The sequence below is a fragment of the Altericista sp. CCNU0014 genome, from assembly GCF_044923475.1.
In the GTDB taxonomy this organism is placed as follows: domain Bacteria; phylum Cyanobacteriota; class Cyanobacteriia; order Thermosynechococcales; family Thermosynechococcaceae; genus JAAURS01.
Map to the genome: position 1 here is coordinate 1,242,824 of NZ_CP137338.1, position 56,861 is coordinate 1,299,684.

Sequence of the window (56,861 nt, forward strand, 5' to 3'; positions counted from 1 at the left end):
AGAAATGCTCTAACACTTTATTGGTCACAATATCAATGCGTTTGGGCAAGCGCGCCAGGTTTTTCCAGCTTGATTCTTTACGCTGGATTAAGTCTTTAGCTTCTTCGTCCTCAACTTCCATCTCCCCGCACATTTGCTCAAAACCGACGTTTAGCGCCTCTTGATTTACCTCAAAGGGTACTTTGTCCAGAATGTAGTGAATTTCTAGGGTAGCCCCGTCTTTAATGGCTCTGCGATTCCCGTAGTAGCTCAGATAGCGCTCCTGTTGCCCATCCAGGATGGGGCCAAAGTCGCGATGGGTGTTCACCATTGTGCGGTCTACGGGCGTCCCCGTCAGGCCAAACCGGAAGGCATTGGGGAGCTTCACTCGCATGGTCATGGCAAAGCTGCCTTCTTTGCCTTTGCCTGTCCCTTTTTGCGATCGGTGGCATTCATCGACAAGACTGATGATGTTGTCACGGGAGCGGGGTTCTAGATCGCCCATGTTTTGAAAGGACTGGACGGTGGTGACGACGGTGCCGCGCCAGTCGGTGCGCAGTTTGCGCTTTAGGTCTTCTACGCCCAGGGCTTTTTGCACGTTAGGGTAGTCGCAGCTATCAAAGTCATCGGAAAGCTGGGTTTTTAAGTCTCGGCGGTCTACCACAATCAGTACGGTGGCGTTGTTGAGGGCGGGGTGTTTGCGCAGTTTATAGGCGGCAAAGATCATGGTCAGAGACTTGCCAGAGCCTTGGGTGTGCCAAATTAAGCCTGTGCGGTCTTGGGGGGCGACGGGCTTGCCGATGTTGGAGAGGGTGCGATCGACAATATCGTTAACGGCTTCAAACTGTTGGTAGCGGGCAATTTTTTTGGTGACTTTACCTTTTTTGGTTTCAAACACAACAAAGTGCTCAAGGAAATCCAGGACGTGGCAAGGAGCCAGCCGCAGCAATCCTTTGACTGGCGTTTCGAGAGGGTCATCGGGGGTGTCGGCTTCGGGGGTGTTCCAAAATCCTTTTTGGTCGGGGTACAGACTCAGCCAGGGTCCCCAGCTATCCAGGTGTTGCTCGATGTCGTTTTTACTGGCGTTGTGAAACAAAAGGGTGCCGTAGCGAAAGGCGTCTTCATCGGCGGCAATACAAAACAGATTGGGAGCCAGCATCAGCGGAGCCTGACGCTGATAGCGGTGGAGTTGATGCACGCCTTCTTTCCAGTCTTTGCCGCTGGTGAGGTAGCTTTTGTATTCGGCAATGATGAGGGGGATACCGTTGACGAGCAGCACGGTGTCATCACGGCACTGTTTGATGCCCTGAACGCGATATTGGTTGGTCGTGGTGAAGTCGTTGCGGTCTTGATGGGCAGGATCGAATTCGATGAAGCAAACGGTTTTGGCGGGTCGGCCGGGGATGATGTCTACAGAGGCACCGTCTCGCAGCAGGTCGAGGGTGGCACGATTGGCAGCGAGTTTGTCGGGGTGCGCCATGGCTTTGCGCAAGGTGGCAATCGCCATTTTTGCTTGGGCTTCGGTGGTGACGTCTGGGTTAATGCGAAGGATGGCTTCGACTAAAAGCTTTTCGACGAGGGGGTCTTCGAGGGGGCGATCGAAGCGGTTCATTTCAGCGGCATTGCGGTACGTCCATCCCAGTCCTGTTTCAGCGGGGTCTGGGGAGCCTTGACCCGAAAGCCAGCGAATGACGGGAAGTTCGACGTAGTTGAGTTCGCTCATGATGCCAATGGGGATAATGACTTAGGGTTTAGGCTGGGCAGCTTGTCTGACTTGCTCAATGGGTAGTTTTAGGAGTTGGGCGATTTCCTCAAGGGTTAAGCCTTTGGCTAAAAGCCCTGGGACAATTTCTAATTTGGTGTCGGCGACGATTTCTTGATAGACGCGACTCTCTTGAATATTGAGTCCTAGCATGGCTTCGACCTCTTCTCGACTCTGGTTGATGAATTTAATAGATGGCGATTGTGGCAATAATTTCTATTATCTCGTCTCTGGTGAGGGATGACGTTTCTTGCTGTCTGGCTTGCTGAATGAGCTGTTTTGCTTGGCTGATGGCCTGGGCTTCTGGGGCGATGGTGAGCTGCATGAGCTGGATGCCGATGGGCTGTTGGGTGGGGTCGCCGAGTTCGTCAAGGTAGATGCGGGTGACTTGATTGCTGTTGAGCAGAGCGCGGTGGGGTGAAGTGGCTTGGGGTTCTAGGCTGCGGCTGTAGAGGATGATAACACCGTGCCAGTCGTCGTACAGGGTACGGTTGCGGTAAAGGTAGAGCAGGGATTCGGAAAAGAATCGATGGTAAAGGGATTCGTCTTTTTGAAACTGGATTTCGGCAAAGAATACGATTTTGGGTGTAGCGTCTGTGGGGGGCAAAAATACGCCGTCGATGCGAAAAGTGGGTTCTTTGATTTCTACGGATTCAAAGCGGTAGGCTTGGGCGTTGGTGGGCGGCTGTTTGACGAGGGCAAACAAAAGGCTAGGGAAACGTTGAAAAATGGCGTAGAAGATTGCGTCGCGTTTCACAAAAATCGTTGGTGTTACGGAGAAAGTAGTTTATCAGGATTGATGCGCTTTTTGCCTGTTAGCAAGTCGTGCATGAGGGAGTTTTTAAGGCTCAAGAGTTTCTGACGTTTTTCTATTAGGGCTTCAATATATTTTTTATGGGCTTGATTTATTTCTGAAATCATCTCCTGTTCTTTTGCAGAAGGTACAGGAATAATAAGCCGCCTTAACATTCTCTGATTAATTGTATTTAATCCAGAACTGGTCGCGCACCTGGCATTCCAGTACTTTAGAGCGTATGTTGAATTTAACCACAAACAACCGAAATAGGGAGTGATTTCGTTATTTGCTCGTAATCTAAATAGGTGATTTTGGAATGTCAGCCCTTCTGCTTTTTCGGTAACTCTTGCACATCGACCAATTTGTAGACGATCTGCGTGTCCTTCAACCACTAGTAAATCATCAACTTCTAGCGTCCTTAAAGCCATTTCACTATCACTCGCTTCAAGTTCTTGAACATCATTTAAGTTTAAAAAATCTCGCTGTACATTTGCCACTCTAAGATATTGTCGCTTATGAAAATATGGATGACGATTCTGATTGATGGTAAACCCCGTTTGAATTTCAAACTGTTCACTCACAGCACTTAATTTCCAGTTACTAGGAAGCTGACCTAAAGAGCTATTAGAAAACTTGCTTGACGTTTTGCCTGGGTTTTTGATCTGCCCGTTACTGTCTATACCATTGCTTAATAAATCCCTAAGCAAGCTTTTTTGAAATTGTTGTGCCCGATTAATCGCTTCCCTAATCTGCTCAATGGCTATGTCTGCGGCATCGAGGACTTGGGCGATCGCTTTTTGTTCTTCAGGAGGAGGTAGAGCGCACCATATTTTACGAATGTCGCGTTTACTGACCTCATCAAACGTGGTGCCGGAGCCTAATCTCTTGATTATTGGCGTTAATAGATCTAGTAAGTAGTAAAAAAACTCACTATCTACATCATGAGGAATGAAATTTGAAAATCCTTGATTCGTAGCGATAGGAATGGTCGTTATTGCCTTCGCGCCTATTGTTGCTCGGCTCGTATATAGAATTGAATTTTGGGGGAGCAGTGTAGCTGAACTTTCCTCTAATCCAACTTGAGTAATACACTCAGCAGACCCAGAAATATATTTTGCTTGTAGTGCTGTCAAATCTGTTGGTGTTGCCCAAGGGATATCTCCATCACTCCAATATCTTCCTTCAGTTCGGCTCGGAGTTCCACCGCCAACAATATCTGTCAGATCATTTACTTCACATACTCTCCATCCATCGGGGATTCCATATTTTCTCAGAACATCATGCTTTACTCCGAAGCTAACTTGCATATCCAATTTGTCTCAAAAGCTTTTTAAGTTCATTTTCTGCTGTCTCTAAATTCTGCTCGGCATTTTCTAAACTTTTTAAAGCATCCTTCACCTCAATGCGTGGCTCCGGCTCAAACGTATCCACATAGCGCGGAATATTGAGATTAAACTCATTCTCCTCAACCTCCTCCATCTCCACCACCCGCGCCTGCTTCAGCAGCTCATTCGGGTCATCATACAGCGCCATCAATTCCTCCCCCACCTTCGTCACCGCCTCGCGGTCATCCTCAGCACGAAGGCACGTTTCAGCAATTTTCTCATCCCGCTCCGCCAGCTTTGCCGCAGGTCTAACCCGCTGCTTTTCTAGCGCCTTGATTTTCGTCTCTGCCTTTTTCTTTTCGGCCTTGTCCGTCAGATAATCCCGATTCATTTTGACCGTCTCAATCTCCACATCGATTTGAAAGAGACGATCCACAAAATCTTGATACTCCGTTTTCAGCCGCTCAATTTCCTCCGTTTCTTGCAGATCGACCTGCCCATGCAGACGCTCGCGGTACTTCTCCACCAACCCCGCCACCTTCTGCGCATCCCCATAGGCATGGTAATGCACCAAAATCCGCATTACATCTTGGGGGCGTAGCTCATTTTTATTTGAGAGTTCCCGATAGTGCCGTGCCGCGTAGACCAACAGCACCTGATTTTTCCGCTCCTTAGGCCGCTCCTTGCGCAAAATCATCAGACAAGCCGGAACCCCCGCCCCGTAAAAAATATTCAGCGGCAGAGAAATCACCGCATCCACCAAACGCGCATCCAGCAGCGCCTGACGAATCAAATGCTCATCATCTGCCTTACGTCGCTTAATCTTAGGATTGCCTGCCGCATCAAACTCCCCCGTTTCTTCCTCCACCTCCGGCTGCCCTCGAAACAGCACCCCCTGCGGACACACCACCCCAGCCCGCCCCGTCTGCGTCAGCGACGCCAAAATATGCAGCACAAACGCATAGTCTCCATACCCTGCCGGAGGACTGTGAAACCCAGACCCGCGCCCAAATCGACTGTAGGGATCCTTAAATCCATCCTTAAAGACCTCCTTCTTGAGCTTGTCCTTCTTCTTCTTATCGTCCGTCTGCTGCTCTGGACGCAGCCACCAAAAATCATCCGAAAACGGGAAATTAGCAACCACCAAAGAAAACTTTTGTACCTGCCCATTCACTAAAAACTGCGGGTCAGTAATCGTACTAGACCCGCCGCGAATATCCGCCTCCAATCCGTGCAGCACCGAGTTAATTTTGCCGATCGCAAAATTCCCCCAGTTCATTTCCTGCCCATAATACCGAGCCGCATTGCGCCGATGCCCCTGCTCCTCCAAAAAATCTGCCGAATGAATCAGCATTCCGCCACTGCCGCAGGTTGGGTCATAAATTGTATCTCCCGGCTGCGGCTCCAAAATCCGCACCAGCGTATCCACCACCTCCGGCGGCGTAAAAAATTCACCCGCCTTCGCCCCCGCATCATCCGCAAACTTTTTGATCAAATATTCGTAAGCCCGCCCCAAAATGTCTGCAGGCACACTCTCATTCGACAGGTTAACCTCATTAAAATGCTGCACCAGCGCGTGAACCACCTCATTCGGAATCAGCTTCTTACCGCTGGCATCAGGCGCAGGCTGGTTCCAGTCCACCGTAAACACGCCATTGAGTTCAGCATTGGCATCCGCCACCGCCCGCATCGCATCCGTGAGCGTTTTGCCAATCTCCTCCGAAACCGCCAATACATCGCCCCAATGCGACCCAGCCGGAATTGAAAACCGATGTTCGCCCCGCGCCCGAAATACAGCCTTTTGTGCCTCGGTAAATTTGCGCCCCTGCTGCCGTTCTAGCTCGGCGATCGCGTCATCCGCCTCGTTATCCCACTGATCGCAAAGACGCTTGTAAAACATCAAAGACAGGATGTAATTTTTGTAGTCCTGTCCGGCGGTCTTCCCCCTTAGAATATTTGCCGCACCCCACAGGTGAGCCTCAAGCTGTTGCTGTCTCAATCGCATGTTTGGTGTTCGCGTTAATGTTTTTAGGCCAGCATTAGATTTTAACCTTGTTTTTTGCTCAGTCATCGCATTGCTCTCCTTTCCCCGATGCATTGCGGTCATGCACAGGGGGCAAATCGTGGAGCTTGGCGAAACGGAAGCCATCTTTCGCAATCCGCAGCATGCCTACACGCAGAAACTACTGGGAGCAGCTCCTCTACTGGCTCGGCTGCAATAGTGAATCAATGCCTGCGCTCTAACGCATGTCAGTCACTGCAACCAAAAATCGTCCTGCATAAGTCGATCGATGACTTTAAGACGCTGGACCGCGACCGGATCGCGCTGGATTCCAGCTGGCTGCGCTAGGGCAACCCCTTCCCCCCAATGCTGGGCCAACCGCTTTAAGAAACCGTCTTGTTCTTTCCGAAACCCATCCGTAAAATCATTGCCGCTATTCATCACGGCAAACCAAACTGGCCCGTAACGCTGGGTCTGAAGAACTCCCGCTAGTCCGCTCGTGTTCCAAAGCGTTCCGGTTTTAACAACAGTGGCCGCAGGCATTTTGCGCTCCTCGACCGTTCCCCGATCTGGTCCCATCACTGGAAATACATCTCCCAGGCTAAGCTGCTGGGCTTGCAGCTCCGCTTGAATCGCCTGAAATAACCCCACCACCGCACGAGGAGAGAGCTTATTGTCTTGCCCCAATCCCGACCCATTTTCGAGCAAAATTTCCTGAGGCGCGACTCGACCCGTCTCAATGGCAATTTGTTGGAGCACGTCCGGTCCGCCCAGTCGATCGGTCAAGGTCTCGGCAATGCGGTTGTTGCTATAGACATTCATCATTTTGAGAATGTCGGTTAAAGGCAGCGAGGCATGGCTAATTAAGGGTTTCTCCGCTCCATTTTCCTGAGTTATCTCGCTCGCGACGGTTCCTACAATCTCAACCTCGGATTTGGTGGTGCCGGAATTCCAGACGGCTTTGAGCTGTTCCCCTGCCGTTTGAAGGTTGGGGTCTAGGTTAAAGAGAAATGCACCGGAGACGATTAATTGGCCCGTCACTTTGCGAATACCCAACGCGTTGAGTTGCTGGGCAATGGCGATCGCCTCAGACGTCACCAACAGCGGGTCGCCATCCCCCTGAATGTGAAGATCTCCCGCTAACACGCCATCCTTTACCGCTCCAGTCGTCCAGATCTGCGTCTTGAATTGATGCGTTGGCCCCCAAGTCTTGAGGGCGGCTAGCGTGGTGGCTACCTTGGTCAGAGAAGCGGGGGTTTGAAGCTGCTGTCCCTGGCGATCGACCAGCAGAGCCGAGTCTGTTTGCAGCCATAACCCTTGTCGTTCGGATACTATACCCTGCTGCGCGAGCGTGTTTAAGTATGCCTCCACCAATCGATCGCGTCGGGCATCGGCGGGTTGGAGCGCAAAGCGATGCAGCGATGCAGACCGCAACTGAAGCGGAGGTTCCGCAATACGGGCTGTTTTTAGCCATAACCCTAGCAGACTAGAGGAAAAAAACTCAATAAACATGTCCGTCAATTCGGCAATCTCTGTATATTTCGATGTTGAAGCGCCGCAAATGGCTAGAGTGGGACTTAGACAATCTGCTAAAATTCTTTAGGATTCTACAACATTGACTCATGCCAGTATCTCGCGCACGGATTGCAATTGATGCAATGGGAGGTGACTATGCCCCAGACGAAATCGTTGCCGGAGCACTCAGAGCGCAGGAAGAACTGGGTGTAGATATTTTGCTGGTGGGCGATTCAGAGCAGGTTAGCACCTCTGTTAAGAAGCATTCTCCGTCAGCCTCCGTGGAGGTAGTGCCTTCCGAGGGCGCGATCGAGATGCATGAAGAGCCGTTGATTGCCCTGCGTCGCAAGCCTAAATCTTCCATCAACGTCGCGATGGATTTGGTCAAGCAAGGCCGAGCCGATGCGGTGGTGTCTGCCGGACACTCCGGTGCGGCGATGGCTGCGGCGCTGTTGCGCTTGGGGCGGATTAAGGGTGTAGATCGTCCTGCCATTGGGGCATTGTTGCCGACGATGATTCCGGGAAAGCAGGTTTTGTTGCTGGATGTGGGAGCAAATGTAGACTGTCGCCCTAAATTTTTGGACCAGTTTGCCACGATGGGCAGCATTTACAGCCAGTTTATCTTGGAAACGGAAGACCCTAAAATTGGTCTCCTCAACATTGGCGAAGAGGAGTCTAAGGGCAACGAACTCGCCCTCCGCGCCCACGAACTGCTGAAGGTCAATCCCAATATTAATTTTGTCGGCAATGCTGAAGGCCGGGATGTCCTGTCCGGCCACTTCGATGTCGTAGTCTGCGATGGCTACGCGGGCAACGCGCTCCTCAAGTTTGCCGAGGCGGTGGGCGAGTTTGTCGTGCAGATTTTGCGCGAAGAGCTACCCCAGGGGATTCGAGGAAAAGTAGGGACTGCCCTGCTGATGCCCAATCTCCGCCGGATCAAGCAACGCATCGACCATGCCGAACATGGCGGCGCGCTTCTGTTAGGGGTAGATGGAATTTGTATTATCAGCCACGGCAGTTCTCAGGCTCCTTCGATATTTAATGCCATTCGCTTAGCAGCAGAGGCCGTAGACCATCAAGTTTCAGATCGAATTCGCGGCTGCTATCAGAAGATGATGGCGTCAACTTCAAAGGGAGAGCGCTAGTGCAGCAAAATTGGATAGCCGGAATGGCAATGACGGGATGCGGTTCTGCAGCACCTGCTGTTTCCCTCAGCAATGAAGAACTCAGTCAGGTCGTGGAAACTTCCGACGAATGGATTGCTTCCCGCACGGGTATCCGCTCGCGGCGTCTGGCGTCTGCGAACGAATCCTTGGTTGGGTTTGCAACTGAGGCGGCTAGAGAGGCGATCGCCATGGCAAACCTCGACCCTACAGACATAGACCTGATTCTGCTAGCAACCTCCACGCCAGAAGATTTGTTCGGTACGGCTTGTCAGATCCAAGCGCAGCTCGGCGCAACGCGGGCGGTGGCGTTCGATCTGACGGCGGCTTGCTCGGGTTTTGTGTTTGGATTGGTGACGGCAGCGCAGTTTATTCGCACGGGCGTTTACAAAAACGTCGTCTTGATTGGGGCGGACGTGCTGTCTCGCTGGGTGGATTGGGAAGATCGGCGCACCTGCGTGTTGTTTGGGGATGGGGCTGGAGCGGTGGTGCTTCAGCCCGACGATCGCGATCGCCTGCTGGGGTTTGCCCTCCGCAGCGACGGCACCCAAAACAGCTACCTGAACTTGGCCTACCGGGCCGAGCATGTAGCCTTGACGGATAAAGTGGCGATCGGTCGCGGCACGTTTGCGCCCATTACGATGAACGGGCAAGAGGTCTATCGCTTTGCGGCGCGGCGGGTGCCAGAGATTATTGAGAAGGCGTTATTCCATGCAGAACTGACGGCGAACGATGTGGATTGGCTGCTGCTGCACCAAGCCAACCAGCGGATTTTGGATGCGGTGGCGCAGCGTTTGAAAATACCGCCGGAAAAGGTGATTAGCAACTTAGCCGAGTTTGGCAATACGTCTGCGGCTTCAATTCCGCTGGCGTTAGATGCAGAAGTGCGCCAAGGACGGATGAAGTCAGGGGACATTGTGGCGTCTGCTGGATTTGGCGCAGGCTTGAGCTGGGGCGCGGCTATTTTTGAGTGGGGATGTTAAGGGGTTCTCAATCTAGAACTGTGCTCAGGTATTTTGCACTTGCTTTTGTCTGTCTGTCTGGCGCATCATGCATGTCAATCAAAAGCATTGACAATCCACCTACCGCTTCACAACGCACAAAACCACTTTCAGAATGCCAACAGCTTACTCAGAACGCTAAAGCTTTTGTGAAGACAACTGAGAAGCTGGCCTTAGTTGAGCAACTGCATCTCGTTGAGAATAAGTTATTGGATCCTTCAACGGAATCTCCAACAGGGTGTTTTGATCGGGTGCTTCGCGAACAAATGGATCGTGTGGCTAGAAAGCTGATCTATTTGACGACCATTGGCGCACCTACCCAAAAATATCAAAAGGCAGTTATTTTTGACTGTAGCGAGCTGAAAGAACTAATCTGCAAAGGCTATTCCGCTGATGATACTGCTCATACCCTTGAATTTTTAGATGTTGTTCAAGTCATCCCTTTGAGGGTGACTGACAAGCTCAGGGCGAATGTTGATACTGGCTATAAAACGACTCAACTTGATTTTTACACTGGAGACACTGAAGCAATGCATGGGGGGGAACCCCTCCAAAAACTTAAGCTTCAAACCAATGGTACGCTTGATTTTCGTTTTGTCGATTCCAAAAAAGATCAGGTGCTATTTGCAATTGCGAAAGGAAAGGGCGATCGCCTTTATAGAAAATATGTCTGGGTGATTCGTAAATCCAGTTAAATATCTGAGATGAGAACTTTTTGTTATTCTTGGAAAAAGCATTCACTTGCCGATTATGCTTCAGCCATTGAGTTATATTTTCAACTTCAACCGCAGAGGTTGACTGTGCGATTAGCCGAACGATTGCGACAACTGGGGGCTGACCCTGATGCAGTCTAGCTACGGGGTTATGGCGATCGCCTTCTAAAGTTTGCGTTCTTAAACAACTGTATCCAAAACAGCTACCTGAATATCTCCATTCTATGAAGAGCCTTTGCCAAAGGCATAACCACCAACCGCACCAAGAATTGATGTCAAAGTTACCTTCGCCCAATCCTTATTTTCCTTTGGGGCTTTGGCGTCTTGAAGCTGATAGAGACTGAAGAAAAGAAGAACGATAACGATAAGTACTGAAATCACAAAACCTGTCCGTTCTTTAACTTGTTTCGTTTTGTGTGTCTCACCTTCTCGAAACAAGCGAGCATTGATTTCTGCTTCAGTCTCAATCTGAATTTTGGCTTTGGTTGGATCGATTCCTAATGAGGAGCTTTGGGCAAACCAGTCATCTGGGGAACTGCTTTTAGGTTCCTGGTTGGGTGAATTCATAAAAAAGATTTTATTTTTAAGCACACAAAACTTATCTTGCAAGCAGGAGTGTGATTTTGACCCAAATTCTACTTGCAAGGCTTAATAGTGCTTAGTCATGTCTGCTGTGATGTTTCAGATTAAACGAGGTCAAATCTAGGTTGTTACAATGCGTGTAATAACCTTTTCCCCTTCTGCAACAGCTAAGCTACGACCATTTTTGGCCTCTTCTTGTGAGATGCCGTAGAGCAGTAGCCCGGTTCTAAGCACTTCTGCCATATTTTTGCCAGATTCGTCTGCGAGTTTTTGAAGCAACTCATAGGCTTCTGGTGTTAAGTCAAGGTTCAACCGCTTTTTCTCTTTAGATTTTCCCTTTGAGGCAGGGGTAGCGGCTTTCGTTTGTGAAACAGTAGACATGTTGAATGAAATCCTTATATATTCGACAGTCTGAGCGTTCTGTATTTCGCAGTCTGAGTGCCTTAGAAGCAAGCTGAAAGAGCGATCCAACTGATTCTTCAGCACAACCAAACCTGAGTGATGTACCTAGGCTACCCTATTCTATACACAAAAAATACACACTGTATTTTGGATAATGAGTCGCTCTGTGTCGCCAAAGTCGGCAATGCTTGGGATAAGCCAATGAAATATCCATAGTGACCTCTAGCCACTGAAAACCAGGTGTTGAGTAAAGGAAGACTCAGAACGTCTTCTGGGTCTCGGATGAGTTTAAAATAATTAATTTATACATAATAGATGCACAAAAAATACTTATGCCAAGCATGTGCTCCAGAAAGATGGAGGGTTAACCGTCTGAAGCTTCAGAAAGCTTTGTGAAAGTTAAGTGTACGGGTGTTACAAAGGGTGTCAGAGCATCATGGATGGGGTGCTCAGAACATTCGAGCAAATGAAGGCTGCTAAGCGAATGAGTCTGACCAGAGACAGAGATCGATACTCTGAGAGATCTTCAGGCTCTGCGGGCTGAAGCGTGACTGGTCGATTCGCCCAAAGCTGATGAAGCGCATAAGAAAATATACTTGTTTTTCGTATTTCCAGATGAATGTCGTCGAGATTCTCTTGAAAGTCATGAGACAGGGTCTGACAGAATGAGGCGATCGCGGTGGACCTTTTGGACCTGTATAGACCGACCCGATACGAGTTCCAGCATGAATTCAAGATGCTCTGGTCGGAGCATGCCGTCGTTTTGACAGTGCCCGACATAGCGGATCGCTGCGGCTGGGGTCGTTTGGACTAACGCGAGTTCGTAAAGGCGATCGCGCAGGTCGATTGTCTTGGTTTTACCGTTTTTGGCTTTCTGCTCAAACTGGATTTCTGTACGCGCTAAAACTGCATCGATCCAATCTTGCCAATCCGCAGAAGAGAGCGAGTCCTCTAGGCTGAGGGTCAGAAGGTACTCTGCTCGGTTGACCGCTTGAGTGGCTGAAGGATCGCTTAAAGGAACTTCCACGACGCTGTAGATGGGAATGGTTTCGGGCAAATGGTCTGACAGCAGCTGGCGAAACGTTTCTGCATCCAGGGATCGTGTCAATTCAAAATCCGCAATTTCCCCAGAACTGGTCGCTCCGAGGGATAGCGCGTTAGCCAGCGCAATGCGAGGGCCGGGGTGGAAGCCGCCCGTAAAGGTAATGGGAATCTGGGCGCGGCGTACCACCCGATCGAAGAGCCGAATCAGATCGAGGTGGCTCACGAGCCTCATGTCTCCCTGCTTGCCAAACCAGACCCGCAGCCGCTGCGATCGCGTTCGATCGGGCACGAATTCTCCGGCAAAGACTGGGATTGCGGGAGACGGAACTACAATATTGTGGCCGAAGTCCGTACTGCATACGCCGCAGTGGGAGCAGCCCTCAAAAGAGCAGTCCGGTACTGTAGCCGCAACGAGCGCCCGTTGCAGATCTTCTTTGAGCCATTGCTTATCGATGCCCGTATTGATGTGGTCCCAGGGGAGCGGGTCGTCTAGGCGGCCATCTTGTGAGGGCGCGAGGCCTTGCGCCCCTACGCCATCCATGACGTTCCACTCGCCGCTTTCGACCTTGCGGTATTTCCAGGTCAGTTCCGATTCGTCGATCGCTTGCGTCCAGGCTCCATAGGTTCGATCTAAATTCTCCCACCAAGCATCCATGCCCGCACCCAGTTCCCACGCGCGGCGGATGACGGGGGCGAGGCGGCGATCGCCCCGTCCGACAAAGTCTTCCATTGCCGAAATGCGCGCGTCGGTAAAGTTCGCCTTCACGCCCTTGACGTAGCGGAACTCGGCTCGCAGCAAGTCCTGTTTGCGCTGGAACTCGCTCGTGGAAACGGAGTGCCACTGGAAGGGCGTGTGGGGTTTGGGGGTGAAGTTAGAAATGGTGACGTTAAAATCGAGCCGCCGTCGGCCTTCGATACTGCATTCCCGTCGCAGCCAGCGAATGGTGTCGGCAATGCCGATGACATCGACGTCGGTTTCGCCGGGCAGCCCGATCATGAAGTAGAGCTTGATTTTATCCCAGCCCTGTTCGTAGGCGGTTTTGACGCCGCGCAGCAGTTCTTCGTTAGTGAGTCCCTTATTGACAATATCCCGCATCCGCTGGGTCCCGGCTTCGGGCGCAAAGGTGAGTCCGCCTTTGCGGGTGCCGCCGATGATATTGGCGATATTTTCATCAAAGCGATCGACCCGCTGGCTGGGGAGGGACAGAGAAATGTTTTCATCCTTCAGACGATTCTTGATTTCCATCCCGACCGATGGGAGGGCCAGGTAGTCGGAACAGCTCAGGGATAGCAGCGAAAACTCGTTATAACCCGTCGCCCGCATTCCCTTCTCAACGGCTTCGACGACCTGTTCTGGTTCTACATCGCGCGCGGGGCGGGTGAGCATGCCCGGCTGGCAGAAGCGGCAACCTCTAGTGCAGCCCCGTCGGATCTCGATGACGAGGCGATCGTGGACGGTCTGGATGTAGGGGACCAATCCAATGGAGTAGGCCGGGATGGGCGTCGCCACTCGTCGCAGGATGCGTTTGGGGACGTCGGGATGGTTGGGATGGACGGAGCCATCGGGAGCCATGTCGTAAAACTGCGGGACGTAGACCCCCGGAACTTGAGCTAAATCGAGCAATAGCTCCCGACGGCTCAAGCTTGCGGCTTTGCCTTCTTCGACGATCAGGCCAATTTCGGGCAGCAGTTCTTCGCCATCGCCCAAGGCCACAAAGTCGAAGAAATCGGCGTAAGGTTCGGGGTTGGAGGTGGCGGTTTGGCCTCCAGCAAAGATCAGGGGATAGTCCTGGTTCTCCTCGGCGCGTTCTTGCCAGGTGAGGGGGATTTGGGCGAGGCTGAGCATTTCTAGAATGTTGGTGGCCCCGAGTTCGTAGCTGAGGCTGAAACCGAGAATGTCGAATTCTAAGAGCGATCGCCGCGATTCCACCGCAAACAACGGCGTTTGGGTTTCGCGCAGTTTGGCGCAGAGGTCGGGGGCGGGTAGGTAAGCGCGATCGCACAGTTGCCGAGGCTGAGCGTTGATGATGTTGTAGAGAATGATGTGCCCCAGGTTGGACGCGCCGACTTCATAGATTTCTGGATAGGTTAAAGACCACCGCACTGAAGCTGATTCCCACGGTTTGCGAACCGCGCCTAGCTCGTTGCCCAGGTAACGCGCGGGTTTCAGGATATCGGGGGTGAGTAATGATTCGACGGCAACAGGCACAGCGTTTCTCTATAAACCACAGCAGTAAAACTCAGCGATTAAGTTGCAGAGTCCTTAGGTCCACTATATCGCTCTCGCGTTTTACGCTCGCAGAGATAAGGTTATTTGCCCGCAGGCCGGGAGGCCTCGGGCTGTAGCTGAGCTTTCAGTAAGTCAATTGAATAGACCGCGAAGGGCAACCCAAACACGAGCGCCAAGCCGAGCGCGACCCACCGCCACAGTTGTTTTTGGGAGCGCCCCTTAATCGGAAACTCGCAGCTCAGGCAGATTTCTGCATTTTCGCTATTGAGCGTGCCGCACTCTTTACAGGGGACTAGAGCCATCGATTTAAAACCGCAATTGTCTCGATCGTTTCTATTATCGCTGCAAACTTTGCGCCGATCGATGGCGGACTGGGGATGAGGGCAACGGTATTGTTCGCCAAACTGGCGACCTATAGCGGTGCGACGGTCTCTTCTAAGGCCAGCTTTTGGACGAGACCCAAGAGTTCCTGGGGATTGAAGGGCTTGGTCAGATACGCCGTACAACCCGCAATGCGAGCGCGAACGCGATCGATAATGCCCTCGCGGCCTGTCAGCATCACGATCGGAATTTTGCGGAGCACCTCCACTTGGCGGGCTAGGCGGCAAAGCTCGTAACCGTCAATCCCCGGCATTTCAATGTCCATCAAAATGACGATGGGCTGGTGGTTCAGCAGCGGCATGATGGCCTGGGTGGGGTCGGATAAAGAGAGAACGTCGTAGCCGGAGGATTCTAGGGATAATTTGACAAACTGTTGAATGGTAGGGCTGTCATCCACGCAGGCCACGATGGGTCGCTTCGACGTCACGGTTGTCTGGTATTCTTTCATTTCCATCCCGCCATTTCTGAGGAGGGGTTGGAGAAAGGCCGCTAAAACTAAGACATCCGTCGAGAGCCGATGCGCGATTTCGTAGAGCGTGAGATTCTCGCCCGCGAGGTCGCTGACCTCCTGAAGTTGCTGGCAGGAGGCGCTGTCGTTCCAAACCGCTTGGAGACAGCTGTCGTAGTTGACAATACTAGGCCGTTGAAATGGCGAACTGATATCTTCTCTAATATGGGTCCAACGCATGACCGTATCGCGGACGGGCAACACGAGCTGCCGAAACGGAACCGACAGCAGCAGCGGATCTAGACCGATGCTGCTGTCATACTTGAGCTGGCCTTGGGAGATCGCTAAAAATTGGGTTATCGCCTCTTGGGTCAGCATGGCCAATACTTGGCGGACCCAGTTCATAGGGAGCTGCTGCGATCGCCAGTATTGATAGACCATCTGATAGTCGTTGGGGGCGTCGATCTCCAGACAAGGCTCTAGACCTGTAGACTCGCGACTGAATAGATAAGTCAGACGCTCGCGCTGCCCCATGAGGCCAGTGGCATAGTGAATTTGCCCCCCTCCAAAGTAAACGCGCCATTGCACCGAGGCATCGTTCGGGTCCGCGACTGTCAGTCGCCCCGAGCGTTCTTCAGCTACGAGCTTTTGCAGCGCCTTTGCGGGAGAAAATAGGGTTTTTTCGGGGGGTCGCCCTGAAGAATCGTTAGAACTGTAGGTCATAGTGCGTTTCGTCAGCGTGTTGAGACAAAAACCATCAAAAAAAGGCAGTTACGTTCGTCTAGCTGCTGGCATCTTGGCAGTAAGCTTTTACCAGTGCTCTCTCGCAGGCTCTCTTCCTTAGGATGGTCATCTCGAACCGTAAAACTGATCCGTAAAAATACGCAATTTAGAGGTCAGCGCCAATTTTTTACCCTCATATTGGCTCAATTATGAATTTTAACGAACCTCAACTGAGCGACGGGCAGGTGCGGGTCCGATGTTCCAATGCGGTCGTCCCAGCAAAACCCGAAGCATCGGCAGTGTGGCAGGGCGCCATTCGCCTCCATTACGATCGCGTCGAGGCCAAGACGCAGTTGGCAGAGGTCTGGCACCAAGCTCCTCTCAAAGTTCAGAGATCCCTGTATCCAGAATCCAACGGAATTTGCCATACGATTTTAATCCACACCGCTGGCGGCATGGTGGGGGGCGATCGCCTCAATTACCGCCTCACGCTTGCGCCTCACGCCCATGCAGTAGTCACCACTGCCGCTGCCAGCAAGATTTACTGCGCCCAGGGCAAGCAAACCGAACAGGTCGTTGAGATCGACATTGCGGAGGATGCCTATCTAGAGTGGCTGCCCCAAGAGGCGATCGTGTTCGACCGGGCGCGCTTCCAGCAAACCCTCAGGGTCAACTTAGCGCCCCGTGCGAGTTGGCTGGGGTGGGATATCTATCGGTTTGGGCGCACCGCACGAGGGGAGCGGTTTCTAGAAGGAGAGTGGCGATCGCAGACGGAGGTGTGGCGGTCGGGCGCGCCTCTCTGGATCGACCGTCAGTGGCTACCTGGGAGCCAGGAGGCGATCGATCGTCCCCACGGTCTGAATCGATGTTCCGTCGTCGGGACTTTTGCCTGGATCGGGCGAGAGGTCGATCGCGACTTGGTGCAGCAGTTGAGGGAGAGTTGGACGGCATTAGGGCTGGCGGGCGAAGCGGGCGTGTCCCGCCTGCAAGAGGGGGTCATTTGTCGCTATCGGGGGCAATCGACGGCAGAAGTTCGTCAGTGGTTCGCGCAAGCTTGGGATCGTGTGCGATTCTATGCCATAGGACAGCCTGCCTGTCCCGTTCGCGTTTGGCAAGTTTAGAGGGATTGAGAGAATGCAACTATCGCCACAAGAGAAAGATAAGCTGCTGATTTTTACGGCGGCGCTGTTGGCAGAGCGTCGCAAAGCTAAAGGGCTGAAGCTCAATTATCCAGAGGCGATCGCCTTTATTTCTGCTGCCATACTGGAGGGTGCCCGCGAGGGGCGCACCGTCGCCGATTTGATGAGCTACGGCACCACGTTGTTAGGGCGCGATGACGTGATGGACGGGATTCCCGAAATGATTCACGACGTCCAAGTGGAAGCCACCTTCCCCGACGGCACAAAGCTCGTCACCGTCCACGACCCGATTCGCTGATTGCCCTTACCCTTCAGGAGAACCCTATGATTCCCGGCGAAATGATTGTAGAAGAAGGCGATCTCGAACTCAATGCAGGTCGCCCTCTGGCCCAGATCCAGGTGGCCAATACGGGCGATCGCCCGATTCAGATCGGCTCCCATTTTCATTTTTTTGAAGTCAACGCCGCCCTCCAGTTCGACCGCGATGCGGCCCGAGGGATGCGCTTAGATATTCCCGCAGGGACTGCTATCCGCTTCGAACCGGGGGATGAAAAATCCGTGACCCTTGTGGCCTACGCGGGCACCCGCGAAGTGTATGGATTTAACGCCCAGATTGAAGGCAGGCTAGATCCGAAACAGAAGGCAGACAGTAAGCCCAAAAAGAAAAAGTAAGATTTTGAAGGCCGTAAAATCGAGCGCGTTTTTAGGCCGAAGGGATCCGCGCTACACTCGATTTACGGTTGCCCGCATTTCAACGGGCGACCTCATCCCAATCAACCGTTTCGAATTTTGTTTGCTTTAAGTATGGCGATCGCGACAGTCGAATCCAGTACCATTACGGCACCCAAGGTCGAGAAAGACCGTCAAACCACGCGGGCACCCTATCCCAACTATAAAATCATCGTGCTCGACGATGACTTTAATACCTTCGAGCATGTTGCAAAGTGCCTGATTACTTACATTCCTAAAATGACGCCAGAAAAGGCGATGGAGTTAACCCATCAGGTTCACTTTGAGGGATTGGCAATCGTGTGGATCGGACCGCAGGAGCAGGCGGAGCTTTACCACGAGCAACTGCTGCGGGCGGGTCTGACGATGGCTCCTTTAGAGCCGGAATAGCTGCTGTGGTAGAACTTACCGTCACGCCCTTGGCAGATTGGTACGAGGAAGGTGCAGCTCGGTTTGAGATCGGTGCGGCTTTTTTTAAGCCGGAGACTCGGGTTGCCCGCGATTTTGGAGTTCTGGCTGCTGCTGTCTATCGGCAGCAGCACCCGCAGCTAGAGGTGTTGGATGGGATGAGCGGCTGCGGAATTCGCGCCCTCCGCTATGCCTTGGAAGCTAAGGCGGATTGGCTTTGGGTCAATGAGGCGAACCCGGAGCATGCAGCGGTTCTCCACCAGAACGTAAAGGCTCAACTGCCTCCAGGACAGTTTCGAGTTACCATCGGTTCCGTGCGGTGCGTCCTCCAGGACTGTCTCCAGCAGCAGCGCTATTTCGATTTAGTCGATCTCGATTGCTTTGGTAGCCCCGCCGCTGATTTGACGGACTGCATTAGGGCGACGCGCTTAAACGGGCTAATGTATTTAACGACTACCGACAGCCGCACCTGCGAGGGACACAACCCAGCGGCCAGCCTTCGCCATTTTGGAGCCTATGCCCGCGCTCATCCTGCCACCCGCGAGCAGGGTCTGCGGCTGCTGTTGGGAATGGTGTCCCAACAGGCTGCAATGCAAGGATTCGCGATCGCCCCGCTGTTTTCCTACTTTCAGGGTCAGACCTATCGCGTCATGGTGCGTCTCGTCAAAGGCCACCACTGGTCGGAGGCCCAATCCGGCTTTGTCGGGCACTGCCACGCTTGCGGTCACTACGATGCGGTGGATTGGCGCAGGCTGAGTCGCGCCGTTTGTCCCCACCATGAAACACCGCTCCCGCTCACCCTCAGCGGCCCGCTCTGGCTCGGCCCGCTTCACGATTTAGCGTACTTGACCTCTATGGGCGACCTCGCCCAACGGTGGGGCTGGCAAGACCGAAAGGTGTTGCTCGACTTAATGGCCGGAGAGATTCCGTTTCCGCCTTACTTTTTTACCCTGGCGGAGTTGGGCCGTCGCGCCAAGGTCGATATCCCGAAACGTAGTCAGCTTCTAATAGCTTTAAAGAAGAATAACTACAAAGCCGCGCTTACACATATTGAACCTCAAGCAGTGAAAACAGATGCATCGATTTTGGCTCTCATAGCGCTCGCAAAAGAATTACAAAGCAATTTTAAAAAACATCTGGGCTTTACGAATATTGATTGAAATTTTAATCGCTATCGGTAAATTTCTCGACGTTTGAGGCTTTAGTGTTATCGAAACATATTAGGAGTTCGATATCCTGTTCGTTCGTGACGGGGTTCTTCATTAAAAACTAAGATTCGTCTTTTTCGGCCTGTACTTCTTTAAGCAGTCGTAAACAGAAGCCAAGCTTTGAACTTACAAAGTTTTTATGTAGTTTATATTCCATGAAAGCATAAAATAAACCTAATCCTGCAATTAATAAAGGGCTTAGTTCTTTCCCATAAATCAATAGAGTTACCAAGACAAAAAAGTAAGATATGAATCTAGAAGTGTATTTATCGAATTTTTCAGACAGATCCTTTTGATGACTTAAATACACAATACTTTTGTTTATTTGACTAGGACGAAGATCAAATAATTTTTCTTTTATTTCTTCTATTTTGTATTCTTCAATGTCAGGCTCGAAAGCAATTTCTTCTCTCATTCTACGCTTTCCCGTAATAGCATTAATTAATCTTGAACTGTATGGAGTGCTTGTTTTGGCTAAATTTAAGCTGTTTTTACGGAGAGCTATAAAATTAAAAGCCAGATAAGCTATGGATGTGACTATTGCTATGTAGACAAAGGGAAGATATTCTAAATTTAATTCTTTTAGGATATGAGAAATAAAAATCAAAATCACAGTTAAAGAAAGCAAGATTTTATCTCTTCTTGACGGAGCTAAAATATTTATAAATGGTAGTATTGCTGCATTCAAAATAATCTTGAGCGAGCTTGACGTGTCAGTCTTGTTTAGAATAAAAGATAAGATTTCTATAACTTCGCTTATTTCACTCAAGGTCATATCTTTGAACGGCTTTATTTTATTCATGTTTTTAGATCTCGCAAATTGTTTTTTGATCTTATAGCATGAAAATATTTTTATGTAAATTTTTATTCTAAAAAATAAAAATCACCTAAATCTCAAGAGTTAAGATCAGGTGATTTTTTTTTGATTGAATTGAACGAATCTAGATCAGCTTGACGGTTTTGAGCGCGTAGTAAAGCGCCAAAGCAAGGCCGATAAAGGCTCCGGTCATTAAGATAAATGCGATAAAACCCATTGCGTACGCTCCATAATAGGCGGCTTCCCTTTAGATAGCTTAGGGCATAGGCGATCGCCCCGCCAAGCCCGCACCCAAAATGTCCGCTCGATCCCGGTCGTCAGGATCTGCGATCGTAGGGTCAATGCTAGCCCAAGACAAAGTTGACGAGCTTGCCGGGGACGACGATTGCCTTCTTGACGGTTTGCCCTTCCAGATATCGCTGCCCGACATCGGAATTGCGGGCATAGGTTTCGAGTTCCTCGCGAGTGGCACTGGCGGGGACTTGGACGGTGCCGCGCGTTTTACCCATCACCTGAATGACGAGGGTGATTTCGTCAGAAATGAGCGCTTCTGGATCTAGCGTCGGCCAAGGTTGCTGGTGAACTGAATCGGCATGACCGATGCGGTGCCAAAGTTCCTCGGCAATGTGGGGGGCAAAGGGGGCCAGAAGCGCGATCAGCGTTTCGATGCCTTCGGTATAGACGCGAGATTGTTTGATATCCGAATCGTTGAGGGCGTTGCTGAGTTTCATGAGTTCGGAGACGGCGGTGTTGAATTGGTATTCATCCTGGAGGTCTTCGCTCACTTCTTTGATGGCAGTATGAATGGCGCGGCGAAGATCTTTTTCCGCTTTGGCGAGCGGTTTGGCGGCGGAAGACGGCACAGAGCCTTGCGCCCCCACGGGAGATTCGGTGACGAGTCGCCAGACGCGGTTGAGGAATCGGAATTGGCCTTCAACGTCGGCATCGTCCCATTCCAAATCTTTCTCAGGCGGGGCTTTGAACAAAATGTTCATCCGAGCGGTGTCTGCCCCGTACTTAGCAATCACCTCGCCAGGTGCAGTACCGTTGTGCTTGGATTTGGACATTTTTTCGTAGACGATTTCCAAGGCATCCCCAGTTTCTGGATCGACGGGATTGGTCAGATCTTTAATGTCTTGGGGGACGACGTATCGTTCGGTTTTTGGATTCTTGTAGGTTTTGCCCTGGACCATCCCTTGGGTCAGCAGACGCTGAAAGGGTTCGTCGCAGTTGAGCAACCCGCGATCGCGCATCACTTTGGTGAAGAACCGCGAGTAGAGCAAATGCAAAATCGCGTGTTCGATGCCGCCGATGTATTGGTCTACAGGCATCCAGTCATTGGCGATCGCCGGGTCGAAGGCCGTTTCAGCATTCTGAGCATCGGGGTAGCGCATGAAATACCACGACGAACACATGAAAGTATCCATCGTGTCGGTTTCGCGCTTGGCGGGGGTGCCGCAAGTGGGACAGGGCACGTTGACCCAAGCATCCAATTGCGCCAAGGGCGAACCTTTTCCTGAAAACTCGACATCCTCGGGAAGCTTCACCGGGAGTTCTGCGTCCGGGACGGGTACGACCCCGCACTTCGGACAGTGCACGACGGGAATGGGACAGCCCCAGTAACGCTGTCGGGAGATCAGCCAGTCCCGCAGGCGGTAATTGGCGGTGCCTTTGCCCTTTTGGTTCGCTTCGAGGTGGGCGATCGCCGCTTCTACGCTTTTGCCCTTCCCTTTGCCTGCTGCCACGCCATCCAACGGCCCCGAATTGACCATCACCCCCTCACCTGCATAGGCAGCGGTCATCGTATCCGCAGACAACGGCTTGTCTGGAGGTTGCACCACTGGGGTGATGGGTAAGTTGAAGGTCTTCGCAAACTCAAAGTCCCGCTGGTCGTGGGCGGGCACTGCCATAATGGCTCCGGTGCCGTAATCCACCAACACGTAATCTGCAATCCACACCGGAATTTTTGCGTCATTCACGGGGTTGATGGCATAACCGCCCGTCCAAACTCCCGTTTTTTCGCGACCCTCTGCGGTGCGGTCCATTTCGCTTTTGCCCGCCGCTTCGGCTTGATAGGCTTTAATGGCTTTGGCTTGAGCGGGTGTGGTAAGTTTTTCGACTAGGGGATGTTCTGGGGAAATCACCATAAACGTCGCGCCCCAGAGCGTGTCGGGGCGGGTGGTGAAGACGGTCAGGTCATCGCCCGCTTCGGTGGCGAAGGTGACGTGGGCACCTGTGGATTTGCCAATCCAGTTGGCCTGCATGAGGCGCACGCGTTCCGGCCAGCCGCTGAGCTGGTCCAAGTCTTGCAAAAGCTGTTCGGCGTAGTCTGTGATTTTGAAGAACCACTGGCGCAAAAGCTTGCGCTCCACTTTTGCTCCCGATCGCCAAGATTTCCCTTCGCTATCGACCTGTTCGTTAGCCAAAACGGTCTGGTCGATCGGGTCCCAGTTGACGAGGGCTTCTTTTTGGTAGGCCAAACCCATCTGTAAAAATTGCAAAAACAGCCACTGCGTCCATCGATAGTAGTCGGGAGAGCAGGTGGTGACTTCTTTGTCCCAATCGAAGGAGATGCCCAAATCCTTGAGCTGCTCGCGCATCTGGTCGATGTTGGCGTAGGTCCACTGAGCTGGGGGAATGCCCCGCTCGATCGCCGCATTTTCCGCAGGCAGACCAAACGCATCCCAGCCCATCGGGTTCAACACGCGATAGCCCTGCATCCGCTTGTGACGGGCGACGACATCCACGATGGTATAGACCCGAACGTGGCCCATGTGGAGGTTCCCGGACGGATAGGGAAACATGGACAGAGCGTAGAACTTGGGCTTACTGCTGTCCGTGGCGGTTTCGTGCAGCTTTCGATCGGCCCAGGTTTTCTGCCACTGTTTCTCTATTTTTGCGGGGCTGTATTGGGACTCCACGAATGACTCCTGCGATTGGATTTGCATCCTTTCATTTTAGAGTCTCGTCTGCGGTTCGGATTATAAAGAGCGGGGTTTGAACGTTATTCAGGAATTTTGGCCGAACCAATCCGCGTGGGTATTCGCCAAAATTGCTGCCTGGGTGCGATCGCGCAACTCCAGCCGATTCAAAATATTAGTCACGTGATTTTTGACCGTCCCCTCTGAAATGTAGAGCGATCTCGCGATCTCCCGATTGCTCGATCCTGCTGCAATCAACCGCAACACCTCTCGCTCTCTGGGGGTCAGCTCGGTCAACGCAGGGGGAAGGTCGGATTCAGGTGGGGAACCCGTCGGCGCGCTGGCAAATGCCTTTTTCATAATGCCCGGTCCAAACTGCACGTAGCCCTTATGGACAGAGCGAATTGCAGCAGCTAAATCTTCAGAAGGCGTGTCTTTAAGTAAATAACCGCAAGCCCCCAACCGAATGGCTTCCTTCACGTAGGCTTCATCGTTAAACGTCGTCAGAATCAGAATTTTGAGATCGGGGAACTGGGCCAGCAACCCTTGGGTTGCCGCAACTCCGTCCATGACGGGCATGCGCATATCCATCAGCATCACATCGGGCCGCTGGGGCGTTTCGTAAAGGGCGATCGCCAGTTCGATGCCCGCCTGTCCGTGTTCGGCCTCTCCCACAACCTGTAAGTCTGGCTCTAGCTGAAGGAGTGCTGCTAAGCCTTGACGAATAATACTTTGGTCGTCTACCAATAAAACGCGAATCATGACGCAATGTCCGATAGTGGAAAGGTCGCCGCAATGCAGCAACCCGCACCAGGCTGGCTGCTGACCTGAAAGCGGCCCTTCAGCGCTAAGGTTCGCTCTCGCATTCCCTGAATGCCGAATCCAGTCGTATTTTGCATGACATCAAATCCCTGTCCGTCATCTCGAACGGTCAATGTTAAGTCGCGGACGTCAACCTCTGCGCGGATCGTTACTGTTTTAGCATTGCCGTACTTGCAGATATTCGTCAATGACTCTTGCACGATTCTATAAATGGTAGCGCTCAGTTCCGCAGGTAGGGAAGCAGGCAATTCCAAGCAGACGCTGGGCAAAATTCCGGTCGTGCGATGAAACGTTTGGACCAGATCTGCTAAGGCAGCGTGAAGGGCATCCCCTTGAAGAGGCGTCGCTCGCAAGAGCGAAACGGAAGTCCTGACTTCTTGCAGTGCCGAACTTCCCAGTTGTTTGGCGGAGGCCAAAAAGGACTGAGCTTTAGCGGGATCTGCCGCTATCAGCTTGAGGGCTGTTTCGAGCTGGATGTTCAGTCCCGTCAGCGAGTGACCGAGAGAATCGTGGATTTCGCGGGCGATGCGGTTGCGCTCCTGGAGGGTGGCTTGGTCTTCGATGCGAAGGGCGTAGCGGCGCAGTTGTTCGTTGGCGATCGCCAGTTTTTTGAGGCTTTGCCGTTCGGACAAAATTGCATTCGTTAAAAGCAGGACAAAGCCCAGACTCAGCCCGTATAGCAGCGTAAAGCTGACCAGGATGCCCCACAAACTCGACCACAAGCGTCCTGAAAGCCCGACGGGTAGCGCCCAGTGCCGCACAAAATAAATCTGAGTCAGCACGTACAGGCCAAAAGAAGATAGCGCCACGATCCATTGACCTAGCAGCGGAAAAATGAGACAGGAGCGAATGACCAGAATGAGGTAGCAAAACGCAAATAAGCGACTACCTCCGCCAAAACTTGCCACCAAAATCAGGGCGATTTCCAGAAGCGTGAATAGAACTTTGCGGGAATTGTCTGCCTGAGGAAGCTTGAGTCCCATCGCGCCAAACCCTGCAATGCTAATTAACACCAACAGCGGTCTTCGATCCAATAGCAAAAATGGAGCGGGCATCAATAGCTCTAGGAGGGCTACGATCGATAGCAAAAACCACTCCAGATAAATCAGGAGTGCAAACGGGTCGTTTGGGCGCGGCATCCAATACTTCATAATTCAAAGCTTAATTCAGGTCCGCTGCCTTTTGACCGTGAAGAAAGTCATGGGTAAAAGCATGACTTTTTCCTCATGTGGAGGGCATGGAGAGATTTATAAGATAAGCCCATGACAGCAAAGTCCGATCGACCATCCCATTTACAAGGAGAGAACGATGAATTCATTTGCAAGCAAAAGCCTAAGCTTGGGACTCGCAACCCTTTTCCTTGCAGTTTCCACGGCGGCCCAGGCCAGTCCAATTGTAAGAGGAAAGGTCAGAGGTTATAACCCGACAACTGGAAATTCTGGCAGCGCGGTGGGTGGATATAATGCCAACACTGGTGCGAGATCCTATCGCGTTAGAGGCTACAACCCTTCCACTCAAACCTACAAGGGTGCGAGCGGTGCGTATAATCCAGTCACGGGACGGGGCTATAGGAGTACTGGAACCTACAACCCTTCCACTGGCTATAGCGGAGACATCCAAACCAACAACAATGGGAGTTATGTTTGTACTGCTTCTCGCTCGACCGACCCTAACTGCGTAAAACAGTAGATCCCCCTAAGGCGCAGCCAGCATTTCTATCCCTTCTTTGAAGCTTGGCAAGAAGGGATTTTTCTCGACTTTTGGAGCGGAACCATGCAAACCTGGACCCATGTCGATTCTGAGGCTACTTTCAACCCTGCACCCAGGGTCGCACAATTTCTATTCGTCCTAGATAGGGTGACGGAAGCGATCGGCGCGAACGTGCCCTCAATTGTAGATTTGGCATACTTGCGATCGCTGCCCGCCAATACTTTAGGTAGAGCTTGGGCTGATGCCTTAGACTCGCAAAACCTAGATCCTTTTTCAACCGGAGCGCGCCTAAAACAAATTCACGATGGCGTCCATGTCATCACCGGGTACGATACTTCGCCAATTGGCGAAGCGCAGGTACAACTCTTTCTATTAGGCAGCAAGTTCAGACCTCGCCATGGATTGCTATTCTTAGGATTGGTTGTCCCTATTGCCAAATATCTTGGTCACTACCAACAATTGGATCGACTGTACGAGGTCGTTTCAGAATTATTGCAAGCCTTCAGGCGGGGGCGGCAGTCTGCGTTTGACATTCAGCAATGGCATCCCGAATTAGCTTGGGAGACGCCATTACGGCAAGTGCAAAAGCAATTCAACATTATCTAATTTTGAATGCTCGAATGCTGGATGAAATATCGTCTAGAGACTAAGCGCGAGCGGCCCGATCGACCATTCTGCTAAACTAAACTATTTTAGAAAGATTGGTTGAAGGAATGACCCGAAAGAAACTGTTCATTACCGGGGCGAGCGGATTTCTGGGATGGTATTTGTGCAAAGCAGCCCAATTAGACTGGGATGTCTATGGAGCGGTGAATCGCAACGCCATTGACTGTCCGGGTATCGCTGCTTTACCGATCGACCTCACCGATCGCGATGCCCTGAGGGATTCGATCCAAAATCTCCGACCGGATGCGGTGATTCATGCGGCAGCGCTTTCGCGACCCAACGATTGTCAAATGAATCCCGATGAATCGTTTGCAGTCAACGTTCGGGCTTCTCTGAATTTGGCGGAGTATTGCGGGGCGCTCGAAATTCCCTGCGCGTTCATTTCTACCGATCAGGTTTTTGATGGGTCAAATCCGCCCTATGCTGAAACTGCTCCCGTTGCGCCCGTCAATCTCTACGGCGAACATAAGGTCATGGCGGAGGAGGGGATGAGCGCGCGCAATCCCAAAACGATCGTTTGTCGGATGCCCTTGATGTTTGGGGTCTCCCCCCATGCCCAAATTTTTTTGCAGTCTTTTGTGAGTACGCTTCAAGCAGGACAACCCCTTAAGCTTTTTACGGATGAAGTCCGTACGCCTGTCAGCGGACAGACTGCCGCGCAAGGCATTTTGCTGGCTTTAAGGGAAGGGCCGAGCTGTCTGCATTTAGGCGGAACGGAACGCATCTCTCGCTATAATTTTGGCAAAATGCTGGCTAAGATTTTGAACTGTTCCGAACAATTGCTGCAGGCTTGCCAGCAAGCAGATATACGGATGGCCGCACCCCGTCCTGCTGATGTTTCTCTGGATAGTTCGCTAGCGTTTAAGTTAGGGTATAGTCCTAGCTCAGTTGAGGCAGAATTACGGCAAATTTTTTCGACTAGCACGACTTGAACGAAGACTCGGAAGGTCTGAGCTGCATCCCAATTACCTGAGTATGGGTGCCGCGTGCCTGGGTCACGCCAATCGTGCGGTCTGCGGCCTCAATCATGGGACGACGGTGGCTGACCACGATAAATTGAGCGCCTTCCGTTTGCTGGCGAATGGTCTTGGCTAAGCGCTCCACATTCACCCCATCCAGGAAACTATCGACTTCATCCAATGCGTAAAAAGGAGAAGGGCGATAGCGTTGAAGGGCAAAAATAAAGCTGAGGGCCGTCAGGGATTTTTCGCCCCCGGACATAGAGGCCAAGCGCTGCACCTGCTTGCCCTTGGGATGGGCCACAAGATTGAGACCGCCCCGGAACGGATCTTCAGGATCTTCTAGCTCGAGGTAGCCATCCCCATCGGATAACCCGGCAAAGATAGTCTGAAAGCTATCGTTGACCGCATCAAAGGCTTCGCGGAAAGAATTTCGCCGCAGCGTCGTAAAGTTTTCAATTCGCAACAGCAATTCGGTGCGTTCGTCTTCGAGAGTGGTCAGTTTCTGCACCAGTTCCTCGAGGCGGGCTTGGGTGCGCTCGTATTCCTCAATGGCTAGCATGTTGACGGGTTCCATTGCCTGGATCCGCCGCTGTAAAGACCGCAACTCCTCTCGCAGGGCTTCCAGCGTCAATCCCTCCGGTAGTTCGGGAAGGGGATCTGGGAGTTCTTGTACTTTCTCTTGAAGTTGGAGTTGGAATTGTGCGATTTGTTCTTGCTGCTGCTGCTGGGTTTCTTGCAACTTTTGGATTTGCCAGGTCATTTCCTGTTGGGCTGCGGTACGGGCGCGCAGATGCTGCTCGGCCCGATCGCGATTCTGCTTTGCCTCTCCCAAGTGCGCCTCCAGCCGCTGCAGCTCGACCCGCAGCTCGGCAATCGCGGCACCGACCTGTTGCTGCTGCTTTACGATCGCGGTTTCTTGTTGTTGGGCAGTGGTTTGCTGCTGCTGCGTTCGCTCGATTTCGGTTTGATTCTGCTGCTGTTTTTCTTGGAGGCGCAACAATTGCAGGTCCAACGTCTGAAGTTGCTGCTGGGCTTCCCGTAGGGCGGCTTCGCGTTCGTTGAGTTGCGTTTCTTGGGCTTGGATTTGGGCCTGGATATGCTGCCATTCGCCGTGGGTCTGGGACTGTTCTAGGGTAGCGATCGCCGTTCTCAGTCTCCCCAGTTCCGCCTCTTGCTGAGGTAGTTCTGTCTCTAGCGTTTGGAGTCGAGTGCTGGCCGTCGATCGTTCTCGATCGCTGGCAGCGAGTTGCTGAGCGAGGCGATCGCGGTTCTGGGTTAAGCCCTGAAGCTCTTTGGTCAATTGTTCCACCTGGAACTGCACGTCTCGATGCAGTTGGCGAGCGGCAGTTAGCGCTTGGGTTTCGGTTGCGAGGGATGCTTGATGCGTGCTGAGCCGGGATTCGATGCGGCTTAGAATTTGCTCGATCTCAGCCAGGCGTTGGCGCAAGGCCAAAATTTCGGCAGATTCTCCAGCTTCGGCATTGCCAAAGTGGAGGGTTTGCTGGTGGGAGCGACTGCCTCCCGTCATGGCACCCGTGGGTTCGAGCAATTCGCCGTCTAGGGTGACGATGCGATAGCGACCGATGTAGCGACGCGCGGCACTGAGGGTTTCAAATACCACGGTATTGCCAAAAACATAGGCAAATACGGCATCGTACTTAGGGTCGAAGTCGATCAGGTAAACTGCGTAGTCGATCGCCCCTTCGACTTGGAGATTGGGTAAATCCTGAGCAGAACGCAGCTTGTTGAGGGGCAAAAACGTCGCGCGCCCGCCTCGTTCCCGCTTGAGCAGTTCGATCCCAGCGGCGGCAACTTCGTCGTTGTCTACCACCAAATGTCCCATTCGCGCTCCGGCAGCGGTTTCTAGGGCAATTTGATACTGGGGTTCTACGCGACCCAGGTTAGCAACTAATCCGTAAACGCCGGAGAGATTGGATTTTAATAAAATTTTGGTTGCAAAGGTTCCCTGGGCTTCTTGCTGCGCTTCTTCCTTCGCCTCCAATTGATCGAGCTGGCGCTGTTTTTCGCGCTGCTCGCGTTGGAGGCGGGTATGGGTTTCTTGCTCGGTGCGGACGCTTTCATCGGCGGCGGCGAGAGCGGTTGCTAGGGTTTGAACGGAGCGCTGCTGAGTTTCGAGTTCGGATTGGGCTGCGGTCAGCTGAATCTGCTTTTCGGCAATGGTTTGAGCGAGGGTTTGACTTTCGTCCGTTTGCAGCGCGCACTGGCGACCGAGTTGTTCGACCCGCTCTTGCAGTTGAGCGAATTCCGAGCGTTGGGGGTCTAAGGTGCTCAGTAACGCTTCCATTTGCTGGCGAAGTCGAGCTTGCTCCTGCACCCAGGCATCGGCAGAGGCGGCGATATCCTTAGACTGTTCGCGAATGTGCTTGAGGTCTGCCTGGGCTTTGTCCCGCAATTGGGTCAGTTCCGTCAGGGTTTCGGCTTCGAGGCTGTGGCGCTGCTGTCCCAGGGCGGCAAGCTGAGTCTGTTCTTCAACCATTTGCTGCTGGAGCTGTTGCGCTCGCTCTGCTGCGGTCTGCTGGGCGGCCTTGAGTTCGGCTTGCTGGCGTTCGAGCTGGCGCAGTTCGGCCTCTTGGGTGGCGATCGCCGCTTGCACTGCCAGTTGTTCGTCTTCGCCCAACGCTTTAACCTGAGCGTTCAGTTCGGCCAAGGTTTCCGATAGGCTCTGAATTTCGATGGCGATCGCCTGAAGGTCGGTCTCTAGCTGCGTCTGCTGTTGCACTTCAGCCTGAATTTGCTTCTGGATCTGCTCGATCTGCTGCTGAATTTGGCGATAGGCTAAAACATTTTCCCAGGTGGATTTTTCGTTGAACTCAGCGCGGAGGAGCTGGTACTTTTGGGCTTTGATGCGATCTTTGTCGAGGCGATCGCACTGTTCCTTCAGCTCCTGTTCTACGATCCGAAAGCGATCTTCTTGTTCCTTGACCGCATCCAGCTTTTCCTTGGCCTGGTTGATTTTGCGATCGAAGTTGGCAACCCCGGCCAGTTCGTCGATAATTTCGCGGCGCTGGCGTGCGTTCATGGAAATAATACCCGTCACGTCTCCCTGAAGCACCACGTTATAGCCTTCAGGATAAATCCGCAGCCGATTCATTTGGTCGTGGAGATCCGTTAGGGTGCAGGGTTCGCCGTTAATGGCGTAGGTGGATGTATAGGTACCCTGCTTTGTAACGCGCAGTTTGCGCGTTACTTCCCATTCTCGTTCGGCGGTTTGCTCTGCGGGGGACGTTCCATCTGCTAGGGGAGGGGCATCTTCTAAGGGCACATCGGAAATATCGAAGGTCACCGTCACTTTCGTTTCGACGATGGAGTGCCCGCGTTTGAGCTGAGCTTGATTGACCAAGTCCGGCAGTCGCTCGGCGCGCATTCCCTTCGAACCAGAAAGGCCCAAGGCAAATAGCATGGCATCTAATAAATTAGACTTGCCCGACCCATTGGGTCCTGAAATGACGGTAAATCCGGGCAGCAACGGAATGGTGGCTGTGCTGCCAAAGGATTTGAAATAAGATAGCTCTAAGCGCTTGACGTACACGGATGGCTGAACTCGTGGCGGAGGGGTGGACGCTTAATAATATCGAAATTTTATATAAGGTAAGCCAATTTTCTCAAAAGACTATCACAGTTTGTTCGAATCTGCGTCTATTTACGTCAAAGTTGAAGGCTAGTTAGGCTGAATTTGTGCCTAAACGCGGAGTGAAGGTTAAGCTACGATCTCGCTATTTTGTTGCATGGCCCGCCATTATGAGACGGGCGCGCCTTTGCCGGAGGAGTACGATCAGCGCCTATTAGGGGCCCGCACCTATATGAGCGGGAGTGCGACGCTGCGTCAGGTCTATTTTTCGACGATGGATATCGAACTGCACCATTGCTACCAGCCCGGCGGCAGCGAGACGATCGGACAACTGCTCGATCGCATTGCCAACCACCACAGTCCTCAAGCCATTGCCAGAGGATGCGTTCCTCTGTGCCTTTGGGCATATTTTTGCGGGCGGTTATTCGGCGGACTACTACAGCTACAAATGGGCCGAGGTCCTGAGTGCCGATGCGTTTGCGGCCTTTGAAGAGACTGGGCTAGAGAACGATGCGGCGGTCATTACAACCGGACGTCTTTTCCGCGAGACGGTTCTGGCGCTCGGCGGCAGCAAGCACCCGATGGAAGTGTTTAAGGCATTTCGCGGTTGAGAACCCAGCACGGAGGCGCTTTTGCGTCACAGCGGACTAATTCAGGCTGCTTAATTCTGCTCGGACTGTATGTCGCACGACTGTGGCTTCCTATGGCCGCAGTCGTTGTGCTAAGAAGGGACGATTCATACACTGCCGAGAGAGTCATTTCCTATCGTATTTCTAAGACAGTCTTTACAAGTCCCTCCCATTAACACCAGTTGTCTATTATCACTCTGCTTGATCTGATCTATAGTCGTGTATATATTTCCACAGCTTAGTTGAGAGGAAATAGCGCGCATGTTGGGCTTAAGCGAACTCAGGGAAACGAAGGTCTATCAGGAAGCTTTGCAAGAAGGCGAAGAAAGAGGCGAGATAAAGCTAGTTCTTCGCCTTCTCACGCGTCGTATTGGTGAAATCGCTCCAGACCTAACATCGCAAGTGGAAGACTTATCGATTGCTCAGGTTGAAGCTTTGGGCGAGGCATTGTTGGAATTTACGGCACTAGATAATTTGGTAGAGTGGCTGCGATCACAGAGTATTTCCAAGAAAAAATCTCACTAACATAGACATGTCACAAATACCAAATTGGTTGTTCGATACAATAAATAGTTTAAACAACGAAGAAAAGTCTGATCTTCTTCAAGATTTTATCTTTATTTCCGATAATTTAGTATCTATATACGGAATGCCAGAACCATGGCGATTAATAATTGACAATCAAATCTTAATTGATCTACAGCACAAAGAAAAAAATAAAAACAGCGAAAATAATAGAAAAAGATATATTCGATTAATCGCTATATTTATGATTTTCAATTTTCTTTTGAATTATTCAGAAAAACAAATAGAAATAGTCTTAACTCCTTGTATTTTTTATGAATTTAATCAAAGGGAAATTCCTGGAAACCTCAAAATCTTCAATTCTACCTTAGAAGAAATTTTTTCTTTGATTAGAGAATTTGGGGTCGAAAGAATTTGCTATTTTGGATTAGATAATTATAGGATTGCAAGATCAACTCTCAGAAATATTAGCTACGATGAGAAGGAAATATTGAAATTGATTAAAAAACTAAAGAAAAAGGAAATGCAGCATGAACTCTATTACAAATTTCCTTCCAACGAAGAAGACGAGGACAAATTGAGAATTGAGATGTTTAGACCTCCGTTATTTATTTCCCAAGAAATTGTCTCAAGATATAGAATTAATTTGCGATACTTTGATCGTAGTGTCATTCGTTACATTGTTGCTTGCCATCTCGAAGATAAGATCTACTCAACCAATACTCAAACCAATTTTCTAAAGTCTAAGATGAAAAAATTAAGGAACATCTCTATTGGCATGACCGCTTCGATTTCAAAAGCTCGTAGAGAGCAACTTCAAGGATTGGCTGATATTGAGATGATTCAATATTGCAATATTTCACGTCAATTTGACCATGATATTAACCACACTTTATATCCTCTTACATTTGACAAGAAATTGGCGCATCTCTTAAAAGAAAGAACAAAGCTTAGCGTTAGTGTTGAAATCTCTGGCAAAGACTCAGATGAAAATTTGAAAGAAAAAATGGCTGATTTCGAAAAGAATTATAAAAGAATGGATTTAATTAATGAGAATGGCAAAGAAATGTTCGAAAAGTTTTTCTGCTTTTACGAAGATCTGACTCCTCTTTTTGATGAATAATTGTTTTGCGTTAAAATATTGCTCTGCAAAGAGATTTTGATTGCTATGCGCCAACTCTGTTATTTTCTAGATTGGTTTGATATTGTAAGGTTGTATTTTGATTGACACAACTCCGTTAATAGAATAAATATGTTTTTTCACTAGATACAAACTAATTGAGTCTTAAATTGCCAATGCGACATGAATGAACCCGAAATCGCCAGCAATTCTGTTGGCACCCTTTATGTTGTCGGCACCCCCATCGGCAACCTAGAAGACATGACCTTTCGGGCCGTGCGGATCTTGCAGACCGTAGATGCGATCGCCGCCGAGGACACGCGTCACACCGGAAAACTACTCCACCATTTCCAAATCAAAACGCCCCAAATTAGCTGCCACCAGCACAACATCCTGTCTCGCTTGCCCGCACTGCTAGAGCGCCTCCATGCCGGACAGCAGATCGCCCTCGTCACCGATGCTGGAATGCCAGGGATCTCCGATCCGGGCTACGAACTCGTTCAAGCCTGCGTTGCTGAAGGCATTTTAGTCGTGCCCATTCCCGGCCCGACCGCAGCCATTACGGCGCTGAGCGCATCGGGTTTACCCACCGATCGCTTTTGTTTTGAAGGGTTTTTGCCTGTCAAAGGTTCCGAACGGCAACAGCGACTGACAGCCTTAGCCCAAGAAACCCGAACAATGATTTTCTACGAAGCCCCCCATCGGTTGCTCCAAACGCTTCAAGCATTAAGCGAGGTGCTTGGGCAGGAACGCTCCATCGTGGTGTCGCGGGAGTTGACGAAGCGCTATGAGACCTTTTGGCGCGGCGGATTGGGGGAGGCGATCGCCCATTTCACCACCACTGAACCCCGTGGCGAATTCACCCTAGTGGTGGCGGGGTATGTGTCAGAAGTGGTTGAATTGAGCGAGACGGATGTCCGAGAGGCGTTATTGGTTTTGTTGAGAGAAGGGATGCCGCGATCGCAGGCCAGCCGCCAAGTCGCCAAAACTCTAAACCTATCGCGCCGGGACGTGTATCAACTCGCCCTAGAGCTTCCAGATCGATAAACCCTCGGTTCGCGACCGAGGGTTTTGTGGTAGCGGAGGGCGATCGTTCTAGATCGAAGACAAAACCGCCTTTGCAGCTTCTAACGTTCGGTCGATATCTGCATCCGTGTGGGCGAGAGACATAAATCCAGCCTCAAACTGAGACGGAGCCAAGTAAATGCCTCGCTCTAGCATGCCCCGATGAAAACGCCCGAACTTGTGCACGTCCGAAGCCTTTGCGTCCTCAAAATTGTGGACTGGCCCAGCCGTGAAGAACATGCCGAACATCCCGCTAATGTGTCCGCCACAAACCTCATGGCCGCACTCCTGCGCGATGCCGAGCAACCCGTTAACGAGCTTGCCCGTCATGCGATCGAGCTGTTCGTATGTCCCCGGACGGTTCAGCAACTCCAGCGTTTTAATGCCCGCCGTCATCGCCAAAGGATTCCCAGAGAGCGTTCCCGCTTGGTACATCGGTCCTGCCGGAGCCACCATGTTCATAATGTCGCGACGACCCCCGTAAGCGCCGACGGGCAGACCGCCGCCGATCACTTTGCCCATCGTGGTGAGGTCTGGCGTAATGCCGAATTTTTCCTGAGCGCCACCGTAGGCAATTCTAAAACCCGTCATGACTTCGTCAAAGACCAGCAGCGCGCCGTACTCCTTGGTCAGCTCTTGCAGTCCTGCCAAAAATCCGGCATCGGGCACGATAAAGCCAGCATTGCCCACCACGGGTTCTAAAATGACCCCAGCAATCTGCTCGGGGTTTTCTTCAAACAGGGCGCGGACGGCTTGGAGGTCGTTATAGGGTGCGGTCAGCGTGCTGCTGGCAGTCGAGCTGGGCACTCCAGGAGAATCTGGCAATCCGAGCGTGGCCACGCCAGACCCAGCCTTCACCAAAAACATATCGGCGTGGCCGTGGTAGCAGCCCTCAAACTTGATGATTTTTTCCCGTTTGGTAAAGGCGCGCATGAGGCGCAATACCGACATGCAGGCCTCGGTACCGGAGTTTACAAACCGTACCATTTCGATGCTGGGGACCGCATCGATCACCATTTGAGCCAACACGTTTTCAAGTACGCAAGGCGCGCCAAAGCTAGTACCTTTGTCTAAAGCCTGTCGCAGGGCTTCAATCACTTCAGGATGGGAATGGCCGCAGATAGCAGGACCCCAAGTGCCCACGTAGTCGATGTACTGGTTGCCGTCTACATCCCAAATGTAGGCATCTTTGACGCGATCGAACACAATGGGCTGGCCGCCCACTGACTTAAACGCACGCACGGGGGAGCTCACGCCACCTGGCATGAGCTGCTGTGCGGCTGCAAAAATTTCTTCTGATTTGGTTGTTTTAAAGGCGTCCGTAAGCAACGTGCTCTCCTTGGATATCTGTATGTTGCTAAATCGCGTTTTTATGGGTTGCGTTTTAGGGTTTGCGCTTTAGTAGGCTGCTCGATCTGGATTTACATCGTCAAGGGTGTCGATGTCGAGCAAGACAGACTTTTATTTTACCAAGGGATTGAAATTAACTATCGCTTTGGACTCAGGGCGTAATGGTTTGCCTCTGGGGAGGCGGTTTTGGGCAGCAGCCATTCGCGGAGCAAACGCGCAGCGGTGCGCTGGACCAAGCCCGTCGCGACCTGAACGCCTAAAGCTTGGGCTTCCGCGCGCGTCACCACATTGGCGAGGACGGGGATGAGCGCGCTGGCGTCAAAACCAGGGGTCTCTTGGAGCAATCTCCAAATGCGCTGGATGCGGTCGGCATCGGTGTGCGGTGGTTGAGGGTCTAGGGCGCTTTGGTTTGCATTTTTTTTCCAGCCGAGGCGCTCTTGAAGCTGATGGCTCAAACTTTGAAGGGTATTTTGGCCGAATTGGTCTAGATTTTTAACCAGTTCGTCAGCCAGGCGATCGCGGATAAAGTCACCCCGCTCTGAAAACAAAAACTCGACGGCTTGGTTGAGCGCTTGGTTGAGGTCGTAGTTTTCGACGTTGCGGGCGTTGTTCAGCAGGTTTTCGAGGCGGTTCCAGCGAAAGCTTTCGTCTTTGAACAACAGATCTTTGAGACTGGCGCGCAATTCGGGAGCCGTGTCGGTGAGCAGGCGCTTGGCAACGTAGGGGTAGGCCGCACTCAACACCTTGAAGTTGGGATCGACGCTCATGGCGATGCCTTCCATGGTGATGAGCGATCGCACGATCAAGGCGTAGTATGCAGGCACCTGAAAGGGGAACTCGTACATGACATCTGAAAGGCCGTCAAAAATCCGGTTGATGTTGAGGTCTGCCACGCTGGAGCCGAGGGCATCGTTAAAGATTTTTGACAGCGCCGGGACGATCGGCGTAACGTCCACATCGGGCGTTAAAAAGCCGAGACGCACGTAGTCGTAGGCAAGGGAATCGAACTCGCGGTTGACGATGTGGACGATCGCATTGAGCAGGCCGTAGCGTTGCTCCACGTTGATCTCGCTCATCATGCCAAAGTCGAGATAGGCCAACTTGCCGTTGGGCATGGCCAATAGGTTGCCGGGATGGGGGTCGGCGTGGAAAAAGCCGTGCTCTAGAAGCTGGCGGAGGGAGCACTGGATGCCGACATCGATGAGGTGGCTGGCATCGATACCCTGGGCCAGAATTTTTTCGGGCTGGTTGAGCTTGATGCCCGCAATCCACTCCATCGTGAGGACGCGGGTGTTGGTGTATTCCCAGTAAATTTTCGGAACGTAAATGTCGGGCAGATAGCCGTACAGCGCAATGAAGCGCTCGGAATTTTTGCCCTCCTGAATGTAGTCCATCTCCTCAAAGAGACGACCTGCAAATTCGTCTAAGATGCCAGCCAAGTCGGAACGGATATTTTTCTTAAAGGTCTTTTGAGCCCAGCTCGCCAAGCCTCGAATGATGTAGATATCCAGGGTGATCTGGTCGGCCAGATCGGGGCGCTGCACCTTGACCGCAACGGCTTCGCCCGTTTTGAGGCGTCCCTTATAAACCTGCCCTAAGGATGCAGCGGCGATCGGGTCGGGGCTGAGTTCGTCGTATACATCGGTATAGGGCGCGCCTAATTCTTCTTCGATAAAGCGATAGGCGACGGCGTTATCAAAGGGTGGAATCTGATCCTGGAGTTTAGATAGCTCTTCTAGAAAAGCACCGGACAGAATATCGGGGCGGGTGGATAGCGCTTGGCCGATTTTAATGAAGGCAGGCCCCAGGTTGGTCAGCATCTCCCGCAACGCAATGGCGCGGGCTCGCTCTTTTTTGCGAGTTTTATCCGTCTTAGAATCCCACCACCGGAAAAATACAAAGCGGGTGAAGGGTAACAGAATGGCCAACCAGCGCTGGGTGACCTGAAACCACTTGCCTTGATACTGCTGCCGAATGCGTTCTGGGTCGTAGGGCTGAACGGTGGTATCTCGCGGGGGAGGCCCTTGAGCGGAAGACAGCGGAACGGGTGGCACCCAATCCACTACTTCAACGGTCAGCAGGTCGCTTTCGTCTTCTAAAAGGAGTGGTTTTGGTCTTTCTGCCAGCGTCATAGTCAGCACGGTAAAGAGCAAGGTTGGATTCAGATCTGCGAAGCAAAGCAACGGACTATCGTAATTATCGCTGTTTGCAGATTGCTGAAAATGTATCCCTATGTAAAGGATTGTAACAACAAACATCAAACTTCTGAGTATTGTCGCCAACAGGAATTGCAGTAAGAAATATCGGTTCTGCAAAGGAGCGGACGCAGCGCATTCGTTTGCGGCGGATCCTTGATACCCTGGGAGACAGTTTCGCTATTTAGAGCTTCGGACGCTTCAGCCGCTGACTGCCTATGCTGGTTTCCCTGCGGATTGAAAATTTTGCCCTGATCGATCGGCTCGATCTGACCTTTGGGAGCGGTCTTAACGTTCTCACGGGCGAGACGGGGGCCGGAAAATCGATTATTTTAGATGCCCTCGATCTGGCCTTGGGCGGGAAGGCCCACAGCCGCACGATCCGAATGGGATCCACTAAAACATTCTTAGAGGCCAGTTTTCAGCTCAGCGATCGCCTCCGGGCCTGGCTTGCGGAAACCGAAATCGACCCCCTGGAGGACCCCGTGCTAATCTGCAGCCGCGAGGTCTCCAGCGCTCAAGGGACGCTGCGCAGCCGATCGCGGGTGAACGGGGTGCTGGTCAACAAGCAGCAGATGGAGAGCCTGCGCGATCGCTTGGTCGAAATTACGGCCCAGGGTCAGACGCTCCAGTTGGGGCAACCCGCCCTTCAGCGCGATTGGCTCGATGCCTTTGGCGGGAAAGCGCTGCTCGCCCAGCGACAGCTCGTTGCCGACGCATTTCAGAAGTACCAAACCGCCCAGCAGCAGCTCGATCGCTACCGCCAAACCGCCCAGCAGCGCCTTCAGCAAATTGACGGGCTGAACTTTCAACGGCAAGAACTATCCGAAGCCGATCTCAGGGACCCGGAAGAACAAACGCAGCTCACCCACGAATACCAACGCCTCAGCCATAGCGTCGAACTGCAGGCTCAGAGCAGTACGGCTTACCAACTCCTTTACGATTCCCCTCAGGCGTCTGCTTGTACGGACCTCCTGGGTAAAGCGGTCGCCGTGTTAGAGGACATGAGCGCGGTGGATCCTCAAGTGCAGCCGATTTCAGATTTAGTCCAAGAAGCCCTCGCTCAGGTTCAGGAAGCGGGCACCCAGATCCATCGCTATGGCGATAGCCTCGAAACCGACCCCCAGCGGCTTCAGGAGGTGGAGGTTCGCCTCCAGCAGCTCAAGCAAATCTGCCGCAAGTACGGGCCGACGCTGACGGAGGCGATCGCCCATCAGGTCCGCATTGAGGCGGAACTAGAGGCCCTCACCGGAGAGGGGCAGTCCCTCGAAGCCTTGGAGCAAGCCTCCGCTGCCGCTCGGACGACCTTAATCCGAGCCTGCGAGCAGCTCACCGCCCTGCGGCAGCCGATCGCTTTAGATTTAGAGACGCGCTTGATCCGCGAACTGAAACCCTTAGCCATGGAAAAAGTTCAGTTCTGCGTCCAGATCGAGCCGATGGCCCCCACCGCTCACGGGGCCGATCGCATTACCTTCGTCTTCAGCCCCAACCCCGGCGAACCGCTCCAGCCCCTGGCCGAAACGGCCTCTGGCGGCGAAATGAGCCGATTTTTATTAGCTCTCAAAGCCTGTTTCTCCCAAATCGACCCCGTGGCAACCTTCGTATTCGACGAAGTGGACGTGGGCGTATCGGGACGCGTAGCCCAGGCGATCGCCGAGAAGCTGCACCACCTCAGTCAAACCCATCAGATTCTGTGCGTCACCCACCAGCCTATTATTGCGGCGATCGCCGATCGGCACTTCCGCGTCGAGAAAACGATCGTTGCCGCCGATTCAGGTTCTGCCGAGGAACAGCGTAGCGAGCCTCGCACCGCAATCCGCATCCAGTCCCTTGACGAGCGAGAACGTCCCCTGGAATTGGCCCAACTTGCAGGCGGTAGCGCGACCGATCAAGTCTTGGCTTTTGCCGCGTCCCTTCTGGCCCAGGCCGACCAAATCCGCAATCCCAGCGGCGCTGGTGCGACAAAAACCAAGGCATCGCCCTCGCGCGCTCGGGCTAAAGCCCAAAAGCGGGCATCGTGAACGTTGGGGTGCGCGCCGTCGCTCAGTCAACCCGTTAGGGCGCGTGATTTTCGAGATAGGTATTGAGGTCTTCGGTAATGCGGGTGAGTTCGGCTTCGGTGGTGATGCGGATGCGCTCGTCGCGGACGGTAATTAAGACTTTAGCGGCGAAAGGGCTGGGCCAGATATTAGGATTGCAGTAGCATTCTACAAAAACATCGCTACGGTGTTGGTATTCCATGGACTTTTGGGGTGCGGGTTTTTCGCCAGCGGCGGGCTTATTGGCAATGGCCTTGAGCTGCTGCATCAGCTCGGCGATCGCCGCTTGCAGCCCCCTAGCTGCCTCTGGGCTAAAGCTAAACGTAACCGAACCTTCAACCAAATTCAGCGTAAGCGGAGCAGAAGACATGGCGGTCAAAACCTAAGTGGGTCGTCTTTCATCGTAGCTGGCTGCGGTCCAGTGCCAATCTTACCGAGCGACGGCAATGTCAAATTTGGTAAAAACGACGACCGTTCAAAAACAGAAGCAAATGCTGCCGATCGTTTTCATGTTGCTGGCCGCCGGAGGCTTGACGAGCTTGCTTTGGCTTCAACCCAGGTGGTTGTGGACGCAGCTATCGCCGTGGCTCTGTCCGGGCGCTACGTTCTTTGTAGAGACAGAGGCTCCGATGGTTGCGCTGACCGTTGACGATGGGCCAGACGATACAGACACCCACAATGCCAATACAACCCGCCAGATCTTACAAGTTCTCAAAAAGTACGACGCCCATGCGACCTTCTTTTTGATTGGAGGGCGAATCACAGCCAAAAATCAATCCTTGATTGCTGAGATGGTTGAGCAAGGGAATGAAGTGGGCAACCACCTCTGGGCGGATGAGCCGAGTATTTCGCTTCCCCTCTCCACGTTTGAATCGGAGTTGCTCGAGACTCAGCGAAGCATTTTAGAGGCGGCACAGACTCGCGACAAACCAGTGCGAATCAATTGGCTGAGGCCGGGTAGCGGGATGGCCAACCGCGACATGATGAAAGTCGCTCGGAAATACGGCTATCGGGTCGCCCTAGGCTCAATTTGGCCTTACGACACTTTGATTCCGTCTTCTCGGTTTGCCTCGACCCAAATACTGGGCAATGTCCGCCCTGGGGCGATCGTAATCCTTCACGATCGCGGCGACAATGGGGAGTGGGGCAAACGCACGGTCAAAACCCTCGAGCAAGTGCTGCCGGAATTGCAACGGAGAGGACTGAAGGTAGTGACGCTCTCCAAATTACTGGAACAGAAACCGTCACGATCTTGAGAAAAATGGTAGTTCAACCGCTCCCAATACTGTTCGGATAAGAAGCAAAGACATTGCATCCGCCCCTAAATCCCCCAATTCTGGGGGATTTTGAGTTCAGAATCCCCCAGAATAAAGCCCGGTAGGGCTATAAGAAAGGGGGGCTAGGGGGCCAAGCGCAAGAATCACTGAACTTAACCGAACAGTATTGCAACTGCTCCAGTCGAAGCAAAGACTTTCACCCTTGAGGCTTTCCCTCTTCCGAAGGACGCTTTAAGTTAAAGAGAGACTTGATTTCTCCTACTCAATTTTAGGGTGTTCTGGACCTGGCATGGGATGGCCAAAGCTTCAGAGGTTTCATAAAACGCTTCAGGGCGTCCTCTTTCTAGTGGGGCTAGGCTTCGTGCTGGCGCTGATTTTTCGCTGGTGTCAGGGGCCCCGTCTCAACGCCGAGCGATCGCAGCCGTTGCCGCAACACCCTTTAATCCAGGTCTATACCAACCACAACCCCCTCAATCGCTACGCGGAACCCTACCGCAACCAAACGCGCCTGGGCGACAACCTGGAGCAGATTATCGTAGATCGCATTCAATCAGCGCGTTCCACCGTGGATGTAGCCGTCCAGGAACTGCGATCGCCCCTCATTGCCAAGGCTTTGCGCGATCGCGCTGTAGCAGGCGTCCGAGTTCGCCTCGTACTGGAAAATATCTACAGCCGCCCCCTCAGCAGCATTACCGCTGCTGAGGTCCAGCAGATGGATGCCCGCCAGCAAGCACGCCACCGCGAAAATGTGCGACTCATCGATCGCAACGGCGATGGACAGTTCGCTGCTAGTGAGATTGACAACTACGATGCCCTGGCGATTGTTGCTAAAGCTGGCATCCCGTGGCTGGACGATACTGCCGATGGCTCCGCTGGGAGCGGGTTAATGCACCACAAGTTTGTCGTCATTGATGGTCAGTGGGCGATCGTACCCTCCGCCAACTTTACAATGTCCGATTTCCACGGCGACTTTGCGCCGAAACAGAGTTTGGGGAACGCCAATTCCCTCGTGCAAATTCAGAGTCCGGCGATCGCCACACTCTTCACTGAAGAATTTAACCTCCTCTGGGGTGATGGTCCTGGCGGCAAGCCAGACAGTCGGTTCGGCGTCCAGAAGCCCTTTCGTCCCGCCCAGCGCATCCAGGTTGGGGATGCTGCAATCCGCGTTAAGTTTTCGCCGACGCCTGCGGATGTGCCTTGGGAGTTTAGTTCTAGCGGATCGATCGGACAAACCCTGGCCCAAGGCCGGAAAAAGATCGACCTTGCCCTGTTTGTCTTTTCAGACCAGGCCATTGCCGATCGGCTCGAAACAGCGGCTCAAAAAGGCGCTGCTCTGCGCGTTTTAATCGAACCGACCTTTGCCTTTCAGTACTACAGCGAAGCGCTCGATTTATTAGGTGCATCGCTCCCCGTTCGCGCCCGCAAAGTCAGCGATTCTCCAGAAGCCCCCCAGGACGATGGGAGTCCAGACCGCGCGGCCCTGCCCTGCCGCACAGAACCTAATAATCGCCCTTGGCCGAAGCCGATTCCGACGGTAGGCATGCCCAAACTACTGCCAGGGGACTTGCTGCACCATAAATTCGGGGTGGTAGATGACGCCACGGTCATCATGGGGTCTCACAACTGGACAGAAGCCGCCGATCGCCACAATGACGAAACCCTTTTGGTCATCGAGCATCCGACGGTTGCGGCCCACTACGAGCGGGAATACGAGCGGCTGTGGGCCAATAGCATGCTGGGGCTACCGGATAAAATTCGCGATCGGTGGCAGGCCCTCCAGGCAACCTGCGGCATCGATGCTGCTGCCGGGTCAAGACCCGAAAGCGCCAATCCGCCGCGCATCAACCTCAATACTGCCTCCCGCGAAGAACTCGAAGCCCTACCGGGCGTAGGCCCTAAGCTGGCTCAACGGATTATAGAGACCCGCCAGCAGCAGCCCTTCGCGTCCCTTGAAGACCTCAAGCGGGTGCCAGGGGTTAAAGCCGGGGTCTTGCGGAAGATTGGCGATCGCGTCTCTTGGTAAAGCCTTGAGTTTTGGGGGCAAGGTGTTATGATAGATTTCGTTAATTCCTGCGGACATGGCGGAATTGGTAGACGCGCTAGATTTAGGTTCTAGTATCGCAAGATGTGAAGGTTCAAGTCCTTTTGTCCGCATTTGTCTAAATACTTATTCCCTGAAGTCAATGTTCTGATTTCTCAGAGACTTGTTCGGGGTCATTCACGGTTACAACTTAGCCCTTCTTAAAGATAGGGCTGGTGCAATAACATGCTGTAGGGGAATCCTAGATGACATCTTGTCGTATAAACCCTAGTTTCTAGTTTTGTCATTTTTCCGACCCGTTCCACCGACAATGCAGCATGACCGTTCCAACCTACGACAAGTTTATTGAGCCAATTCTTCGATTTTTGGCTACTCGACCAAGTGGCGCTCCGGCTCGTGAAGCTCATGAAGCTGCTGCACAAGCGTTGGGTATAACCGATGTTGATCGGCAAGAACTGCTCCCAAGCGGTGTACAACTTGTGTATAAGAATCGTGCAGGTTGGGCACACGATCGTCTGAAGCGTGCAGGTCTATCAAGCAGTCCCCGTCGGGGCTTTTGGCAGCTCACTGAAGATGGACTTGTGTTTTTAGCAAAATACCCGACTTCACTATCGCCAAAAATCATCGAGCATTTGGCTACAGGCTTCATAGACGTGCGACTGAAACCAACTGCTAACAGTGAATTCCTTGCATCTCAATCACCGATCGAGACACCTGCTTCCGAGTCAGCCGTTGCAAGTCCTGATGACCGACTAGGCGAAGCTCTCTCGGAACTGCGAAGCTCAGTTGCCTTAGAGCTTCTTGAATCCCTGGCTACAGTATCTCCATCTTTCTTCGAGACCATCGTGCTCGATCTGCTACACCGAATGGGCTATGGAGCCAACCGTGCAGATCTTCAACGTGTGGGCGGATCGGCAGACGGTGGAATCGACGGCGTTATCTCCCTAGACAAGCTCGGACTTGAAAAGGTCTATGTCCAAGCCAAGCGGTGGCAAGGAACGGTAGGCCGTCCTGAAGTTCAGGCTTTCTATGGTGCATTAGCAGGTCAGCGAGCGAACAAAGGTGTGTTTATCACCACATCAAGTTATACGGCACAGGCCATCGGATTTGCAAAATCAGTCGAACGTGTTGTTTTAGTAGATGGGCCACGCCTAGTCGAACTCATGATTGACCATGAAGTTGGAGTGTCTGCGCGTACGGTCAAGATCCCAAAGATCGATAGTGATTACTTCGATGAAGAATCGACTTAATCTCACCGCCAACAAAACCTGAAACGACAAGCCTAAAAGTATAATGTGTTCATGGCATCCGCCATTCCCAGAATAATGGCGTAGTGGACATTCCTACAGAAATGGATGGTGAAGGATGACAGCCACACCAATTAGACCCAACGATACTCGGACAGCTTTCCTAGAGTCGCTTACGGCAGAGCAAAGAGACAGAGCAATCGCCATGCTCAACGAATGGATGCACGATAAGTCTGGATACGATGAGGCTGCATGGCCTGAATTAAAAGAAGCGCTCAATCGAGAGCGAGATGCAGTAGGGGCTAGAAGATTATTCATTGATTAGGATGGCGATCTCATGATTAGCGACTACATTGGGGCCGCCATGCAAATGGCTCAATACGAAGTGCCTGATGATGGTACTTGGTTTGGAACCATTCCCGGCTTTGAAGGGGTATGGGGAAATAGCGAAAGCGAAGCGGATTGCGTGGACGATCTGCAATCCGCTTTAGAAGGGTGGATCTTACTTGGATTGCACCTAAGGCACCCTCTTCCGAATGTCTGAGCACTTACGCGCAAAATTAGCACAGCCCAGCGCGAACCAATAAAGGATGATGATGCATGACCTACACAACCACACTACTTTATGACACGGACTTTGCACAATGGGCAGAACAAACCGCTCAGATGCTCAAAGACGGTCGTTTTTCAGAGGTAGACCTAGAGAATCTTATTGAAGAGGTTGAAGACTTGAGCAGGCGCGAACGAGATGCCCTCTATAGCAATCTCAAAATCATTTTGCTGCATCTACTCAAATGGGAGTTCCAGCCCCACAAGCAGACCAACAGTTGGAGAGCTTCTATTGTCGAACATCGACAGCGGATTAAGCGACAGATCAAAAAATCCCCTAGCCTCAAATCGTACCCAGAAGAAATATTGAGTGAGTGTTACACCGAGGCGCGAGAACTGGCATCTGTTGAAACAAGGCTACCCTTCGACACATTTCCTGCTGAATGCCCCTATGCGATCGCAGACATCCTAGACGCTGCATTTTTGCCAGACTCATGCGTAGAGTAATGCTCTGTGCAGAACAGCTAGACTAGGTATCGTAATTTTGTACAATATGCCCAACCCATGGGGCCATGCATGATGCAAGCAGCCACAACCCTCTATGAAGCCGATTTTGTTCGATGGTCGGATCGTACTGCCCAGTTACTGCGAGAGCATCGGTTTGCAGATCTAGACCTAGACCATTTGATTGAGGAGATCGAAGACTTGGGGAATCGGCATAGGGATGCGCTAGAAAGTCAGGTAGCCCGACTGCTCCTGCATCTTCTGAAATGGCAGTTCCAGCCCGAGCAGCGGTCTTCAAGTTGGCTTGGCTCAATCAAGGAAGCTCGAAAACAAATTAAGCGCTTATGTCGCAAGTACCCTAGTCTTAAAAATCACCTAGAGCAATGTTTAACTGATTGCTACGAAGATGCAGTAGAGGATGCCAGCGATGAAACAGGACTCCTCATCTCTGTGTTTCCCGCTGAATGCCCCTATGCGATCGCAGAGATTTTAGATCCTGCTTTTTTGCCGGACTGAATCTAACGGGGATGCTAAGTTTAAGAACCTGCTCGATACTGCATCATGCTGAACTTACCTGAACCCTTCAATGATTTCCTGTCACCTGAAGAATGCGCCCAAATCGATCGCACGCTACTGCCCACCCGCGATCGCTTTTCCATTCGCATCGCTGTCTATAGCTGGCGGTATTTGCAACAGGTCAGCGCGGGTTTGGGGACGACGATCGCCGAACTTCAGCCGCAGCAGATCGAAGACTGGCTCGGCCAAGATGTCAACCTCCAGATCCAGGCGCAGGCGGACGAAGCCTTCATCGAATTATTCGAGCGCCTGTTGATGTCTGCACTAGCGCCCCTGCGGAAAATCGCCCTCCAAGAAAGCGTGGCAATCGAACAATTAAAATTCCAGCAGATCGTTGACTGGTTTGAAGGGCAAGTTAAAGCGACGCTGTAGCGCATTTCGGTTCGCGTGTATTCACGATCGGCGGGTCGTAGATTCGGGTACATTAACCTAAGGTATCCCTCTATCGATCGGTAGATTCTGCTACCATCGAGTCGATTTTATTTAGAACCCGCCTCGGTTCTAAACTCAAATTACACGCATGTCCAACGCTTTTAGGGTCGTTATTTTAGCCTGCTGCCTCAGTTTGCAGTTTATGGTGGGAGCGCAATTTTTCTCGGCTCCTGCAGGGGCTGTCGATGCTTTATCGCTGCCAGAACTCCAGCAAAAACAACAGCAAATCGATCGATATCGGTCTAGCGTCAACCAGGCCAAGCAACGCATAGAACAGCAAGAAAAATCCGCGCGCGATCGCATCAGCGGTCTCAGCCAAACCATAGAAGCGACCGCAGCGCAAATTGAAGCTCAGCAAGAGAAACTCAAATCTGCTGCCGAAAAACTGAAGCTTATTGAGAAAGAACTCTCGACGGCTCAGGCGCAGTACGGCAAACAGCAAACCAGCACCGCCGCGCGGCTTCGATTTTTACAACGCCAGAATAACGCTCGGGGTTGGGTGGCCCTGATGCAAAGCCGCTCCCTAGAAGAATTGATGGATCGTCAGTATCAGTTCAAGCGGGTTTACGACGAGGACCGCAAGGCACTGGTTTCGCTCAAAAAATCGAAAGACGCGATCGAGGCCCAAAAGCTGGCAGCCGAAACGCAGAAGAATCAAATCGCCCTCCTCACCCAGCAACTCGCCACCCAAAAAGCTTCGGCAGAAGACCAAGCGCAGACGGAAAGCATCCTCGTGAATCGCCTCAAGAGCGATCGCGAAGCCCTCACGGCAGCCGAGCAGCAGTTAGCGGAAGAATCCAGCCGCATTTCGCAAAACATTCAGCAAAAGTTAGCGGCTAATATCGCCTTCCCAGGCGCGATCTTCGTACCGGGTTCCGGGCAGTTTTTACTGCCTTCCGATGGTCCCGTGACCAGTATCTTCGGCTGGCGGGTGCATCCCATCTTAGGAACCAGTCGCTTCCACAATGGCGTGGACTTTGGCGCAGATTATGGCAGCCTCATTCGGGCCGCAGACAATGGGGTCGTGATTTCTGCCGAATGGATGGGCGGCTACGGCAATACAGTCATTATCGACCACGGCAATGGATTGACGACGCTGTACGGACACGCGAGCCAGATATACGTTGCTGCCGGTCAGGCCGTTCAGAAAGGTCAGCCCGTCGCCGCCGTGGGCTCCACCGGACTTTCGACTGGCCCGCATCTGCACTTTGAAGTCCGCAATGGCGGCGAACCGATCGATCCCATGCCGTTCCTGTAGGGGAAGACCCCCTGCATTGCAGCCAACGCTCCGACTCGTTCCCTTCGCCCATTCTTTTTGGGAAGGGAGACAGTATAATTTCTGAAGAAGCAGATCGGTCCGTCGAGTGATGGGCATGTGGCGCAGTGGATAGCGCATTAGGTTCCGGTCCTAAGGGTCGGGGGTTCGAATCCCTCCATGCTCGCTTTCAGTCTTTTTTTGGGTGAATTCTTGCAAGTCGCGCTGCTGTTCGTAAAATTTGCCCACCAGGTAAAGCGAGCCGCACAGTACGTTTAAGGGGTTTGACACTATCGTTTCTCGTTGGAGGATCTGCAGCCCCTCGGTCAACGTTAAAGCCGTATCGCAGCCTTCTAAATTAGGACAAACCCATTGGGCGAGTTCGGCCAATTCCTGCGGTGCTGCGGTACTGTGCCCCGGTACGGGAACCAAGGTCAGGCGATCGCCTTTTCGCAACAGCGCTTCAAAAATATCGCGATGGTCTTTCGTCGACAGCATTCCCATCAGCCAATGCACGGGGCCGGAATGCACCGTATCGACGTACTGTCGCAACACCTTTGCCGCCGCTGGGTTGTGAGCGCCGTCCACCAACAGCCGCATTCCTTCCCACGTCGTCCAATGCAAGCGTCCCGGCCATTGGGTTTGCGCCATTCCAGCTTGGATGGCTGTTTCGGGAATCGTCCAGCCCCGCTGTTGTAGGACTTTAAGGGCGGCGATCGCCAAGGCTGAATTCGTCAGTTGGATGTCCCCTGCCAATGGCAACGGGTACGAGATATCGTCTGCGATCGCCCACGGGTAGGGTTCGAACTTGTCCGGTATCCACTGGGCTGGGTTTTGCCAAACGACAGGGCACCCTAACGCTTCGATTCGCTGACGGACGACAGTCTCTGCTTCGGGCGGGAGCGGTCCGATAATGGCGGGGTATCCCGGCTTCAAAATCCCGGCCTTTTCGCGGGCGATGTCTGCAAGGGTAGGACCGAGGCGCTGCCAGTGCTCGCGGCTGAGGGACGTGATGAGGGTTGCAAGGGGGCGATCGCAGACGTTGGTCGCATCGAGCCTGCCCCCCAAACCCACTTCAACAACCGCAACGTCCGCAGCGGACTCGGCAAAAATGCACCAAGCCGCCGCTGTGAATACTTCAAACTGCGTGGGAGTGGGTTCGCCCGGTTCGATGGCGGCCTCGACCCGCTTGAGGGCACCGAGCAACGCATCGGGCGAAACGGGTTTGTCGTTCAAAGTAATGCGTTCGGTCCAGTCCACCAGATGGGGAGACGTGTAGCGCCCCGTCCGATAACCTGCCGCCGTCAGAACTGAAGAGAGATAGGCGCAAACGGAGCCCTTGCCATTGGTACCCGCCACGTGCACGATCGGAACGCGTTGATGGGGGTTTCCCAGGCGTTCCAACAAAGCCAGAATTCGGTCTAAGCCGAGTTCGACCCCAAATCGCTCGTACCGCCGGAGGAACCCATCGATCTCAGAACATTGGGTCATGAGCTTCAGGCAGAGATAGGCGCTTCAGCAGTGACTGGCTCGGCAATGAGCGCCAGTTCGATCGCGCCTTCTTGAGGTTGGCTGATATAAGCGCGAACGCCAGGGCCAAAAAAGCGCTCGATTTTTGCTTGCTTCACCATCCATTGGTCGAAGGTACGCCCTGGAGACGAAAACTCTAAAACTAAGGCATAAGCTCCCTTGATTTCCGTTTCGTGGAACCCCGTCAAAACGGGCTGCGCTTCCTTGGAGGGACCCAGCCCTACTTTTTTAAGCGCTGTATCGAGGTGGGCGTCCTGCCCGTACCAGTATCGCGTCACATCTTTGACGATCTGAGTTTGAGTCTGCGTAGCTTGCACCTTTCTCAATTCAACAACTTCTGGGGAGGGTTGCTGCGTCGGCTTGATGGGCTTTAATTCCGTAATCTTAAAGGCCAGCCCGCCCAGCAAGATAGGGATGCCGTAGCTAAACCCAATCAGATTGATCGTGGCGTTTTCAAAGATATAGGCAATGATGGCCGATAGGGTCATCGTGCCTCCGATGCTAATCCCCAGAGTTGCGAGTGAAAGTTTGCGCAGCATAGTGATGTGATAGACCTCTACAGTCATCCTAATGGATTTTAGGGGCTTGAGGAGAAAATCCGTCTAGCGGTAGTTGGTGAACTGAAGGGCGACGGGAAAGTCCTCTTGCTTGAGGCGTTGAATGATTGCCTGCAATTCATCTTTAGACTTGGCCACAACTCTGACGGCATCGCCTTGAATGGAAGCCTGGACTTTCTTGAACTCGTCCCGAATTAATTTGGAGATTTGTTTGGCCAGTTCGGCGTTGAGACCGCGCTTGAGGGCGATCTCTTGACGGACTCGGTTGCCGCTGGCGGACTCGATTTTGCCGTAGTCAAAAATTTTCAGGGACAGGTTCCGCTTGACAGCCTTCATTTGCAAGATGGAATGTACGGCCTCTAGGGTAAAGTCGCTGTTGGTTTGAATGACGATATTTTCTTTTCCCAGCTCTACGGTCGTTTTGGTGTCTTTGAGGTCGTAGCGAGTTTTGATTTCCCGTTCGGTTTGGTCTACTGCATTGACCAACTCCTGGGCGTCGAAGTCGCTGACAATGTCGAAGGAATAGGTGGATGCCATGGTTGAATACTGCAAAAGTCAATCTGGACTGCTGCTTGCGATCCTACCAAACCTATGTCTTTGTCGAACTGGATATCCGCATTCCGCAAATTCGAACTGAGTCTGCAGTCTGTCCCGATGGACTCTGGCTTTTATCGGCCTGAGGAAGGATATGAGCGATCGTCAGGGGGGTTTAAGCAATTTCTTTAAAGATATGTACCAATGCTCGACGCATGCAAGCTAAAGTGAAAGGGCAACCGCGCTATCCGTAAATTTACGGTAGGCTAACTTTGCCTTTACAGGCATTCTAGGGTTATACCCTATGGGATTTCCTCGACTTCACGTTCAAAGCAGCGCTGATGAACAACTCGCCCTTTCCCATTCCTCAGGATGCCCAGCATTTATCTGTATTGTACAAACAGCTTGTCATCAGCCTAAAATTTCACCACGGCCAGACGCTGTGTCAACTGCCGCGAGATTTGGCGCTACAGGCGATGAATGAAGTCTGGGAGTCCTGTAATTCAAAACCAGTGCCCCAATCCAATGCTAGCGGCAATCAGTCTTTGTCTTAAACTGGGTTGCGCTCCAACGTTTTGCTGCGTCGTGGTAATTTTGCGATTTACGCGCGCAACGCAAATGCAATGTCGATTGTCATGCCAACTCCCGTAGTGCAAAACACCGTGCGGCACCTGCCGGCAGAACTAGAGCTGCCGGCAGAAGGGAGCTTGCACCTGTGGTCGGTCGCGACGCTCAAAGAGACAGATCCGACTGCCGAGTTAAAAACGCTGCTCAGCTCTGAGGAGCAAGCGAGAGCGCAGCGCTACGTCACCCCTATGGCTCGAAGGCAGTTTGTCGAATCTCGCGGCCTGCTGCGCCTATTGCTCGGAGCTTACCTTCGGCAAGATCCGAGCCGTCTCGAATTTATCTATTCAGATCGAGGAAAGCCTTTTCTGACCCAGGAGCGTGGCGGCGCTAACCTTCAATTCAACGTGTCTCATTCTCGCGGGCGATTAATTTATGCAGTGAGCGTCGGTTTCGAGGTGGGAATCGATCTCGAAGGGGTCAACCCTTTGCTGAATTGTCTGGATATTGCCCGGCGAATTTGCACGCCCGATGAATGGTTTGCGTTTTCCCGACTGTCTCCGGTCGATCGCCATCAAGCATTTTATAAAATTTGGACGCGCAAGGAAGCTTTGGTAAAACTACGAGGCGATCGCCTTTACGAAAAACTTACGGTCTTTGAAGTTCCCGTCCATCCGACCTCCGATGGCTGCTGGGTGCAGGCAGAAGGTCGTCCAGTTTGGCTTCAGGATTTAGAGCTATTCGAGTCTTTTGCAACGGCGATCGCCTTTCCCGTCATTCCCGCGCAGATCGTCCATCACGAGTGGCACTACGTCGAAGATCGGGCCTAAAAAATCCCTACCGCTAGTAACGGCAGGGATTTTTGGAAGCTTGCGAAAACCAGTCTTAAGGAGCTAAAGCATTGCCTCGCAGCAAGCTCCCGATGGTTTTAGCTGTAATCTTGAGCTGTGTCAGCGGATTGGCTGGTACCACGGTTTTGTACAGGTAGCTGTCAAAGGTCAGGCGCTGCACGTCAATATCGGAGCACATTTCCACAAAGGCTTCCCGCGTCGCATCGGAGCGGTAGAACACCCGTTGCAAGATGTCCAGCACCAGATAGGTAATGCCGTACTCCTTATCCCAACGCTTGATGTAGGCCTTCAGGTCAGCTTCCGTCGGAACCTTCGTACCATTCTCAGAGCGCGCCACGATCGTTTCGGCGCACATCCGCGCGGACTTGGCCGCAAAGTAGATCCCTTCGCCGGAAGACTTGGTTACGGTACCGGCTGCATCGCCCACGAGGGCCACGCGACCCACCACCCGCCGAGGTCTGGGATGCTCGGGGATCGGATGGGCTTCCACCTTGATAATCTCTCCGCCCTGGAGTCGATTCGCCGCGCGGGCGCGGATTCCCGCTTGGAGCTTCTTGATATCGGCTTTATGCACCTGCATGGTGCCCGTTCCCACCGCAACGTGGTCGTACTTGGGAAACACCCAGGCGTAGAAGTCCGTGGATACATCGTCGCCGACGTACATTTCGGCCAAATCTTCGTAGTAGGCCATTTGCTTGTCCGGTAGGCGGATGCGCTCTTGAAAGGCGATCGCGTAGTTGTAGTCGCCCGCGTCGATTTCCTTGGCAATCCGGGAATTGGCCCCATCCGCACCAATCACGACGTCTACTTCCAAGGACTTCATTTCGCCCTCGGCATTGCCGCTGGAGAAATCGGCATAGTGCAGAACGTAGGGAGCCGTACTGCTGCTGGGCGTTTCCATCTTGTTGACGATGCCGTTAATCAGCTTGGCCCCAAGACTCACCGCGCGATCGCGCAGGAAACCGTCCAAGACCTCGCGGCGGCACATGCCGATGTATTCCCCGTCCTTGAGCGTCCCGCCGATATTGACTTCGACATTGGATGGCGAAATCATCTTCATCTTCCGCACCTGCCGATCGATGATGTGGGGCGGCAGATCGAACTCGTCCACCATACAGAGCGGAATAGCGCCGCCGCAGGGCTTCGCATTGTCTAACTTCCGCTCGAACAAAAATGTTTCAATACCCGCTTTTGCAAGCGTCTCAGCCGCAGAAGAACCGGCTGGCCCTGACCCGACCACAGCAACCCGTAATGCCAAGCGACCCTCCAATTCTGATAAAAACAGCTCTATTGTTGACCTGCATCCTAACACGGAGAATTTAGGCGAAATCGTCAGACCCCGTTCTAGGGGGTAACTTGAAACACAGTTTAACCAAGTCGCAATAGAGCGTTACATTTTGGGTCGATCCGACTCAAAATTGTAAGCTAGACCGCAGTCTCCAACCGCAAACCTTCGTTACGCTAGCAATATATAGAGTCCAGCAGTTCAGCAAAACGCGATAAAATAAGTTTCAATTTGTAATAGTGCATGGCTGCGGCCACAGCCCCCATCTTTAAAAAATGGTTAAAGATGTTTAGCAGCAGCGCTCTCAGTCCAAACCGTTGGTTTGGTGCGCCATTTATTGCAGAATACATAAACAAAAGACAATCGCACGTTAGCTTCGGAGAGATTTAATCCCAATGTTCAATCCCAGCGCATCTGGATCTGCCAATTCCCAAGCGGGAAGTCGACTCTATCGTTATGAAGTTGTGGGATTGCGCAACACTGGCCTCAACGGGCGACAGGTTCCAATTCGGTCGAGCGGCAGCAGTTTCTTTACGGTCCCCTACGACCAGATGAGCCAATTTATGCTCAAAGTTGCAAAAGCCGGAGGCAAAATCGTGAATATTTTTTCTGCTTCGGAGGATGCCCCGGCTTCAGCCTCCAGTGCTGCCAGCAGTACGGATGCCCCTGCAAAGGCATCAAAAAAAGAATCTGACATTCCGGTCAATCTTTATCGCCCGAACCAGCCATTTGTAGGCAAATGTCTCTCTAACGAAGAACTCGTGCGCGAAGGCGGTGAGGGCACGGTAAAGCATCTCACGTTCGATCTTTCAGGTGGAGACCTCCGCTATCTAGAAGGTCAAAGTATTGGCATTATTCCTGAAGGAACCGACGATAAGGGTAAGCCTCACAAGCTCAGACTCTATTCCATCGCCTCTACACGCCATGGCGATCGCCTGGATGACAAAACGGTTTCGCTTTGCGTCCGGAAGTTGGAGTACAAGCACCCCGAAACGGGCGAAAAAGTAGAGGGCGTTTGTTCCAGCTATCTAACGGCATTAGAGGTGGGTGCTCCCATTAAGATTACGGGACCCGTGGGCAAAGAAATGCTGTTGCCGGACGATCCCAATGCCACCATCGTTATGATGGCAACTGGGACGGGAATTGCCCCTTTCCGCGCCTTTATTTGGCGGATGTTCAAAGAGAAGCATGAAAATTATCAATTTAAGGGTCTGGCGTGGCTCTTCTTTGGCGTCGCCTATACCGCTAACGTGCTGTATAAAGAGGAGCTAGAAGCCCTTCAGGCTGAATTCCCCGATCATTTGCGGTTGACCTATGCCATCAGCCGGGAGCAGCAAAACGCTCAAGGCGGCAAGATGTACATTCAGCACCGCATCCAAGAAAGTGCCGACCAGCTTTGGGAATTGGTTCAAAAGGAGAATACCCACGTGTATATCTGCGGACTCAAGGGCATGGAAGGCGGGATCGATGAAGGGATGGAGTCAGCCGCCAGCAAAAACGGTGTGGTCTGGGCCGACTACCAACGCACGCTCAAGAAGGCGGGTCGCTGGCACGTTGAAACTTACTAATGCTCCTCGTGGGTGAATGAATTTGCGGCTACACAACTGCAGCATGGCCGCGCAGATCGAGCGCGACAGCAGCGAGTTTGTGTAGCTGCAGAATCTGGGATGGAAGGGGTCGAAGGATGAAATGCGTATCGGTACCGTCCGATCGCGCTAGGCTATCGATCTCCCAAGAAAGCCTGACTTAGACACAGATGACTTTCGGCAGAAACGATATGATTTGTGATAAGTCTTTTGAATCCTGCTTACGCACGATATTTGCTCCGTGATATTTCCGTGGATTGATGTCCCGCGTTTCCTGGTCGCTGAATCAGTGCTGGGCGACCTCAAGTTTGATATCGCAATTCTAGCGGTGCTCATTCTAATGTCGGCGCTGTTTTCAGGCTCTGAGACGGCCATTACGGCGCTCGATAATCTGAAACTGCGATCGCTCATGAAGGAAGAGGGCGACCCTCAAGGGATATTCCGCCTGGTTTTAGAGAAGCGCGCGCGATTTATTACTACGCTCCTGATCGGCAATACCCTGGTTAACAACGCCACTGCGATCTTAACCAGCAACCTTTTTGTATTGTGGTTGGGCGGCGCGGGTGTGGGGATTGCCACCGGGGTGTCTACGGTTTTGCTGCTCCTGTTTGGCGAAATTACGCCCAAGTCCTTGGCTATCAACCATTCCATGCCGCTCTTTCGAGTCGTAGTGCGGCCCATTTACTGGCTTTCTGTGGCCTTGGCACCAATTATTTACGGATTTGAGGCGGTTACCCACGGCCTGCTGCGCTTTTTACAGGGAAATATGGTGGTCCCCAGCGAGTCGGTCGAAGACTTGGAACTCATGATCGAGTTGCTAGGTGGCAAGGGGCAGCTCGACCTTCAAAAACATCAGCTTTTAAACAAAGCCCTTGCTCTAGACAACCTCAGCGCCCGCCAAGTCGTCAAACCTCGAACCGAGATGTGTACGATTTCCCACGAGGCGAGCATCCAAGAGGTGATAGATGTCTGTCTGGACAGTGGCTACTCCCGCCTGCCAGTGCAAGGCGAATCGAAGGATGAAATAGTCGGGGTCATTCACCTGAAGCGCGCAGTGCAGCATCTCAAGATTCACGGCAATGAATCGGTTACGGCGGCTATGGATCGGCCCGTTTACGTGCCTGAAACAAAGCGCGTTGCGGATTTACTGAAAGAAATGCTCCAGCAGCGGCTCCACCTGGCGATCGTGGTAGATGAGTATGGCGGTACGGTGGGCTTAGTGACGCTAGAAGACGTCATTGAAGAGCTGGTAGGCGAGATTTACGACGAGAGCGACCTTCCCAGACATCCCTCCCGCCGCTCCAGTGCTGCTACCACGAGCAACAATCTCTAGCTGTCGGACCTGAACAGTACGGGGATCGCTGGTGTTTTATTGACAGTAAGGCAATATATCTTCGCCGCAATCTTCCGATAAGTAGGACAAAGCTTTGAACCTGAGCGCGACCAACTGTTCGTAAAATGGGTTGAGTTTGCAGAGCGCGGGAATATGAAACTCCCGCCCTAAAACCCACACATCTCTCTCGAACGGACACTGGGCAGGGACGAGCTTGCAGACCCAGTGGGCCAGCTTGGGATCGTTGAAAGTCTGGTTCAGAATGTAAAAGTAGATCCCTCGAAGCAGCCTTTGACCTCTCATCCCCCACGCTCTGTGATGGACCGGGCTGAAGAAGTCGAACAAGGCAGATTTGACGACCGATGTAGCCATAGAAAACCTACAACCAAAACAGTTTTACGCTGAGTCTCTCCGAATGCTTACGCTAGCAAAGAATCATCGCTTGTTCGACGATCTAAATCACAAAGCATCCGTTGACTTAAGGAATGTATGCGAATCGTGCCTTTTGCCTAAAAAATCTTAACCAAAGCTAAAGCTAAAGGAATTCCCTAGGAGCGTCGGTATTCGCAGATACATCGGAAAAATCAGCGCTGCGTGCCGGGAAAGAAGCTGTTTGAACGGAAGTAAGCTCTGTTCTGGATGCCGTTAAACCCCAAAATATCCGCGCACGATCTCGACGATGCGTTCGGAGGCGCGACCGTCTCCGAACGGATTGACGGCTGTTGCCATCTGGTCGTAAAGGGTTTGATTGGTGAGTAACTCTGCTGCTGCTGCAGTAAT

At 52.3% G+C, this 56,861-nt stretch carries 55 protein-coding genes, 2 tRNA genes and 1 pseudogene (2 of these 58 running past the window's edge); 33 read left to right on the plus strand and 25 right to left on the minus strand.

All coding sequences use genetic code 11. The annotated features are described in order from the left end of the window. The 5 genes in view from R6H26_RS06255 to R6H26_RS06275 are tightly spaced (at most 34 nt apart) and all read right to left on the minus strand, a layout consistent with a single transcriptional unit that may run on beyond the window. Positions 1-1,702, minus strand: partial view of a type I restriction endonuclease subunit R gene (locus R6H26_RS06255; protein WP_404789281.1) — the 5' portion only. 1,451 nt of this gene lie to the left of the window's left edge; only the first 1,702 of its 3,153 coding nucleotides appear in the window; it begins with the start codon at positions 1,700-1,702; its stop codon lies off the left edge, out of view. A 21-nt stretch (positions 1,703-1,723) separates the two neighbouring features. Further along, positions 1,724-1,894: a hypothetical protein gene (locus R6H26_RS06260; protein WP_404789283.1), complete on the minus strand. Its 171-nt coding sequence runs from the start codon at positions 1,892-1,894 to the stop codon at positions 1,724-1,726. Between the two features lie 34 nt (positions 1,895-1,928). After that, on the minus strand, positions 1,929-2,498 hold the full coding sequence (locus R6H26_RS06265; protein WP_404789284.1) for an Rpn family recombination-promoting nuclease/putative transposase: 570 nt from the start codon (positions 2,496-2,498) through the stop codon (positions 1,929-1,931). A gap of 14 nt (positions 2,499-2,512) precedes the next feature. Beyond that, positions 2,513-3,844, minus strand: coding sequence for a restriction endonuclease subunit S (locus R6H26_RS06270; RefSeq protein WP_404791228.1), 1,332 nt, complete (start codon positions 3,842-3,844; stop codon positions 2,513-2,515). Then, positions 3,834-5,867, minus strand: coding sequence for an N-6 DNA methylase (locus R6H26_RS06275; RefSeq protein WP_404789285.1), 2,034 nt, complete (start codon positions 5,865-5,867; stop codon positions 3,834-3,836). Before R6H26_RS06275 ends, R6H26_RS06270 begins: the two co-directional genes overlap by 11 nt. A 118-nt stretch (positions 5,868-5,985) precedes the next feature. Between R6H26_RS06275 and R6H26_RS06280 the strand changes: the two genes are divergently transcribed. Further along, the gene (locus R6H26_RS06280; protein ID WP_404789287.1) at positions 5,986-6,084 is read left to right on the plus strand and encodes a hypothetical protein; all 99 of its coding nucleotides are present in this window, start codon (positions 5,986-5,988) and stop codon (positions 6,082-6,084) included. Between the two features lie 32 nt (positions 6,085-6,116). On the opposite strand, the gene R6H26_RS06285 is transcribed toward R6H26_RS06280, so the two are convergent. Beyond that, positions 6,117-7,376 carry a D-alanyl-D-alanine carboxypeptidase gene (locus R6H26_RS06285; protein WP_404789288.1) on the minus strand — a complete coding sequence of 420 codons (1,260 nt, stop codon included), beginning with the start codon at positions 7,374-7,376 and terminating at the stop codon, positions 6,117-6,119. A 110-nt stretch (positions 7,377-7,486) separates the two neighbouring features. Between R6H26_RS06285 and plsX the strand changes: the two genes are divergently transcribed. The 3 genes from plsX to R6H26_RS06300 all read left to right on the plus strand — a co-directional run bounded on the left by plsX (position 7,487) and on the right by R6H26_RS06300 (position 10,238). Further along, positions 7,487-8,524, plus strand: a complete 1,038-nt coding sequence (gene plsX, locus R6H26_RS06290; RefSeq protein WP_404789290.1) for a phosphate acyltransferase PlsX — start codon at positions 7,487-7,489, stop codon at positions 8,522-8,524. Between the two features lie 23 nt (positions 8,525-8,547). Beyond that, positions 8,548-9,525: a beta-ketoacyl-ACP synthase 3 gene (locus R6H26_RS06295; RefSeq protein ID WP_404791230.1), complete on the plus strand. Its 978-nt coding sequence runs from the start codon at positions 8,548-8,550 to the stop codon at positions 9,523-9,525. A gap of 71 nt (positions 9,526-9,596) precedes the next feature. Continuing rightward, positions 9,597-10,238, plus strand: coding sequence for a hypothetical protein (locus R6H26_RS06300; protein WP_404789291.1), 642 nt, complete (start codon positions 9,597-9,599; stop codon positions 10,236-10,238). Positions 10,239-10,478: 240 nt separating this feature from the next. Here R6H26_RS06300 and R6H26_RS06305 read toward each other — a convergent pair whose 3' ends face one another. The 5 genes from R6H26_RS06305 to R6H26_RS06325 form a co-directional block, all read right to left on the minus strand. Further along, positions 10,479-10,901, minus strand: coding sequence for a hypothetical protein (locus tag R6H26_RS06305; RefSeq protein ID WP_404789293.1), 423 nt, complete (start codon positions 10,899-10,901; stop codon positions 10,479-10,481). Between the two features lie 57 nt (positions 10,902-10,958). Next, entirely contained in the window at positions 10,959-11,219 is a 261-nt protein-coding gene (locus tag R6H26_RS06310) for a hypothetical protein (protein WP_404789295.1), read from the minus strand. 664 nt (positions 11,220-11,883) lie between these two features. After that, the gene (locus R6H26_RS06315) at positions 11,884-14,493 is read right to left on the minus strand and encodes a TIGR03960 family B12-binding radical SAM protein (RefSeq protein ID WP_404789297.1); all 2,610 of its coding nucleotides are present in this window, start codon (positions 14,491-14,493) and stop codon (positions 11,884-11,886) included. A gap of 101 nt (positions 14,494-14,594) precedes the next feature. After that, entirely contained in the window at positions 14,595-14,816 is a 222-nt protein-coding gene (locus tag R6H26_RS06320) for a hypothetical protein (RefSeq protein ID WP_404789299.1), read from the minus strand. A 110-nt stretch (positions 14,817-14,926) separates the two neighbouring features. Continuing rightward, a complete protein-coding gene (locus R6H26_RS06325; protein ID WP_404789301.1) occupies positions 14,927-16,066 on the minus strand; it encodes a response regulator in 1,140 nt (379 codons plus the stop codon). A gap of 209 nt (positions 16,067-16,275) precedes the next feature. Here R6H26_RS06325 and R6H26_RS06330 point away from each other — a divergent pair, with 209 nt between their 5' ends. The 5 genes from R6H26_RS06330 to R6H26_RS06350 all read left to right on the plus strand — a co-directional run bounded on the left by R6H26_RS06330 (position 16,276) and on the right by R6H26_RS06350 (position 19,502). Continuing rightward, positions 16,276-17,187: an urease accessory protein UreD gene (locus R6H26_RS06330; RefSeq protein WP_404789302.1), complete on the plus strand. Its 912-nt coding sequence runs from the start codon at positions 16,276-16,278 to the stop codon at positions 17,185-17,187. A gap of 13 nt (positions 17,188-17,200) precedes the next feature. Next, positions 17,201-17,503, plus strand: coding sequence for an urease subunit gamma (ureA, locus tag R6H26_RS06335; RefSeq protein WP_404789304.1), 303 nt, complete (start codon positions 17,201-17,203; stop codon positions 17,501-17,503). Between the two features lie 26 nt (positions 17,504-17,529). Then, on the plus strand, positions 17,530-17,877 hold the full coding sequence (locus R6H26_RS06340) for an urease subunit beta (RefSeq protein WP_404789306.1): 348 nt from the start codon (positions 17,530-17,532) through the stop codon (positions 17,875-17,877). Between the two features lie 132 nt (positions 17,878-18,009). After that, positions 18,010-18,324 carry an ATP-dependent Clp protease adapter ClpS gene (clpS, locus tag R6H26_RS06345; protein WP_404789307.1) on the plus strand — a complete coding sequence of 105 codons (315 nt, stop codon included), beginning with the start codon at positions 18,010-18,012 and terminating at the stop codon, positions 18,322-18,324. Next, positions 18,237-19,502: a tRNA (guanine-N1)-methyltransferase gene (locus R6H26_RS06350; RefSeq protein WP_404789309.1), complete on the plus strand. Its 1,266-nt coding sequence runs from the start codon at positions 18,237-18,239 to the stop codon at positions 19,500-19,502. The genes clpS and R6H26_RS06350 overlap by 88 nt, the downstream gene beginning before the upstream one ends. A gap of 109 nt (positions 19,503-19,611) precedes the next feature. On the opposite strand, the gene R6H26_RS06355 is transcribed toward R6H26_RS06350, so the two are convergent. The 4 genes from R6H26_RS06355 to R6H26_RS06370 form a co-directional block, all read right to left on the minus strand. Then, a complete protein-coding gene (locus tag R6H26_RS06355) occupies positions 19,612-20,352 on the minus strand; it encodes a hypothetical protein (protein ID WP_404789311.1) in 741 nt (246 codons plus the stop codon). 359 nt (positions 20,353-20,711) lie between these two features. Then, a complete protein-coding gene (gene leuS / locus R6H26_RS06360; protein ID WP_404789313.1) occupies positions 20,712-23,315 on the minus strand; it encodes a leucine--tRNA ligase in 2,604 nt (867 codons plus the stop codon). 60 nt (positions 23,316-23,375) lie between these two features. Continuing rightward, positions 23,376-24,050 (minus strand): response regulator, encoded by a 675-nt coding sequence (locus R6H26_RS06365; RefSeq protein WP_404789314.1) that lies wholly within the window; start codon positions 24,048-24,050, stop codon positions 23,376-23,378. Continuing rightward, entirely contained in the window at positions 24,047-25,249 is a 1,203-nt protein-coding gene (locus tag R6H26_RS06370; protein ID WP_404789315.1) for a sensor histidine kinase, read from the minus strand. Before R6H26_RS06370 ends, R6H26_RS06365 begins: the two co-directional genes overlap by 4 nt. A gap of 169 nt (positions 25,250-25,418) precedes the next feature. On the opposite strand from R6H26_RS06370, the gene R6H26_RS06375 reads away from it, so the two are divergent. The 3 genes from R6H26_RS06375 to R6H26_RS06385 all read left to right on the plus strand — a co-directional run bounded on the left by R6H26_RS06375 (position 25,419) and on the right by R6H26_RS06385 (position 27,418). Then, positions 25,419-25,799, plus strand: coding sequence for a hypothetical protein (locus tag R6H26_RS06375; RefSeq protein ID WP_404789317.1), 381 nt, complete (start codon positions 25,419-25,421; stop codon positions 25,797-25,799). A gap of 84 nt (positions 25,800-25,883) precedes the next feature. After that, entirely contained in the window at positions 25,884-26,426 is a 543-nt protein-coding gene (locus R6H26_RS06380) for a Coq4 family protein (RefSeq protein ID WP_404789318.1), read from the plus strand. A gap of 107 nt (positions 26,427-26,533) precedes the next feature. Beyond that, a complete protein-coding gene (locus R6H26_RS06385; protein ID WP_404789320.1) occupies positions 26,534-27,418 on the plus strand; it encodes an SDR family oxidoreductase in 885 nt (294 codons plus the stop codon). Here R6H26_RS06385 and smc read toward each other — a convergent pair. Beyond that, positions 27,405-30,998: a chromosome segregation protein SMC gene (gene smc / locus R6H26_RS06390; protein WP_404789321.1), complete on the minus strand. Its 3,594-nt coding sequence runs from the start codon at positions 30,996-30,998 to the stop codon at positions 27,405-27,407. The genes R6H26_RS06385 and smc overlap by 14 nt on opposite strands. Before the next feature lie 196 nt (positions 30,999-31,194). Between smc and R6H26_RS06395 the strand changes: the two are divergent. From R6H26_RS06395 to rsmI, 4 genes and pseudogenes are all read left to right on the plus strand, one after another. Further along, positions 31,195-31,648: pseudogene (locus R6H26_RS06395) on the plus strand (M3 family metallopeptidase); the annotation flags it as partial. A gap of 279 nt (positions 31,649-31,927) precedes the next feature. Beyond that, entirely contained in the window at positions 31,928-32,191 is a 264-nt protein-coding gene (locus R6H26_RS06400) for a DUF4351 domain-containing protein (RefSeq protein WP_404789323.1), read from the plus strand. 7 nt (positions 32,192-32,198) lie between these two features. Next, positions 32,199-33,314, plus strand: a complete 1,116-nt coding sequence (locus tag R6H26_RS06405; protein ID WP_404789324.1) for a hypothetical protein — start codon at positions 32,199-32,201, stop codon at positions 33,312-33,314. Positions 33,315-33,494: 180 nt separating this feature from the next. Further along, the gene (gene rsmI, locus R6H26_RS06410; RefSeq protein ID WP_404789326.1) at positions 33,495-34,358 is read left to right on the plus strand and encodes a 16S rRNA (cytidine(1402)-2'-O)-methyltransferase; all 864 of its coding nucleotides are present in this window, start codon (positions 33,495-33,497) and stop codon (positions 34,356-34,358) included. A gap of 48 nt (positions 34,359-34,406) precedes the next feature. Here rsmI and hemL read toward each other — a convergent pair whose 3' ends face one another. Both hemL and R6H26_RS06420 read right to left on the minus strand, forming a co-directional pair. Next, positions 34,407-35,642 (minus strand): glutamate-1-semialdehyde 2,1-aminomutase, encoded by a 1,236-nt coding sequence (gene hemL, locus R6H26_RS06415; protein ID WP_404791232.1) that lies wholly within the window; start codon positions 35,640-35,642, stop codon positions 34,407-34,409. 221 nt (positions 35,643-35,863) lie between these two features. Beyond that, the gene (locus R6H26_RS06420; RefSeq protein WP_404791234.1) at positions 35,864-37,858 is read right to left on the minus strand and encodes an ABC1 kinase family protein; all 1,995 of its coding nucleotides are present in this window, start codon (positions 37,856-37,858) and stop codon (positions 35,864-35,866) included. Positions 37,859-38,139: 281 nt separating this feature from the next. Here R6H26_RS06420 and recN point away from each other — a divergent pair, with 281 nt between their 5' ends. Further along, the gene (gene recN / locus R6H26_RS06425; protein ID WP_404789327.1) at positions 38,140-39,942 is read left to right on the plus strand and encodes a DNA repair protein RecN; all 1,803 of its coding nucleotides are present in this window, start codon (positions 38,140-38,142) and stop codon (positions 39,940-39,942) included. Between the two features lie 34 nt (positions 39,943-39,976). On the opposite strand, the gene R6H26_RS06430 is transcribed toward recN, so the two are convergent. Continuing rightward, a complete protein-coding gene (locus R6H26_RS06430; RefSeq protein WP_404789329.1) occupies positions 39,977-40,330 on the minus strand; it encodes a hypothetical protein in 354 nt (117 codons plus the stop codon). A 76-nt stretch (positions 40,331-40,406) separates the two neighbouring features. Between R6H26_RS06430 and R6H26_RS06435 the strand changes: the two genes are divergently transcribed. From R6H26_RS06435 to R6H26_RS06485, 11 genes are all read left to right on the plus strand, one after another. Then, positions 40,407-41,216, plus strand: a complete 810-nt coding sequence (locus tag R6H26_RS06435; RefSeq protein ID WP_404789331.1) for a chitin deacetylase family protein — start codon at positions 40,407-40,409, stop codon at positions 41,214-41,216. Positions 41,217-41,526: 310 nt separating this feature from the next. Continuing rightward, positions 41,527-43,260 (plus strand): DUF655 domain-containing protein, encoded by a 1,734-nt coding sequence (locus R6H26_RS06440; RefSeq protein WP_404789332.1) that lies wholly within the window; start codon positions 41,527-41,529, stop codon positions 43,258-43,260. Positions 43,261-43,309: 49 nt separating this feature from the next. After that, positions 43,310-43,391 (plus strand) — tRNA-Leu (locus tag R6H26_RS06445). Between the two features lie 204 nt (positions 43,392-43,595). Further along, on the plus strand, positions 43,596-44,528 hold the full coding sequence (locus R6H26_RS06450; RefSeq protein ID WP_404789334.1) for a restriction endonuclease: 933 nt from the start codon (positions 43,596-43,598) through the stop codon (positions 44,526-44,528). A 115-nt stretch (positions 44,529-44,643) separates the two neighbouring features. Continuing rightward, the gene (locus tag R6H26_RS06455; RefSeq protein WP_404789336.1) at positions 44,644-44,850 is read left to right on the plus strand and encodes a hypothetical protein; all 207 of its coding nucleotides are present in this window, start codon (positions 44,644-44,646) and stop codon (positions 44,848-44,850) included. Between the two features lie 12 nt (positions 44,851-44,862). Then, the gene (locus R6H26_RS06460) at positions 44,863-45,069 is read left to right on the plus strand and encodes a type II toxin-antitoxin system HicB family antitoxin (protein ID WP_404789338.1); all 207 of its coding nucleotides are present in this window, start codon (positions 44,863-44,865) and stop codon (positions 45,067-45,069) included. Between the two features lie 56 nt (positions 45,070-45,125). After that, a complete protein-coding gene (locus R6H26_RS06465) occupies positions 45,126-45,581 on the plus strand; it encodes a DUF29 domain-containing protein (protein ID WP_404789339.1) in 456 nt (151 codons plus the stop codon). A gap of 69 nt (positions 45,582-45,650) precedes the next feature. Continuing rightward, the gene (locus tag R6H26_RS06470; protein ID WP_404789341.1) at positions 45,651-46,094 is read left to right on the plus strand and encodes a DUF29 domain-containing protein; all 444 of its coding nucleotides are present in this window, start codon (positions 45,651-45,653) and stop codon (positions 46,092-46,094) included. Positions 46,095-46,139: 45 nt separating this feature from the next. Next, a complete protein-coding gene (locus tag R6H26_RS06475; protein ID WP_404789343.1) occupies positions 46,140-46,526 on the plus strand; it encodes a hypothetical protein in 387 nt (128 codons plus the stop codon). Between the two features lie 148 nt (positions 46,527-46,674). Beyond that, positions 46,675-47,844, plus strand: coding sequence for a murein hydrolase activator EnvC family protein (locus R6H26_RS06480; RefSeq protein WP_404789344.1), 1,170 nt, complete (start codon positions 46,675-46,677; stop codon positions 47,842-47,844). A gap of 111 nt (positions 47,845-47,955) precedes the next feature. Next, a tRNA-Arg gene (locus R6H26_RS06485) sits at positions 47,956-48,028 on the plus strand. Here R6H26_RS06485 and R6H26_RS06490 read toward each other — a convergent pair. The 3 genes from R6H26_RS06490 to R6H26_RS06500 form a co-directional block, all read right to left on the minus strand. Continuing rightward, positions 47,995-49,332, minus strand: a complete 1,338-nt coding sequence (locus tag R6H26_RS06490; RefSeq protein WP_404789345.1) for a bifunctional folylpolyglutamate synthase/dihydrofolate synthase — start codon at positions 49,330-49,332, stop codon at positions 47,995-47,997. The two genes, R6H26_RS06485 and R6H26_RS06490, sit on opposite strands and share 34 nt — an antisense overlap. Positions 49,333-49,337: 5 nt before the next feature. After that, positions 49,338-49,859 carry a DUF2854 domain-containing protein gene (locus R6H26_RS06495; RefSeq protein ID WP_404789347.1) on the minus strand — a complete coding sequence of 174 codons (522 nt, stop codon included), beginning with the start codon at positions 49,857-49,859 and terminating at the stop codon, positions 49,338-49,340. A 114-nt stretch (positions 49,860-49,973) separates the two neighbouring features. Beyond that, positions 49,974-50,465 carry a YajQ family cyclic di-GMP-binding protein gene (locus R6H26_RS06500; RefSeq protein ID WP_404789349.1) on the minus strand — a complete coding sequence of 164 codons (492 nt, stop codon included), beginning with the start codon at positions 50,463-50,465 and terminating at the stop codon, positions 49,974-49,976. Positions 50,466-50,467: 2 nt separating this feature from the next. Here R6H26_RS06500 and R6H26_RS06505 point away from each other — a divergent pair, with 2 nt between their 5' ends. The 3 genes from R6H26_RS06505 (at position 50,468) to R6H26_RS06515 (ending at position 51,856) form a co-directional block, all read left to right on the plus strand. After that, positions 50,468-50,608: a hypothetical protein gene (locus R6H26_RS06505; protein WP_404789351.1), complete on the plus strand. Its 141-nt coding sequence runs from the start codon at positions 50,468-50,470 to the stop codon at positions 50,606-50,608. Positions 50,609-50,803: 195 nt separating this feature from the next. Continuing rightward, positions 50,804-51,016 (plus strand): hypothetical protein, encoded by a 213-nt coding sequence (locus R6H26_RS06510; protein WP_404789353.1) that lies wholly within the window; start codon positions 50,804-50,806, stop codon positions 51,014-51,016. Positions 51,017-51,097: 81 nt separating this feature from the next. Beyond that, positions 51,098-51,856 (plus strand): 4'-phosphopantetheinyl transferase family protein, encoded by a 759-nt coding sequence (locus R6H26_RS06515; RefSeq protein WP_404789354.1) that lies wholly within the window; start codon positions 51,098-51,100, stop codon positions 51,854-51,856. A 55-nt stretch (positions 51,857-51,911) separates the two neighbouring features. On the opposite strand, the gene chlP is transcribed toward R6H26_RS06515, so the two are convergent. Then, positions 51,912-53,135 (minus strand): geranylgeranyl reductase, encoded by a 1,224-nt coding sequence (gene chlP / locus R6H26_RS06520; RefSeq protein WP_404789356.1) that lies wholly within the window; start codon positions 53,133-53,135, stop codon positions 51,912-51,914. A 422-nt stretch (positions 53,136-53,557) separates the two neighbouring features. Here chlP and petH point away from each other — a divergent pair, with 422 nt between their 5' ends. Then, on the plus strand, positions 53,558-54,730 hold the full coding sequence (petH, locus tag R6H26_RS06525; protein WP_404789358.1) for a ferredoxin--NADP reductase: 1,173 nt from the start codon (positions 53,558-53,560) through the stop codon (positions 54,728-54,730). Between the two features lie 259 nt (positions 54,731-54,989). Further along, entirely contained in the window at positions 54,990-56,081 is a 1,092-nt protein-coding gene (locus tag R6H26_RS06530; protein ID WP_404789360.1) for a hemolysin family protein, read from the plus strand. A 36-nt stretch (positions 56,082-56,117) separates the two neighbouring features. Here R6H26_RS06530 and R6H26_RS06535 read toward each other — a convergent pair whose 3' ends face one another. After that, positions 56,118-56,453: a Mo-dependent nitrogenase C-terminal domain-containing protein gene (locus R6H26_RS06535; RefSeq protein ID WP_404789361.1), complete on the minus strand. Its 336-nt coding sequence runs from the start codon at positions 56,451-56,453 to the stop codon at positions 56,118-56,120. 273 nt (positions 56,454-56,726) lie between these two features. Continuing rightward, positions 56,727-56,861, minus strand: partial view of a non-hydrolyzing UDP-N-acetylglucosamine 2-epimerase gene (gene wecB, locus R6H26_RS06540; RefSeq protein ID WP_404789362.1) — the 3' end only. The gene runs 981 nt beyond the window's last position; only the last 135 of its 1,116 coding nucleotides appear in the window; its start codon lies beyond the right edge, outside the window — the gene reads right to left on this strand; its stop codon occupies positions 56,727-56,729.

Excerpts from the sequence above, each read along its gene's own strand:
- R6H26_RS06260 (WP_404789283.1), bottom strand. The coding sequence starts at position 1,894 with ATGCTAGGACTCAATATTCAAGAGAGTCGCGTCTATCAAGAAATCGTC.
- R6H26_RS06270 (WP_404791228.1), bottom strand. The coding sequence starts at position 3,844 with ATGCAAGTTAGCTTCGGAGTAAAGCATGATGTTCTGAGAAAATATGGA.
- R6H26_RS06275 (WP_404789285.1), bottom strand. The coding sequence starts at position 5,867 with ATGCGATTGAGACAGCAACAGCTTGAGGCTCACCTGTGGGGTGCGGCA.
- R6H26_RS06285 (WP_404789288.1), bottom strand. The coding sequence starts at position 7,376 with ATGTTTATTGAGTTTTTTTCCTCTAGTCTGCTAGGGTTATGGCTAAAA.
- plsX (WP_404789290.1), top strand. The coding sequence starts at position 7,487 with ATGCCAGTATCTCGCGCACGGATTGCAATTGATGCAATGGGAGGTGAC.
- R6H26_RS06295 (WP_404791230.1), top strand. The coding sequence starts at position 8,548 with ATGGCAATGACGGGATGCGGTTCTGCAGCACCTGCTGTTTCCCTCAGC.
- R6H26_RS06300 (WP_404789291.1), top strand. The coding sequence starts at position 9,597 with ATGTCAATCAAAAGCATTGACAATCCACCTACCGCTTCACAACGCACA.
- R6H26_RS06310 (WP_404789295.1), bottom strand. The coding sequence starts at position 11,219 with ATGTCTACTGTTTCACAAACGAAAGCCGCTACCCCTGCCTCAAAGGGA.
- R6H26_RS06320 (WP_404789299.1), bottom strand. The coding sequence starts at position 14,816 with ATGGCTCTAGTCCCCTGTAAAGAGTGCGGCACGCTCAATAGCGAAAAT.
- R6H26_RS06325 (WP_404789301.1), bottom strand. The coding sequence starts at position 16,066 with ATGACCTACAGTTCTAACGATTCTTCAGGGCGACCCCCCGAAAAAACC.
- R6H26_RS06330 (WP_404789302.1), top strand. The coding sequence starts at position 16,276 with ATGAATTTTAACGAACCTCAACTGAGCGACGGGCAGGTGCGGGTCCGA.
- ureA (WP_404789304.1), top strand. The coding sequence starts at position 17,201 with ATGCAACTATCGCCACAAGAGAAAGATAAGCTGCTGATTTTTACGGCG.
- R6H26_RS06340 (WP_404789306.1), top strand. The coding sequence starts at position 17,530 with ATGATTCCCGGCGAAATGATTGTAGAAGAAGGCGATCTCGAACTCAAT.
- clpS (WP_404789307.1), top strand. The coding sequence starts at position 18,010 with ATGGCGATCGCGACAGTCGAATCCAGTACCATTACGGCACCCAAGGTC.
- R6H26_RS06355 (WP_404789311.1), bottom strand. The coding sequence starts at position 20,352 with ATGAATAAAATAAAGCCGTTCAAAGATATGACCTTGAGTGAAATAAGC.
- leuS (WP_404789313.1), bottom strand. The coding sequence starts at position 23,315 with ATGCAAATCCAATCGCAGGAGTCATTCGTGGAGTCCCAATACAGCCCC.
- R6H26_RS06365 (WP_404789314.1), bottom strand. The coding sequence starts at position 24,050 with ATGATTCGCGTTTTATTGGTAGACGACCAAAGTATTATTCGTCAAGGC.
- R6H26_RS06370 (WP_404789315.1), bottom strand. The coding sequence starts at position 25,249 with ATGCCGCGCCCAAACGACCCGTTTGCACTCCTGATTTATCTGGAGTGG.
- R6H26_RS06375 (WP_404789317.1), top strand. The coding sequence starts at position 25,419 with ATGAATTCATTTGCAAGCAAAAGCCTAAGCTTGGGACTCGCAACCCTT.
- R6H26_RS06380 (WP_404789318.1), top strand. The coding sequence starts at position 25,884 with ATGCAAACCTGGACCCATGTCGATTCTGAGGCTACTTTCAACCCTGCA.
- R6H26_RS06385 (WP_404789320.1), top strand. The coding sequence starts at position 26,534 with ATGACCCGAAAGAAACTGTTCATTACCGGGGCGAGCGGATTTCTGGGA.
- R6H26_RS06400 (WP_404789323.1), top strand. The coding sequence starts at position 31,928 with ATGTTGGGCTTAAGCGAACTCAGGGAAACGAAGGTCTATCAGGAAGCT.
- R6H26_RS06405 (WP_404789324.1), top strand. The coding sequence starts at position 32,199 with ATGTCACAAATACCAAATTGGTTGTTCGATACAATAAATAGTTTAAAC.
- rsmI (WP_404789326.1), top strand. The coding sequence starts at position 33,495 with ATGAATGAACCCGAAATCGCCAGCAATTCTGTTGGCACCCTTTATGTT.
- hemL (WP_404791232.1), bottom strand. The coding sequence starts at position 35,642 with ATGCCAGGTGGCGTGAGCTCCCCCGTGCGTGCGTTTAAGTCAGTGGGC.
- R6H26_RS06420 (WP_404791234.1), bottom strand. The coding sequence starts at position 37,858 with ATGACGCTGGCAGAAAGACCAAAACCACTCCTTTTAGAAGACGAAAGC.
- recN (WP_404789327.1), top strand. The coding sequence starts at position 38,140 with ATGCTGGTTTCCCTGCGGATTGAAAATTTTGCCCTGATCGATCGGCTC.
- R6H26_RS06430 (WP_404789329.1), bottom strand. The coding sequence starts at position 40,330 with ATGTCTTCTGCTCCGCTTACGCTGAATTTGGTTGAAGGTTCGGTTACG.
- R6H26_RS06435 (WP_404789331.1), top strand. The coding sequence starts at position 40,407 with ATGTCAAATTTGGTAAAAACGACGACCGTTCAAAAACAGAAGCAAATG.
- R6H26_RS06440 (WP_404789332.1), top strand. The coding sequence starts at position 41,527 with ATGGGATGGCCAAAGCTTCAGAGGTTTCATAAAACGCTTCAGGGCGTC.
- R6H26_RS06450 (WP_404789334.1), top strand. The coding sequence starts at position 43,596 with ATGACCGTTCCAACCTACGACAAGTTTATTGAGCCAATTCTTCGATTT.
- R6H26_RS06455 (WP_404789336.1), top strand. The coding sequence starts at position 44,644 with ATGACAGCCACACCAATTAGACCCAACGATACTCGGACAGCTTTCCTA.
- R6H26_RS06460 (WP_404789338.1), top strand. The coding sequence starts at position 44,863 with ATGATTAGCGACTACATTGGGGCCGCCATGCAAATGGCTCAATACGAA.
- R6H26_RS06465 (WP_404789339.1), top strand. The coding sequence starts at position 45,126 with ATGACCTACACAACCACACTACTTTATGACACGGACTTTGCACAATGG.
- R6H26_RS06470 (WP_404789341.1), top strand. The coding sequence starts at position 45,651 with ATGATGCAAGCAGCCACAACCCTCTATGAAGCCGATTTTGTTCGATGG.
- R6H26_RS06475 (WP_404789343.1), top strand. The coding sequence starts at position 46,140 with ATGCTGAACTTACCTGAACCCTTCAATGATTTCCTGTCACCTGAAGAA.
- R6H26_RS06480 (WP_404789344.1), top strand. The coding sequence starts at position 46,675 with ATGTCCAACGCTTTTAGGGTCGTTATTTTAGCCTGCTGCCTCAGTTTG.
- R6H26_RS06490 (WP_404789345.1), bottom strand. The coding sequence starts at position 49,332 with ATGACCCAATGTTCTGAGATCGATGGGTTCCTCCGGCGGTACGAGCGA.
- R6H26_RS06495 (WP_404789347.1), bottom strand. The coding sequence starts at position 49,859 with ATGACCCTATCGGCCATCATTGCCTATATCTTTGAAAACGCCACGATC.
- R6H26_RS06500 (WP_404789349.1), bottom strand. The coding sequence starts at position 50,465 with ATGGCATCCACCTATTCCTTCGACATTGTCAGCGACTTCGACGCCCAG.
- R6H26_RS06510 (WP_404789353.1), top strand. The coding sequence starts at position 50,804 with ATGAACAACTCGCCCTTTCCCATTCCTCAGGATGCCCAGCATTTATCT.
- R6H26_RS06515 (WP_404789354.1), top strand. The coding sequence starts at position 51,098 with ATGCCAACTCCCGTAGTGCAAAACACCGTGCGGCACCTGCCGGCAGAA.
- petH (WP_404789358.1), top strand. The coding sequence starts at position 53,558 with ATGTTCAATCCCAGCGCATCTGGATCTGCCAATTCCCAAGCGGGAAGT.
- R6H26_RS06535 (WP_404789361.1), bottom strand. The coding sequence starts at position 56,453 with ATGGCTACATCGGTCGTCAAATCTGCCTTGTTCGACTTCTTCAGCCCG.